Source organism: Microlunatus kandeliicorticis (assembly GCF_014137855.1).
In the GTDB taxonomy this organism is placed as follows: domain Bacteria; phylum Actinomycetota; class Actinomycetes; order Propionibacteriales; family Propionibacteriaceae; genus Microlunatus; species Microlunatus kandeliicorticis.
Genome location: NZ_JACGWT010000003.1, coordinates 573,962 through 631,632 on the forward strand (window position 1 = coordinate 573,962; position 57,671 = coordinate 631,632).

Here is a 57,671-nt window from a genome sequence, read left to right on the forward strand (position 1 = left end):
CGCGCACGCCTCCCGCACCCGGTTCGCGGCGCTGCTCCGCGGGCTCGACGGCGTCGGCGCCGACCCCGACCTGCGGGTCGAGCGCGAACGGCGCACCGACGTCGACAGCATCACCGAGACCTTCGAGGTGCGGACCCGCGCGAAAGGATCACGCCGGACGACGGCCGAGGTCGTCGTGGTCCCCGACGCGATCGAGCTGCAGGCGGTCAAGAGCGGGGCCCCGGGCGTCCGCGTCGACGCGACCGGCACCGCCGAGGGCGCGACCTGGACGGCCGGCTCCACCACCGTCGCACTGGACGCCCCCAAAGCGACGGTCGCGATCGCCGAGGGCCGGATCACTCTGACCTGGGAGCTCGAACTGTCGCCCTCGTCCCCGGCGGTCTTCGACCTCACGCTGCGGACGGAGACCGCCGACGGCGCCGTGGCCGGGGTCCGAACGCCGTGCCCGTGGTCGCTGCCCGAGGTCGCCGACTTCCGGTTGGCCGCCTGGCTGTCCCAGGCCTCGACCGACCTGGACGCGCTGCGGATGCGGCTCCCCGACCGCGAGGACGAGTTCTTCGCCGCGGGCGCCCCCTGGTTCTTCACCCTGTTCGGCCGCGACTCGATCTGGGCCGCGCGCTTCCTGCTGCGGGTGGACGCCGGCATGGCCGCCTCGACGCTGCGCACCCTGGCGTCGCTGCAGGGCACCCGCACCGACCCCGAGACCGCCGAACAGCCGGGCAAGATCATGCACGAGCTGCGGAGCGCCTCACTGACCATCGACAGCGGGGAGCTCTCGCTGCCGCCGCTCTACTACGGCACGATCGACGCCACCCCGTTGTGGATCTGCCTGCTCCACGACGCGTGGCGCGCGGGCATGCCGGAGGCGGAGGTGCGTGCGCTGCTGCCCGCGCTCGAGGCGGCACTGGCCTGGATGCGTGACCACGGGGACTCCGACGGTGACGGCTTCCTCGAGTACCTCGACGAGTCGGGTCACGGGCTGGCCAACCAGGGCTGGAAGGACTCGAACGACAGCGTCCAGTGGTCCGACGGCACGCTCGCCGACGGGCCGATCGCGCTGTCGGAGGTGCAGGCCTACGCCTACGAGGCGGCGGTGCACGGCGCCGACCTGCTCGACGCGTTCGGCCGGCCCGGTGGTGAGGACTGGCGCCGGTGGGCCCGTCGGCTGGCCGACGACTTCCGCGCCCGGTTCTGGGTGACTGACGACCACGGTCGCTACCCCGCGATCGCGCTCGACGCCGCGAAGCGCCCGGTCGACACGCTGACCAGCAACATCGGGCACCTCGTCGGCACCGGGCTGCTCTCCGCCGAGGAGGAACGCCTGGTCGCCGACCGCCTGGTCTCCCCCGAGCTGTCGAGCGGCTTCGGGCTGCGGACCCTGTCGACCCGCGCCGGCGGCTACTGGCCGCTGAGCTACCACGGCGGGAGCGTCTGGGCGCACGACACCGCGGTGGCGATCAGCGGACTGCACCGCGCCGGTTTCGCCGACGAGGCGGCCGAACTGGCCGAGGGGCTGCTGCGCGCCGCGGCCGCCTTCGACTTCCGGATGCCCGAGCTGCACGCGGGCGACCCGGCCGACGGTGCCACCGCACCCGCGCCCTACCCCGCCGCCTGCCGTCCGCAGGCCTGGAGCGCGGCGGCTGCCTTCGTGGTCTGGGACGCGTTGCGCAGTGGAGAGACCTCGCCCGTGGAAGCTACGGCCTGACCGCACGCCCACCCAGCATGAGCGCCCGCCAGCAGGAGCTCGCCGCGGTCGTCGCCGAGGCGCGCCAAGCACTGACCGCAGACGCCGGTCGGCTCTGGCGACTCGATGTCCAGGAGCCCCGGTGGATCCTGGCTGACGGAGATGTCTGGTGGTTGTCCGAGAGCCTCACCGGCGCAACGACCGACGGGCTGGTTCCGATCAGGGCCGATCCCGCGATGTTCGCCGCCGACACCGCCATCAGCTGGCAGGAACGAATCTGGGCGATGGTCGACTGTGGCGAGGGATTCCCGACTCCACGTCGCCTGCTGCACGAAGCGTTCCACGCCTTCTGGCAATTCGAGGGTTGGAAGGACGACGAGCCGATCGAGGCGGGCGAGCCCATCCTCGACACCGCTGACGGACGAACGCTCCTGATCATCGAGCTGCGCGCGTGGGCGTCGGCTCTCGAGAGCGGCGACCCGAGGGAGGCCGCCGCCGCTGCCACCATCCGTGCGCATCGGCGTCGGAACACGTCAGCCGCAGAACTGCGGCGGCAGGACCACCTCGACGTGTGGGAGGGGCTCGCCGAGTACAGCAGCTGGCGATGGACGCGGGCACGTCGGGCCGAGGTGGTGGCTCTGGCCCGCCGCGGTGCTGAGGGTGAGTCGTGGTCCCGGAGCTTCTGCTACACCACGGGACCGGTGCTCGGCTATGCGCTCGACCGATTCGTGAGCCGAGGACTCGACTGGCGATCACGCCTTCTCCGAAAGCACCCGCTGCAGTCGCTACTCGACGACGTGCTCGGCGGCGAGGTCACAGCAGCGCAACCAATGCTCGACCAGTTCGGTTTCACGGAGGTCCTGCGCACAGAGCGTGCCAGTGAGCAACGCCGAGCCGCGCACGATCAGGCTGTCCGCAACCGCTTCGCCATGGCTCTGTGGGTGCGGCTGCGCGGCGCGATCCGGTTCCGGCCGACGGAATCGCAGCAGTGGGAGCTCGGGACCTTCTACCGGACCTTGCACACGCGGAGCCCCGAGTTGGTGGTGGACGCCCACGAGGGCGCTCTGGTGACCGGGGACTGGGCGTGGGTGGGACTGCCCTGCCCCGTTCGACCACTGCAGGACAGCCGGACCCTCGACGGGCCGGGCTGGACCCTCGCTTGGACGGAGCTGCCGCAGTCGACTTTCTGGGGCCCGGCACCGCCGACACCCGACTCCGCAGATGATGCTGACCGGCCGCTCAGCTGACGTCGTTGTGAGCACGAAAGGCCCAGGCCACCATCCGCGGGAACTCCTCGGCCCAGAACGGATCACCATGATCGCCAGCGCGGACGGTCATGGTCACCTCGGCATCGGCGTCACGGAGCGCGTCGGCCCAGCGCTGGGCGTTGTCGGCGAAGAACGGCTCGCGATCGCCCGCGGTCAGGTAGGTCCGCGGCAGCGTCTCCGGCCACGTCGAGGGTGGTCGGTATCCGCCACCAGGCGATGCTGCCAGGACAGCACCGAACACGGTCGGGTGTCGGACGCCGAGCGCCAGCGCGAGCTCGGCGCTCGCCGACACTCCGGCGACGGCCGTCCGCTCGGCCGGCAGCTCGATCCCCAGTGCGGTCCGTGCCCATCCGCGCACCTGGTTCAGGAAGAAGTGCTCGTGTCGGAGGAAGCGCTCCGGCTCGATCGTCGGTGAGTACTCGCCGATCCTGATCATCTCGTCGCCGGTCGTCCGGTGCGCGCCGATGATCATGGTCGATCGGAGACCGGCGGCGACCAGACGGTCACCACAGGGGACGATCACCTGGCCGTCCCCGCAGAAGACCACGGCCTCCACCGGGTCCGGCGGCACGTGCACACTCACCTGACGCCCGCCGTCGTAGTCGAACGTCTCGGTGATCACCGGTACACCATCGACGTGGTCTCCATCGACTCACTCCCTTTTCGCACCCTCGATCACCCTGTCACGGGTCTGCACGAACTCGCTTGCCAGGTCGCACGACGACTGGTGAGACTTCGCCCGTGACGACCGTCGAGACACCGCGCCTGGTGCTGCGGCATCCCTGTCTGAATGACGAGGAAGCCATGGTCGACGTCTGGACGGACGCCGCGGTCGCTCGCTTCATGGACGATTTCGGCCCGCGGACCCCGACCCAAGTCGCCACCTGGTTACGCGAGGTGTGCAGGACGCCCGAACCACACGCCGGCGATCGCCCGGGAGCTGTGCAGTTCAGCGTCGTCGAGCGGACGAACGACGTCTGCGCAGGCTGGCTCGGACTGGGCGAGAGCACCCGCTGTGTAGCGGAGTGGGACTTCGGCTATGCGCTCCGGCCCGGACGACGCGGTCTCGGCTTCATGGGCGAGGCGCTCGACGCCGCTATCGCTGCCTGCCGCTCGAGCTTCGGCATCGAGACGTTCTGGGGAGAGTGCCACGCCAGCAACGTCGCGTCTGCGGCCACCATGCTGGCCGCCGGTCTGACCGAAGTCGAGTGCGGTGACGTCGGCAGTCGGCGCTTCGTCACCCACCCCGACCTGACCACGGGCCAGGAACTCCAGGAGAAGCGACATCGCCACCCCGCGATCCTCAAGACCTCGGTCGGCGATGCGGGCCCGCTGAGCCACGCCTGAGCGACTCGGAGCGGCATGCGGGACCCCGTGAGAGAACAGGACGGTGACTGGTCCTCGGCAGCGTGTCCCGGCGCCGGTGATCAAGAAGCGGCTGCCGTCCGGCCTCGGCGCCATGCTGCAGCCCAACGCCACCGGCGACGGCGAGGCCCGGCTCACGCCGAAGTTCTGGCTGATGGTCGCGCTCACCGGCGTGGCCACCGGCCTCTTCGGCGACCTGATGATGTGGATCCTGTTCACGGTCCAGCACCTGGCCTTCGGCGTGACCGGGCGCGGCGGTGGCTTCGAGGAAGCGGTGACGCGAGCCGAGGGGTGGCGCCGCGTGCTGCCCCTGCTCGTGGCCGGGGTGGTCGGGGGGATCGGCTGGTACCTGCTGCGCCGGTTCACCCCGGGCCGCAAGTCCGAGGTCGATGACGTCCTCTGGACCGGCGAGGGACGACTCTCGTTCCGACGCAGCCTGGGCACGTCCACCCTCTCCGAGATCGTCATCGGACTCGGCGCCTCCCTCGGCCGCGAGTCCGCGCCCAAGCTGATGGGTGCGGTCTCGGGCAGCCTGATCGCCGAGTGGACGGGACTGTCCGCGGCGCAACGACGGCTGCTGGTCGCCTGCGGGGGCGGGGCCGGTCTGGCCTGCGTCTACAACGTCCCGCTCGGAGGCGCGCTGTTCACCGCCGAGGTGCTGCTCGGTGCGGTCAACCTGCCGGTCATCCTGCCCGCGCTCGCCTGCTCGGGGATCGCGACCGTCGTCGCCTGGCTCTACCTTCCCTCCGGGGTCACCTATCCCGACGTGCCCGCCTATCGGTTCTCGCTCCGGCTGCTCGTCTGGGCGGTGCTGCTCGGCCCGGTCGTCGGGTTCGCCGCGGCGGGTTACATCCGGTTGATCGGTTGGGTCTCGCACCACCGTGCCCGCGGGGCCTGGTCGCTGGTCGCGCCGTTGGTCGCGTTCGCCGTCCTCGGTGCACTGTCGCTCGCCCTCCCACAGCTGCTCGGCAACGGCAAGCCGATCGCTCATGACGCCTTCCTCGGCCAGGGCACCCTCCTGCTGCTGGCCTGTCTCGCCGTGCTCAAGCCGCTGGTCACCGCCCTCTGCCTCGGCAGCGGCGCCTCCGGCGGTCTCTTCACACCGGTGCTCAGCACCGGTGCCGCGCTCGGCGGTTGCCTCGGCCTGCTCTGGAGCCTGCTGTGGCCGGGGAGCCCGCTCGGGGCCTACGCGATGATCGGCGCGGCGGCGATGATCGGCGCCGGCATGCAGGCGCCGTTGGCCGCCCTCGCTCTGGTCCTCGAGCTCACCCACAGCGGCTTCGGCCTGATGGTCCCCATGATCATCGCGACGGTGATCGCCACCGCGGTCACCCGCTGGCTCGACGGCTACTCGATCTACACCGCCCGGCTGACCGCCCCCGTCAACGTGCAGGTCTGACGGGAACGCCCTTCGACAGGCTCAGGGCACCGTTTCGTGCCTTCGGGCACCGCTCGAGCCCTTCGACAGGCTCAGGGCACCGCTCAGGTCCAAGCGACAGACGCCCGGGCGATCAGCGCGCGGCCGTCGGCGCCGACGGCGCCGGGCGTCCCGGCCAGCCGCCCGCGTCGAGCACCTCCACGGTCCGGCCACGCCGGGCCACCGGGGGGTTCGTCGGTGCGGTGGCCAGGGGTGAGAAGCCGGCCGCCCGGATCACCGCGTCGGCCTCGCGGAGCTGGACGACGAGCCAGCGGTGCGCCAGCCGGTTGCCGAGCTGGCGGGTGGCCGACATCGTCTCGTCGACGTCGAGCAGCCGGAGGATGCGGTCGAGGTCGCGGCGCAGCCGGTCGCGTCGCGCCAGCGCAGCCAGCAGCAGCTCCGCCGGGGTCGGCGCGTCGGCCGCCTCGGCCCGGGCGCGCAGCCAGACGGCGAGCCGGGTGCTGTCGCGGTCGAACCGACGCCGGACGACCGGGATCGAGGCGAGCACGCGGGCGACGACCAGCACGGCGAAGAGGACCGCTCCGGTCACCTCGGTCACCATCGCATCACCACCCGGAATCGGCGCGTCATCGCGTCCGCCAGCAGAGGCTCCACCGTAGCGCCGGCACCCCTCCAAACGGGATGCCTCAGGCCGTGCCGTGTGCGCAGAGCGCGCGGATCGCGGCCCGGTGCTGCGGCGCCCACAGCAGGTCGCGGACCCGGTCGACGCCGCTCAGCGGCGGCCACTGCGCCATCAGGCTGCGCACGGCCGGGTCGGTGATCTCCGCGGTGAGCAGCGACGGGTAGTCGGCCCACGGCACCGTGAACGGGCGGTCCCACATCCGCACGGTCTCCAGCGGGAGCGGGTCGACGAGCTGCAGCCGGTCGAACGCCGCCGCGACGACCGTGTATGCCTCGCCGAGCGCCTCCTGGCGTTCGGTCCAGGCGGTCGCAGCGACCGCCCGGTCGAGGTGCGGCCCGAGCGAGCCGGCGATCTCGAGCCGCGAGAACGCGGTGCCGAACCACTTCCGGTACGGCGCGTGCCGGCGCTCGATGAGGAACGCGAGGTGCATCAGGTCGGCGACGATCCCGCCGGCCATCACCGCCGAGCCGAGCTCGTCGCCGGCCCAGCCGCTGCGGCCGACCAGGTTGAGCTCGGGGTGCACCCGCCACCACCCGGCAGCCAGCAGATAGAGCCAGACGTCCCGGGGATACCAGGCCAGACGGTCGCGGACCTCGCGCAGCCCGATCTCGTCGTGGTGCACCACCCCGCCGGTGAGGGCGGCCAGCCGCAGCGTGGGCAGGCTGAGCCAGTCGAACGCGTCCCAGTCCTCGTCGATCTCGAGAGCGAGCTGGGCGCGGACGTAGCCGTCGAGCGTGGCGACCTCGACCGCGGTCGGCACCTCGCCGAGCGCCGACGGCACCGCCTCGGTGATCATCGACCGGACCCCGTCGACCTGGTCGGCGGCGTCGGGATCGAGCAGCACCGTCACCCGGGCCGTCCAGTCGTGGTCGGTCGACATCGCGTCGTCGAAGCCGAGCACCTCCGACCCGCGACCGAGCAGTGCGGCGGCGTAGGGCAGGTCGGGCCGTCCCCGGTCGAGCAGCGGTTGCACGCCCGTCCGGAAGAACTCCTCGCTCAGCGCGATCCCGCTGGTCCGTTCCGCCACGAGCCGCTCCTCCGCGTCGCTGATCGAGTCCCCGACCATGGTGCCCGATCGGATGCGCGATCATGTCGAGACCGTCCTCCCGGCTCCGTCCCCACGGTGAGGGCGCCATCCGGGCACCCGAGGAGAGGACGACCCATGCCGCAGTACGCCGTGCTGATCTACGCCGAGGACTCCGCCCACGCACCCGACGCCACCGCCGAGGACACCGCCTCCTGCGACGACCACGCCGACGAGCTGGTCGCCGCGGACGCGATGGTGCTGGCCTATGCGCTCACGCCGCGGGCGATGGCCACCGCCCTGCGCGACGGGTCGACCCGATCCGAACCGTTCGTCCCCGATGCACCGGTCGTCGCCGGGTTCTACGTCATCGAGGCCGACGACCTCGACGCCGCGCTGGCCGTCGCCCGCACCAATCCGGTGCTCCGCGAGGGCGGCGGGGTCGAGGTTCGACCGGTTCACAGCGGAGGGATGGTCGAGCGCCGCGGCTGAGGGCTCCGAGGCGAGCGGCGCGGAGCCTCAGCGCGCGGGACCGGTGGCGATCGAGGCGGCCAACCGGTCCAGCGTGTCCCGGCGGAGCGCGTAGTAGGCCCAGCGGCCGCGCTGCTCGCGGGTGAGGATCCCGGCGTCGACGAGGATCTTGAGGTGGTGGGAGACCGTCGGCTGGCTCAGCCCGACCGGCTCGACGAGGTCGCAGACGCAGGCCTCGCCATCATCGTGCGCCGCGACCAGCGAGACCAGCCGCACCCGGGTCGGGTCGGCCAACGCCTTGAACCGCGCCGCGAGCAGTTCGGCCTCACCGGCGTCGATCACCTGGTGGGCGTCCACCGGCGAGCAGCAGTCGAGGACGTCGAGCGACGTCCGCGAACCGGCTGCGGGACGCTCGGCGACGCGAGGAACGGCAGGCACGGCAGGCACGGCCCCAGCCTCTCACACGCATTGACAGACGTCGATGCGTTCGAGTAGACATCCATCGACAGACGTCGATAGGAGCAGCTGATGGGCGAACGCACCGCGGACGACGCCGACCTGGTCGAGCGGATCCGGACCCGCTACGCGACGGCCGCGACGACGGTCGCCGCACCGGTGCCCGGTCCGGCGAACGCGTCCTGCTGCGCGCCGCAGCCGGTGGAGGGCGACGAATGGTTCGGCAGCGGCCTCTACGACCAGCGCGACCGGTCCGCCCTGCCGGTGCGCGCTGTCGCAGCGAGTCTGGGCTGCGGCAACCCGACCGCGGTGGCCACGCTGACCCCGGGCGAACGGGTGCTCGATCTGGGTTCGGGCGGCGGGATCGACGTGCTGCTCTCGGCCCGTCGGGTCGGCCCGACCGGTTTCGTCCACGGAGTCGACATGACGACCGAGATGATCGAGCTGGCCCGCGCCAACGCCGTCGAGGCCGGCGTCGACAACGTCGCCTTCCACCTGGGGACCATCGAGCAGGTGCCGCTCGCCGACGCCTGTGTCGACGTGGTGATCAGCAACTGCGTGATCAACCTGTCGGTCGACAAGCCCCGGGTGCTCGCCGAGATGTACCGGGTGCTGGTGCCGGGCGGCCGGATCGGGATGAGCGACGTCGTCGCCGAGGACCACCTCAGCGTCGAGGACCGGGCGGCCCGCGGAGACCACGTCGGCTGCATCGCCGGGGCCCTCTCCCGTCGCGAGTACCTCGACGGCCTCGCCGCCGCCGGCTTCGTGGACGCGTCGGTCACCTTCACCCACGCGGCCGCCGACGGGATGCACGCGGCGATCGTCCGCGCCGTGAAGCCGGCGTGACCGCCCGGTCGCGCACGGGCACGGACACCGGGGACACCGCCCCGACGGCCGCAGGCCCGCACCCGTCGGGCGCTGTCCCGGACCCCGCCGGTCGACGGCTGTCGCTGCTCGACCGCGGACTGCCGGTCTGGATCCTGGCGGCGATGGCGCTCGGCCTCGCCCTGGGCCACGGAGTGCCCCTGCTGCCGGCCCTGCTCGACCGGGCGCGGATCGGATCGGTCTCGGTCCCGATCGCCGCCGGCCTGCTGATCATGATGTACCCGGTGCTGGCCAAGGTCCGCTACCGCCACCTCGACCGGGTGCTGACCGACCGGCGGTTGATGATCACCTCGCTCGTTCTCAACTGGCTGGTCTCCCCCGCGATCATGTTCGCCCTGGCCTGGTGGCTGCTGCCCGACCTGCCCGAGTACCGCACCGGACTGGTGATCGTCGGGCTGGCGCGCTGCATCGCGATGGTGCTGATCTGGAACGACCTCGCCTGCGGCGACGGGGATGCCGCCGCCGTGCTGGTGGCCGTCAACTCGGTCTTCCAGGTGGTCGCCTTCGGCGCGCTGGGCTGGTTCTATCTGCAGGTCCTCCCCCGCTGGCTCGGGTTGCCGACCACCTCGGCCGACTTCTCGGTGGTGACCATCACCGTCAGCGTGCTGGTCTTCCTCGGCATCCCGCTGCTGGCCGGCTTCCTGACCCGCACCGTGGGTGAGCGGCGCCGCGGGACGGAGTGGTACGAACGGCGGCTGCTGCCGCGCCTGGGACCCTGGGCGCTCTACGGGCTGCTGTTCACCATCGTCGTGCTCTTCGCCTTCCAGGGCGAGCGGATCCTGGCCCGGCCGCTCGACGTGGCGCGCATCGCGCTGCCGCTGCTGGCCTACTTCACCGTGACGTTCGCCCTGGGGCTGGTGCTCGGACGGCTGCTGCGGCTCGGCTATCCCCGCACGACCACGCTGGCCTTCACCGCGGCGGGCAACAACTTCGAGCTGGCCATCGCCGTGGCCATCGGCACCTTCGGGGTCGCGTCGGGGCAGGCGCTCGCCGGCGTCGTCGGGCCGCTGATCGAGGTGCCGGTGCTGCTCGCGCTGGTGCACGTGGCCCTCGCCCTCCGCTCACGGCTCGAACCGCGGAGCGCGACATGACCGCGGGCCGCCCGCCCGGGGTGCTCTTCGTCTGCGTCCGGAACAGCGGCAAGTCCCAGCTGGCGGCGGCCCTGATGCGGGCGCGGGCCGGCTCGCGGATCGCCGTGGCCTCGGCCGGCACCGCTCCGGGCACCGCCCTCAACGCCCTGAGCGTGGCCAGCCTGGCCGAGCTCGGGCTCGACGTCGGCGACGAGCACCCCAAGCCGGTCACGAACGAGCTCCTCGCCCGCGCCGACCTGGTGGTGGTGCTGGGCTCCGAGGCACGGCTCGACTCCGGCGAGGTGCCGCAGCGGGTCTGGGTGACCGACGAGCCGTCGGACCGCGGGATCGACGGCATCGAGCGGATGCGGCTGGTCCGCGACGACATCGCCCGCCGCGTCGAGGCGCTGGCGGACGAGCTACTGTCCGCCAACCTGTAGCTTGCGACCTCGACGGCGCTCAATCACCGTAGTGGATCCGCCGACGCGACAACCGGAACGTGATCACGGTCAGCGCCATGATCAGCAGCAGGAGGACCCAGGCCTGTGCCGAGGCGTAGCCCATGTTGAAGTTCTGGAAGGCCGTTTGCCACAGGTAGACCGCCACCATCAGCGTCGAGTCGGCGGGCGCGCCCGTTCCTCCGGTCATCACCTGCACCTCGGTGAACAACTGTAACGCGTTGATCAGGCTGGTGATGCCGACGAAGAGCATCACCGGGCTGACCATCGGCAGCACCACGTGCCACATCCGGCGGAGCGCTCCAGCGCCGTCGATCTCGGCAGCCTCGAGCAGGTCACGGGGTACGTCCTGCAAGGCGGCCAGATAGATCAGCATCGCCGTACCAATCCGCCACAGGCTCATGATGACCAGCGCCGGCTTGGACCAGCTCGGGTCGGCCAGCCAACCAGGACCGTCGATGCCGACAGCCTCGAGCACCGAGTTCACGACCCCGCTGCGCGGATTGAACATCCACAGCCAGATGATCGCCGTGGCAACCACCGGTGTGACGCTCGGCAGGAAGAACGCCGTCCGGAAGAACGCGCGGAGGCGGATGCGCTGGTTGAGCAGCATGGCCAGGCTGAGCGCCGCCACGGTCTCCAGGGTCACCGCAAGCACGGCGTAGAAGATACTGTTCGACACCGCGGTCGCGAACCGCTCGTCACCGGCCAGCTGCGCGTAGTTGGCCAGCCCCACCCACCGGGGCGGTTCGAGGGTCGAGTACGCGGTGAAGCTGTAGAAGAGCGACGTGACGAACGGATAGACGCCGAAGGCCAGCAGTCCGATCAGCCACGGAGAGACGAAGGCCAGCCCGAGGAACGTGGCCCGACGTCGCCGACGGCGATAGCCGGAGCTGTGGTGAACGGCGGTGGCGCGGCGCATCGACCGCTGCACCGGGGCGAGGGCCGTCATCCCTTGAGCCCCGACAGCGTGACACCCTCGATCAGTGACTTCTGGGCGAGGAAGAACAGGACCACGATCGGCACCACGCTCATCGTCGTCCCGGCCATGATCCAGGAGAAGTTGGAGAACCCGTAGGTCGACTGCATCGAGGCGATGCCGAGCGAGATCGTGTACTTCGACGAGTCGCTGAGATAGATCAGTGGGCCGAAGAAGTCGTTCCAGCTGGCGATGAACTGCAGCAGCGCGACCACGACCACCGCGGGGCGGACCAGCGGGAGGGCCACCTCGAGGAAGATTCGCACCTCCGAAGCGCCGTCGATCCGAGCCGCGTCGGCCAGCTCCGGTGGGATCCGCCGGAAGAATTGACGGAGCAGGAAGACGAAGAAGGCGTTTCCCAGGAAGGTCGGGACGATCAACGGTAGGTAGGTGTTGATCCAGCCGAGCTGGGCGAAGATCGTGTAGAGCGGGATGAAGGTGACGAAGGCGGGAAGCATCAGCGTGGCGATCAACACCCCGAAGAGGATGTCCCGACCCGGCCAGCGCAGGCACGCGAAGCCGTAGGCGACCACGGTGTTGGAGAGCACGCAACCAATCACGGATGACACGGTGATGATCACCGTGTTGCCGATGTAGCGCAGGAATGGCACCTGGCGGAACACCTCGGCGAAGTTGTCCCAGCGCAGCCGTTCGGGGATCCAGACCGGCGGCCAGGCAGCCAGTTCGTCCGGGCTCTTGAGCGAGGTCGACAGCATCCAGGCCCACGGCGTCAGGAACCCGATCGCGCAGACCCCGAGCACGGCGTAGACCACGACCTGGCGTGCCGGGTGCCGGCGAACGCCGCGGATGCGGCGCTCCGCGGGGTCTCGCCTGCCCAGCGGCACTGCCGGTGGCGAGTCCCGCGCGTCGAGGGTTCGGACGGTCACGCGTGCTGCTCCTTCCACCGCGCGAGATCGGTCTGGGCGTCGCTCTGCACCTTGGCCAGCGCCTCCTCGAGCGGGACCTGCCCGAGCCTGACCTTCTCGAACTCGGCGTCCAGCGCCGACGTGTACGTGCTGCTGGTCGGGATCTTCGGCGGGTAGAGGTAGTAGTCGGCATGCGCCAACTCGTCGAGGAAGATCGTGTCGTAACCTGGGCAGCGGGCGATCACCTTCTGGCGGAAATAGGCAGACCGGTCCACCTGGGTCGAGGTCGGGCCGTTGACGCACTGCCAGGTCGTGAACAGCTTGGAGTAGAGATCGACATCACCGGAGATGCCGGTGAGCTTCTGCGCCAGCTGCCAACCGGCGCCCGGGTCCTTGCCCCGGCTCGGGAACACGAAGCCGTCACCGTAGGTGTAGATGCCGCGCTTGGTGACTCCGGCGGGCTTCGGGAAGGGCCAGACCGTCCAGCTGAAGCCCTTCGGCGCGTAGCGCAGGATCGAGTCGTACTGCCAGGGTCCGGTGAGCGTGGTGGCCTGGATGCCCGCCAGGAAGGGGTCCTGGTTTCCCGAGCGCTCGCCACGTCCCTGCAGCGACGCGACGTAGTTCTGCATCTTCTTGCGACCCATCGACGACCAGAAGTCGTCGATCCAGCGCCCGGCGGACACCACTCCGGGATCGGTGGTCGTGATCGTGTTCCCGTCCTCGGACACCAAGCGTCCCAGGAACCGGCCGGTGACGACGCTGAGGTCGGTGGTGCTGCCACCGAGGACCTCGATCTCACCTCGCGAGTCGAAGGTCGTCATCTTGCGCCACGCCTCGGCCAGCGCGTCGAGGTCCTCGGGCGGCGAGTCGGGGTCGACACCGGCTTTCTGCGCGAGCGTCCGGTTCACGAAGACGCCCCAGCACTGGGACCACATCGGGACGAAGTACGTCTTGCCCTCGAAGCGACCGAGCTCTCGCAGCCCCGGGGTCATCCAGGAGTTCATCCGGTCCAGCTCGGCCGGGGTCGCGATGTCCTCCACGGCGACCAGCGCCTGCCGCGCGGCCAGCTGGTAGGACAGACCGGCACCGAAGACGATCGCCGCGGACGGCGCTCGATTGGCGTTGACCGCGGCCAGAAGCTTCTGGGTCATGTCGCCGGGCACGACGACGTGCTTGGCCACCACCGCGGTCTGGCTCCGGTTGTAATCGGCCAGGATCGACTCGATCTGCTTCGCTGCGCTCTCGGTCCAGCCGCTCCACAGCTCGATCGGCACCCGGGCACCCGGGGTCGGGCCGCTGACGTCCTCCTTGGTGGGCGCGTTCGGGGCGAAGCACCCAGCGGCCGCAGCCACGGTCGAGGCCAGGGCGCCTGTGAGCAGGGCTCGGCGGCTGAGCGGGGAGCGCAGCGGCGACCACCCAGGCGGAGGGACGGCGGACAGCGGGTCGGACATCGTTGTTCCTTCCTGACGGGAGCCGCCCACTTAGACTTCCGCGACGTCGGACGATCTCTCGGACGACCCGACCCACGGGCTGGTCCGAGAGTCCGGAACCTCCACCTGGCTGCGACTCTGGCCTTACTATCGAGCGTGCGTGCAGACCCAGGAATGGACAATCCGGGAGGACTTGTTGGACTTTCGCACTGCCGTTGAGGACGCTGCGCGGCGGTCGGGTGAACAGCGGCAGCCGCTCGGGCTGGACACCGACAGCGCCTACTTCACACCGACGGTGAGCCACCGGCACCTAGGTCTCTACGCCCTCGGTGTGGGCTGGCAGCGCGGCGCTGCGGTCCCGATGCGTGGTCGGGTGCTCGACTCCTATGCGGCCGTCCTGATCACCCGCGGCCGCGGTGCCCTGGACACTCCGCGATCGGGTCCGATCACGCTGGAGTCGCCGGTGCTCTTCTGGCTGTTTCCCGGGCTGGCGCACACCTACGCGCCGGACAGCGCGGGCTGGTCGGAGCAGTGGCTGTTGTTCGACGGCTTCAGCGCTCGGTCCTACGAGGACCTCGGCTATCTCCGTCGCGAACGGCCCGCGGTGACGCTCGGCGCGGAGAGCAGCCAGGAATCGATCTTGACCGCGATGATCGGCCTCGCGACTCGCTCCGGACCACGCACCGAGGTGGAGATCGCCGCCCTGACCCATCAGCTCATCGTGGCCGGCGGCCAGCCGGACGACACCGGCGACCACGCCGACCGACTGGTGGCCGAACTACGTCGCAACGCCTGCCAGGACGTCAGCATGGCGACGCACGCCCGGCGCCTCGGCGTCACGCTCCCGGCCCTGCGCACCGCCGTCCGCGACCGCACCGGCTCCTCGCCCAAGGAGGTGGTGCTGCAGGCACGAGTGAGCCAGGCGAAGTCGCTGCTCGCTCAGACCGACATGCTCGTGTCGCAGGTCGCTCACGAGGTCGGCTACGACGACCCCGCCTACTTCTCCAGGATCTTCACCCGGATGGTCGGCACCCCACCGGCCAGCTTCCGACACCGCCAGCGGCGCCACGCGCAGTAGCCCGCCCTCCCCGGTCGGCACGACGTTTGTCCAACAGATCGGACGGTTCCGTCCAAGGTGGTCCGCAGATCCGGCCGAGATAATCGAGCCGTGCTGACCTCCAACGGCTACCGCCTCGACGAGAGCACGGACCGCCTCGGTCCGCTCGAGCCGGTCCCCGACGACGAGCGCGGGTCGCGCGAGCGATTGCGAGCCCGCCTCGACGAGCACGGCTACCTCTACCTGCGCGGACAGATCGACCCGTCGGTGGTCACGGACTTCCGCGCGCACTACTTCGGGCGGCTGGCCGCGACCGGACTGGTCCGGACCGACCGGCCGGCCGTCGACGGCATCGCCGCTCCGGCGGACCGGCTCGACCGAGCCGCCCTCCGGCACACGCTGTTCTCCGAGATCGTCCCCGGCCCCGCGTACGCGGCGCTGTGCGGGACGCCGCAGGTCCGCGACTGGTTCGCCTGGTTCCTCGGCGGTGACGTCCACCTGCACCGGCGCAAGATCATCCGGCACACCCGGCCGGACGAGCACCGGGACGCCCGGACCCAGGGCGTCGGTGCTGCGACCCAGGCGCACTACGACCTGGTCTATCTGCGCCAGGGCAGCGATCACGTGCTGTCGATGTGGATCCCGCTCGGCGACTGCCCGCGGACGCTCGGCGGCCTGGTCTATCTCGAGGGCAGTCACCACCGGGTCCGCGCCGAGGAGGCGGCCGGCACCCGTCGGCCCGCCGCCTCGATGACCGCCGACCTGCCCGCGCTGGCGGACCGCTTCGACAGCCGTTGGCTCTGGGCCGACTACGCGGTCGGCGACGTGGTGGTGCACACCGCGCACACCGTGCACGCCGCACTCGACAACGTCGACCGGGACGGGCGGCTGCGGCTCTCCACCGACATCCGGTACCAGCGGGCCGACGAGCCGATCGACCAGCGCTGGCAGCACGACTGGCACGACCGCGACGGCCTCTGACTGCTCAGCCCGGACGCCGGGCCTCGAGGTGGTCGAGGAAGTCGGCCAGGTCGGTCCACAGCGCCATCCGCAGCGCCAGCGGCATCCCGTTGTTGGCTCCCGACGGGCCCGGGAGCACGAACCCGGGGACGCCGGCGACCGTCCAGTCGAGCTCGCCGTAGTCCTTCGGCAGCCGCTCGCGGGCGCCACGGGCGTACCAGATCGCCGCGGTCTTGCTGACGAAGGCGACCGCCCGCGGGGCTGCCGCGCGGATCGCCCGGTCGAACGGCTGGAGGTGGATCACCGCCTCGGGCTCCTGACCCGCGCGCTGGACCCGCTCGAGCACCAGGTCGGTGAGACTCACCCCCAGCTCGGGCAGGCGCTCGACCCGGTCGGGGTCGAGCAGCTCAGGCACCAGCCCGCTGCCGTGGAGCAGCTCGTAGAACCGGTTGCCGACACCGGCGTAGTAGCGGTCGGGACGCCGGCCCCGGCCCACCGTCCCGGCGATGACCAGCCGCAGCCCGGGCCGGAGCAGGCTGCGGTCGGGCTCGGTGCTCCGGCTGCCGCTGGCGGATGGACTCATGATCGGGTCCATCTCAGCAGACCGCACCAACGGCCCGGCGCCGAGGCGCTTCGACAGGCTCAGCGCACGTGCTCGCGCTTCGACAGGCTTCGCGCTTCGACAGGCTCAGCGCACGTGGCTGCGCTTCGACAGGCTCAAGGAACGTGGATCAACCCGCTCACCCGACGCAGAGACAGAACGGGTGTCCGGCGGGGTCGAGGAACACCCGGAAGGTGGTGCCCGGCTGGTGCGGGTGCTTGGTGGCACCGAGCCTCAGCACTGCGGCCTCGGCCTCGTCGAGGTCGTCGACCGTGACGTCGAGGTGCAGCTGCTGCGGGCGTTCCTGGCCGGGCCAGTCGGGCGGGACAAAGCCGTCGACCTGCTGGAAGCCGATCGAGTCGCCGTACTCGGCCCGGATGGTCGCCCAGTCGCCGTCGGACTGCACCGGCCAGTCGAGCAGCGCCCCGTAGAAGGTGGCGAGTGCGGCGGGGTCGGGACAGTCGAGGACGACCTGCGGGAAGCGTGCGATGGCCATGCGCCGAGCCTCCCACCGACGGCAGACAGTGCGGGTTCTGAGGCACGCAGCACACGCTTCGACAGGCTCAGCGCACGGGTCGGCGCTCTGACAGGCTCAGCGCACGTCCGATCCGGTGCCCTGAGCCTGTCGAAGAGCGGTCAGTGGTCGCCGTCGACCCCCGGGATGTTCGCGCCGGGGACGTCGTCCGGGGCGTAGATCTTCGAGTCACCCGGGTAGGGCTTCTTCCACTGGTGTGTCTGGTACCAGGTGTAGCGGTTGAACTGCTCGGGGTGGGCGTAGTCGGGGATAGCGCCGTTGCCGGTGAAGTGCTGCTGGTTGCTCCAGTCCTCCCACGCCTTGGCGACCTTCTGCTGCGCGGTCGGGACCGCCACCGCCTGCTTCTGCGCGGTGCGGACCTTGGCGGCCGCCGCCCCGGTCCGGCCGAGCGTGTCGAGCCCGCAGGACGGCGGGGTGACCACACCCTCGGTGAGCGGGATCTGGTTCGGCACCGCGGTGAACGGCTTGGTGTCCGGCTTGCTCGTGAACGCGCCGTACATCGGGGTCGCGGCGGCCACCCGCTGGTTGAGCGGCTGGGCCCCGAGGATCTGCTCGATGGTCCGCACCATGGTGATCTGGCTGTAGTAGGTGTCGACCACCCTGCCGTGCTGGGCCCACGGGCTGATCACCTGCACCGGTGCGCGATGCCCGTCGACGTGGTCGGCGCCGGCCTGGCTGTCGTCCTCGACGACGAAGATCGCCGAGCTCTTCCAGTAGGCGCTGTGCGAGATCTCGTCGACGATCTTGCCGACCGCGAGGTCGTTGTCGGCCACCTGCGCCTCCGGATCGGCGGTGCCGCCGGTGTGGTCGCTCGACAGCCAGAACATGTTCAGGTCGGCCGGACCCTGCTGCTCGAACTCCTGCTTCCAGATCTGGTAGCGGTAGAGGTCCGGGATCGCGGTGTCGAACTGCGGCGCGTCGTGGTTGGAGATCGCGTTCAGCGACGGGATCGGTGACTGGTCGTCGACCCGGATCGACGGATCGGTCAGCTGGGCCGGGTCACCGCCGTTCTCGACGTCCTTGGCCGCGCAGTAGTACTGCTGCCAGGTCGCGCTCTCGGGCTTGTTCTCGAAGGCCATGAACTCGCCGAAGTTGCGGACGCTCTTGCCGGCCGCCTGCGCCGCGGTCCAGAGGAAACCCGAACGCTGGTGACCGAGCACGTCGTTCTCGGTGTCGTAGCTGCGGAGGTACTCGCCGGCGCTCGACTCGGTGTACTCGGGGTTGTCGCCCTGCATCACCCAGTTGTGACCCTCGGCGGAGTTGGTGCCGACGTCGTAGAAGTTGTCGTAGAGACCGAACTGCCGCTCGAGGGCGTGCTGGTTCGGTGCCGCCTTCTCGCCGAACTGGGCCAGCGTCGGGTCGCCGTTGCCACGCGGGTCGTCGCCGTAGACCTGGTCGTAGGTGCGGTTCTCCTTGACGATCAGGAAGACGTGCTTGATCGTCGACGGGTCACCGATCCGGGTGGGCACCGGCACGGGTTTGGCCTTCTTGCCCGTCGCCTGGGTGACGTCCTTGCCGGTCCAGCCGTTCTGCGCGAACACGGTGGCGGTGGCCTGGGCGATCTGCCGGTCGCTCGGCAGCGGGAAGCGGGTCAGCGAGGCCGTGGTGCTGTGGGTGCCGTGACCGCTGGCGAGCACCGTCCCCGGGCCGGTGTTGAAGTTCAGCTCCGGGCCGCGGGCGTCGATCCCACGGGTGTTGGTGACCACGACCTGGCCACCCGCCAGCGCGACGTCGGAGGGGTAGTAGTCGGTCGGCAGCAACCCGACGTAGTCGACCGGCTGCTGCGGATCACCCGAGTAGCGATAGACCGCGAGGGCGTTGGCCCGGGCCAGGGTGACCAGCAGGTGGCCGTCGGAGGTCAGGGCGATCGACGTCGGCGCGTACCCGACGTCGGAGGACGGCCACGGCTTGGTGTCGATGGTCTGGACGACGCGGTTCCGGCGGGTGTCGATCACCGAGACGCTGTCGTCGAAGGTGTTGGCGACGAACAGCGCGTTCCCCGCGACGGTCAGCGCCGTCGGGTGCAGCCCGACGGCGATCGTCCCGACGGTGGCCGACGGGTCGGCCGGGTTGATCACGCTGACGGTGCCGGTGGTCGAGGTGCCCAGCGTCGGGTCGGCCGGCACCTGGGTGCCGTAGGACTCGATGGTGGTGTCCCCGGTGGCCGCCGGGCGCCCGCCCTCGTTGCTGACGTAGAGCAGCCCGTTGACGAAGGCGAGCTCACGCGGGGCGGTGCCCACGCTCCAGGTGTGCTCGACGGTCCCGGTCGACGGGTCGAGCGCGGCGACCGCGTTCTGCCCGTTGAGCGGGACGTAGAGGGTGGTCCCGTCGGGTGAGTAGACCGACTTGCCCGGCAGCGCCGACTGCCCGGCGACCTGCTGGAGCGGGACCGAGACCCCGGTGCCGAGGGTGCCGTCGGCGTTGACCGGGAACCGCGTCAGGCCGTCGGTCTGCGGCAGCCAGAGGTACCGGCCGTCCGGCGAGAACGTCGGCCCCTCCTGCCCGACGCTGCCGTCGCTGAGCTTCTGGTTGACGCCGGTGGCGCTGCCGACCAGGTAGATCAACTTGAAGCTGGTCAGGTCGAACATCTGCAGCACCACGTTCTTGTCGGTGCTGCTGGCGGCCAGGAAGCGGCCGTTCGGGCTGACCGTGGATCCCATGATCTTGCCGAACTTGGTGACCAGCCGCTGGCCCTGTGGGGCCAGCGTCTGGTCGGAGGAGATCTGCAGGCCGCCGGCGTAGCTGCTGCCGACCTGCTGGCTGCCGAAGACCTTGGTGCTGCCGTAGGCGGCACCGCTGCCGACGACGGCGAGCGCGGCCAGGCCGACGGCGGTCAACCGGACCGGCCGTCCGGCCCGGACCCGGTGGGTCCGGGGCCGACGGAGACGGGTGACGTTCACGCGGGTTCCTTTCGAGGAGGGATGGAGCGTGGCGAGCGGAGGATCAGGAGCCGCCGAGCAGGTCGACGGAGCCGTCGAACTGCCAGAGGGGGTTGGGGGCGTCGCCGTAGGGCGCGCGGACCAGGAAGAAGCCGTTGACCTCGGTCGGGCCGTCACCGTCGGCCTTGTAGCGGCCGTCGGCGGTGACGTCGAGCTGGTAGATGGCCGAGCCGACCGCGGTGGCGCCGGGCAGGCGCCAGCTGACCACGCAGCGCCAGTCGTTGCCGGCGCCCTCGTCGGCCACCAGCGAGCCGCCCTTGTCGCAGGTCGCCGTGGTCTGCAGCTGCGCCTCGGTGACAGCCGGTCGGTGCAGCTCGTCGGTCTGCAGCCGGTAGAGGTGTCCGTACGCGGTGGCGAGCGAGCGCTCGAGCTTCGCCTGGCTGATCCCCGAGCCGGACGGGGCGATCCAGCTGATCACCAGCGCCGCGACCGCGCTGACCGCGGCGAGCGGGAGCAGCCCGGCGATCACGAACCGCCGGCCCGACCCGTCGTGGGCCAGGTCGGCGAAGTTGCGGCGGACGAAGATCAGGTACGCGGCGACGGTGGCCGCGAGGGCCCACGCCAGCGCGACGAGCACGCCGGTCACCAGCGGGCCGGTCTGGACCGGTGCGGTGAAGAGCCCGCGCCATGCGACGAAGGCCCCACTGGGCAGCGCCAGCCGGACGGCCAGCGGGATCGGCAACAGCTGGAGCACGGCGACCAGCACCGCGAGCAGCGCGGGGACGGCGAGCCCCATCGGCGAGCGCCCGAGCGCCACCGAGCCGAGCAGACCGACGGCGGCGAACGCGGCGGTCGGCGCGAGCACGCACAGCCAGGCCAGCAGGTAGCGCCCGGCGACCTCGTCGGGCGGCAGGGTCTGGCCCGACAGCCCGACCAGCGGCCGGTTCCCGACCGCAAGCAGCCCGCCGACCACGCCGGAGACGGCCAGCCCGGTGACCATGATCACGATCACGACGGTGCTGGCCAGCGCTTTGGCCGCGAAGATCCGGCGGGGTGAGCGCACCGCGATCATCAGGTGGCGCCAGGTGCCCAGCCGGTCCTCGACCGCGAACACGTCCCCGGCGAACAGCGAGGTGAGCAGTGGCAGCGCCCACTCGCAGCCGAACGCCAGCACCACCAGTCCGCCGGACCAGCCGGTGGCGTTCATCCACCGGCCGAACACGGTGTCGGAGGGCAGCAGGCTCTGCCGGCCGACCACTCCGGTGATCACGGCAGGGGCCAGCCAGCACACGATCAGCAGCACCCGTGCCCGCCAGCTGGCCAGCAGCTTGACCAGCTCGAACCGGACGCCGGCGGCGACCGGAGCCGGGCGGGCGGCGACGGTCTGCGGGCGGGCGGGCGTGACGAGAGCGTTCATGCCGGCTGGCCGGTCAGCAGCTCGGAGCGGTCACGGTGACCGTGGTGATCATCGCCCGGACGGCCCTGGTGATCATGGACGTGGTCGGCGCCCCGGTGATCATCCGACGACCCGGTGAGGGCGAGGTAGGCCGCCTCGAGCGGCGCCACCACCGGGGCCAGCTCGCGGACGGCGATCCCCGCCTCGACCAGCCGACGGACGAGGGCGTCGAGGGCCGGGTCGGCTGCCCGCACCACCAGGGTGTCGGGCGCGGGAGCCCGGTGCGGGTCGTCCACCAGGACGAGCCCGCGGACTGCGCCGGCCAGCGTCCGAGCCGCGTCGGGGTCCGTGGTGCGCAGCCGGTAGTCGAGGGCGCCGTGCGCGGCCGCGAGGTCGGCCACCGGTCCGGTGAACACCACCCGGCCGGTGGCGAGCAGGGTGACCGACGAGCAGAGCGCGGCGAGGTCGTCCATCCGGTGGCTCGACAGCACCACCGCGGTCCCCTGCCCGGCCAGCCGGGTGAGGGTGCGGTGGACCTGCCGGGTGCCGGTCGGGTCCAGCCCGTTGGCCGGTTCGTCGAGCACCAGCAGCCGCGGCCGGGTGAGCAGGGCGGAGGCCAGCCCGAGCCGCTGACGCATCCCGAGCGAGAAGCCGCGCACCGGGTCGTCGGCCACCTCGGCCAGCCCCACTTCGTCGAGCACCTCGTCGATCGTCGCCTCGACCGCCGACCGCCGGCCGGGACGCAGCCCGCGGAGCGCGGCCAGCGCACGGAGGTTGCGCCGCGGACTGAGCGACGGGTAGAGCCCGGGCCCGTCGACGAACCCGGCCACGCCGTCCGGGACACCGAGCGCCCGACCGACGGTGACGCCCAGGACGGTCAGCTCGCCGCGGTCGGGGACGGCCAGTCCGAGCAGCAGCCCGAGCAGCGTGGTCTTGCCGGCGCCGTTCGGACCGATCAGGCCGTGCACCGCACCCGCGCCGACGTCGAGATCGACGCCGTCGAGGGCGACGACCTCGCCGAACCACTTGCCGACCCCGCGTGCCCGGACCGCCTGGTCCCGCTCCATCGACTCCCGACCTTCCCTCGCGCTGGCTACCGCTGAGGAAAGCTAAGGAAGCTAAGTGACCTGTTCGGGCGGCATCGGGAAACTTCTCCCCAACAGCGGGCGAGCGGAGGACTCCGCGTCGGGACTCAGCCCGCGTCGGGACTCAGCCCACGGCGGCGGTCCGGGCGGAGAGGTCGGCCAGGGCGTCGACGATCGCTGCCTCGGCGTGGCCGGGCTGCAGCCGGCTGGAGAGCACCTCGAAGGTCAGGTAGCCGCCGGCGGTGTTGCTGGCCACGTAACCCGACGGGGCGCGCCCCCCGGTGAGGGTGAGGATCCAGGCGTGCTTGGCCGGGGCCTCGCGACGCCAGCGCTGGCCGATCTCGGTGAACAGCTCGGCGTCGACGTGGCCGAGGAGGATGTCCCCCAGCCGGAGCAGCCCGACCCGGAGCGGCACCGGCTCGGCGTCGACGTAGGTGCCCGGTCGTCCGGCCCGGCCGGTGTCGGTGCGCCGGCGTCCGGGCAGGGTGACGGTCTGCTCGGCGGCGCCGATCCGGACGTCGGCGAGCGGCCGGTCGCAGCGCTCGCGGCAGACCGCGATCACCTCCTCACCGAGCACCGTGCCCATCGCCTCGACCAGCCGGTCCTGTTCGCCGAACAGCCGGGCCACCACCGGGTCGTCGCGGTCGAGCCCCTCGCCGCCGGGCGGCATGGCGTTCGCGATGTCCTCACCCCGGGCGTTGTACGCGGCGATCCGGTGCGCCCGCAGGTCGAGGGTCTGCTGGTAGAAGACCGGGTTCTGGTCGCCGGCGCAGCCGCTGAACCACAGCGACACCGCGCCGTCGCCGAGTGCCTGCTCGACGTGCCGGGTCGCCACCCCGGGCAGGTCGGCGCTGATCAGGTCCTGCATCCCGGTGACCACGGCGTGCACCGCGTAGTGCTGGACGACCGCGATCACCCCGCCCCCGGGTTCGGTGAGGCGGAGCACGCCGACGGTCTGGTCCGACGGCCCGGCGTCGTTGCGGCCCTCGCGCCACTGAGCGGTGGCGGCGTCGAAGAGGTTGCGGTTGACGTTGACCGCAGAACGGCCGGTGCCGACGGCCAGCTCGGCCGGCCGGAGGGCGGCGACCGCCTCCCCGACCGCGCTGACCATCGCGTCCGCCCATCGGGCGCCGAGGACGTCGGGAACGCTGTGGGTGTGGGTGGCGCTGACCAGCAGGTGGTCCGCCGCGATCCCGTACCGCTCCGCCACCTGCGCGGCCACCTCGGTGCACACCTCGGTGCCCAGACCGATGATGTCGACGCTGACCAGCGCGGCCCGGGTGCGGCCGTCGTCGAGCACCAGCGCGCGGACGAAGACCGGGTCCCGGACCCCGCGGAACCGCTCGGGCAGCGGCTCCGGCGTGACGTCGATCTTCGCGGCCCCGGCCCGCAGGCCCGGGCTCGGGGCGCTGACGGTCATGTCCTCACCCTGCCGGAGATCCGCCGGCGACCGATGACCACCCCGACGAAGACGAGCGCGGCGAGCCCGGTCGCCGCCGCGGGCAGCACGAACAGGTGCGGGATGCCCAGGCTGTCGCCGGCGACCCCGGCGTAGAGCCCGCCGAGCGCGCCGGAGACCATCAGCGAGCTGCTGAAGGTGTTGGTCGCGGTGGCCAGCCGCTCGGGGCAGAGCTCCTGGGCGATGGCGACACCCAGCACGCCGGTGGCCGCCACGGTGACCGACATGAAGACCTGCCCGATCGCGATGGTGGTCAGGCTGTCGGCCCCGGCGTAGGAGAGGTAGGCGCCGGCCGCGGTGACGATCCCGAGCGCAAAGATCCGCATCGCCCCGAACCGCGAGGCCAGCTGGGCGAGCAGCGCCATGAAGACGATCTCCAGCAGCGGCTGCAGTGAGATCACCGCGCCGCGGGCGAACGCGCTCACCTTCAGCGTCTCGGCCATGTAGATCGACAGGAACGAGAGCTTGATCGACTCGCCGGACATCATCAGCACGCCGACCACGGTGAACATGATCAACAGCGCGAACCGGCCCTTCGGCACCGGCACCGGAGCCGGCCGTGCGGGCGCCTGCTCCCGGTCGCGGCGACGCAACCGCGCCGGGGTCTCGGGCAGGTGCCGGCCGGCGAACAGGATCGGCACCAGCGCCACCGCGGACAGCGCGCCGGTGACCAGCAGGGTCGCGCGCAGACTGGTGACCGCGGCCAGCCAGGCGCCCAGCGCGGGCCCGGTGATCCAGCCGACCGCCTGGCTGATCCTCAACAGGGCCAGCACGCCGTACCGCGACGGCGTCGGGTGCTGCTCGAGATAGCCACGAGCCACCGTGAAGAGCTGCCCACCCGCGGTCCCGGCCAGGCTGAGCACCAAGACGTTGATCACGAACGGCACCCACGGCTGCTGCGCGAGGGCGATCACCGCCCAGCCGATCGCGGCGAGCAGCGAACCGATCACCGCCAGCGGGATCCGCGAGTCGAGCCGGTCCGACAACGCGCCGACGGCGAAGCCGGCGACCGGGGCCGCGAGATTGGTCACGTAGTAGAGCCCGGCGACCCGGACCGACAGACCGAGGTCCTGGGTGAGGAACAGGCCCATCTGCGGCCAGCTCAGCGACAACGCGAACCCCGACAACAGCATGGCCACGAACAGCCAGCGCAACGGAGCGTGCCGGACCAGATAGCGCCAGGCCGCCTCGGGTCGCTCGGTCAGGGTGGAGGCGCCGGTCTCCTCCACCTCGACCCCGGCGGTGGCACCCGGGTCGGTTCCCTGGTCGGGAACGGCGTCGGCCTCGGGCGCGCGCCCGGTCTGTCGCATCGTCTGCTGGTCTCCTGATCGTCGGGCACCCCGGGCCACGGCTCGACCCGCCCGGCGACGACGAGACCCCACTGTCCGGTCGACACCGCTCTCCCTCGGCCTGCAGTCTTTCCCGTGCCCTGATTCCCCGGGGCGCCGGGGCGGGATGCGCGGGTCCTAGGGTGGCGGACGTGTTCGGCGGAGACCCGGTCTGGCCGGTCGATCTCGGCGACCTGCGGCTGTGGCCGATGGAGAGCGAGGACGGCCCGCTGCTGCAGGAGCTGTTGGACGACCTCGCCGACTTCCGGACCCCGTTCGGCGAGCCCGGCCGGGCCGACGCGGTCAGCACCTTCGTCGCGCTGCCGCAGGGCGTCGACTACGACGCCAAGCTGCTGGTCGGCGTCTGGCGCAACGGCCTGCTGATCGGTGCCCTCGACTGCATCGTCGGCTATCCCGACCCCGCCACCTGGAGCGTCGGGCTGCTGGTGGTGGCCGACCGGCACCGGGGCAACGGCGTCGGGTCGGCGGTGCTCGGCTGGCTCGAGCGGACCGCCCGCGACCGCGGCGTCCGGACGCTGCGCGCGGCCATCCGCCGGCAGAACGTCGACGGGCAGCTGTTCGTCGAACACCACGGCTGGGCCCGCGACCTGACCGCCGTCGACGCCGAGCTCGGCACCTGGACGAAGAGCCTGAGCGCGGGCTGACCCGACGCTCCGACCCCGACCGGGTCCGTCGCCGGCTCGTGCCAGGCTGGCCCGGTGAGGATGCTGTTCGCGGCGGCTCCCGGCTACGGCCTGATGATGCCGCTGGTCCCCCTGATGTGGGCGGCGGCGAGCGCCGGGCACGAGGTGCGGCTGGCCACCACGTCACGGATGTGCACGGTGGCCGCCGACGCCGGGCTCCAGGTGGTCGACGTCTGCCCCGACCGCGACACCTGGGCCGAGCTGATGACCACGGCGCGGAGCAACCCGGGCGGTCCGCCGCGGTCGCCGTTCCGGCTGTTCACCGAGACCATGACCGCGGGCACCGTCGAGGCCGGGCGCGAGCTGGACGCCGAGGTGGTCGTCACCACCTCCGACCACCACGCCGGGATCCTGGCGGCCGCCGCCCTGCACCGACCGGCGCTCGAGGTCGGCAACCGGATCTCGTGGTCGACCCGGGACAGTGCGACGCAGGACCGGATGGCGGGCTTCGGCGGTGGCCCGGAGGCCCGCGCCCAGCTCGGCATCCCGGCCGAGGGCCCCGAGCTGATCGCCCGGATCGACCCGCGCGCTCCGAGCATGGGCGGCCTGACCGCCGACGAGCCCGACCCGCGCGACGGTGTCCCGTGGTGGGCGATGCGCTACGTGCCGTTCAACGGCGGCGCGGTGATCGAGCCCTGGGTCCGCGAGCGTCCGAGCCGGCCGCGGGTGGTGGTCACGCTCGGCACCGTGGTCCCCACGGTGGCCGGCACCGACGTGGTCGCGGTGCTGCTCGCGGCGCTGGCCGACCTCGACGTCGAGGTGGTGCTCGCCCTCGGCGACAGCGACCTCGACAGCCTCGGCGAGCTGCCGTCCAACGTCCGCGCGGTCGGCTTCCTGCCGCTCTCGGCGGTGCTGCCGACCACCACCCTGATCGTCCACCACGGCGGCTCGGGCACCACCGCGGCGCCGCTGCACTTCGGCGTCCCGCAGGTCGTGCTGCCCTCGTTCGCCGACAACCCGATGTCCGCGGAGCGGGTGGTGGCCCGCGGAGTCGGGGTGTCGCACGACCCCACCACGCTCGACGCCGACACCGCCCGCGGGCTGGTCACCCAGGTGCTCGACGACCCGTCGTACGCGACCGCGGCCGCCGAGGTGGCCGCCGAGCTGGCCACCCAGCCGAGCCCGGGCCGGATCGTCACCCGGGTCGAGGAGTGGATGGCGCGCTGAAAGCCGGCGCTCTGGACGGTGCGGTCCGCCGGTGTGACGATGAGCCGGAGCGAGAACGACGAGCCGGAGGACGCGGGATGGACGCGGCGAGCAGCACCGACGCCGGACCGGGCCCCGACCCAGGTCGTCCGGACCTGTCTGATCACCGGGCTGGTCGCCGGGCTGGCCGTCTGGTGGGGCTACTTCCCGGCTGTCGCTCCGCTGGTCGAGAACGCACCGCCGCCCGACGAGCGGGCGATGGCGCTGCTCCTCGACGCCGGGGCCGTGGGCCTGGTGGCGCTGGCGATGCTGTGGGCCCTGCACGTCCGGTACGGCCGGCGGATCGCACCCCGGCTGTTCGGACGGCTCGGTCTGGCCGTCGCCGCGGCGGCCCTGGCCGGCGTCCCGATGATCATGGGGCTGGCCCGTGCGCTGGGGTACCACACCGACCCGCTGTCGATGGTCCTCGAGGTCCTGCTCGGCGCGCTCGTGCTGACGGCCGCCCTGGGCCGGGCGGTCAGGGCGCGCTGAGCCGCCAGCCGTCGTCGCGCACCGGCCGGAGCGCGCTCGCCGCGCGCCACTGCAACAGCATCCGGTCGCCGTAGCCGGTGGCGACCAGCGCCTCCCACTCCCCCTCGCGCCGCCGCCAGGTGACCACCAGCCCGGCGACCAGGGTGTCGTCGGGACCGTCGACCCAGACGTGCCGGCGCCGGGCCCGCTCGGCCGGGCTCATGCGGTCCGGCGGACGGCCGGCGCGTTCGACCGCTCCGTGGGCAGCTCGGCCGGCGCCGGGTCGCGGACCGGGACCAGGCGTTCGGCGCCGACCCACTCGAGCAGCAGCGAATCGCCGAACGGCACCAGGGCCACCAGCGCGACCCAGTCGGAGGCCAGCACCGTCCGCCGCAGCGACCGCTGCCAGCTGATCACCAGCCCGGGCAGCGTCTCGCCGTGCTGCCCCTGCGGACGCACCCAGACGTGCCGGACCGACGGGTCGATCGGTGCCAGCTCCACCCGGGCATCGTAACCCGTAATCGAACGGACGTTCCCTTCCCGTTCGCGGACCCGGTCCGGAATAGCCGGCGCGGCCAGGGCCTTCTCCTGGACATGACAACGATCGGACTCATCGGAGCGGGGAACATCGGCAGCACCGTCGCCCGGCTGGCCGTCGCCGCCGGCTACGACGTGGTGCTCAGCAACAGCCGGGGCCCCGAGACGCTCAGCGACCTGGTCGCCGAGCTCGGCCCGCACGCGCGCGCCGCCACCGCCACCGAGGCCGCCGAGGCGGGCGACCTGGTGGTCGTCACCGTGCCGCTCAAGGCCTACACGCAGGTCCCGGTCGAGCCGCTGGCCGGCAAGACCGTGATCGACACCAACAACTACTACCCCGAGCGCGACGGCCACATCGCCGAGCTCGACGACGAGTCGACCACCACCAGCGAGCTGCTCCAGGCGCACCTGCCGACGTCGCACGTGGTCAAGGCGTTCAACAACATCTACTTCGAGCACCTGCGCACGCTGGCCCGTCCCGCCGGCGACCCGGAGCGGTCGGCGCTGGCCATCGCCGGGGACGACGCCGGGGCGAAGCAGCAGGTCACCGCGTTCCTCGACGCCATCGGCTACAACGCCTACGACGTCGGTCCGCTGGCCGAGGGCTGGCGCTACCAGCGCGACACCGCCGCCTACGCCGGGCTCTACGCGATCGACGCGAACTGGAGCGGGCCCAAGCCGGCCCAGGCCGACGACCTGGAGAAGGCCCTCGCGGCCGCGCAGCGCTACCGGGACATGCCGCAGGCCTGAGCCTGCCCGTTCCTGAGACCGTCGCACCCCGGCCGGACGTCCGCCGTCCGGCCGAGGTGCGCCCGGGGCAGGATTCGTGAAAACGTTCTCGGGTGTCTGCACACCGCCCCGACCCGGACCTGCTGCTGCCGCCCGAGGTGCTCGACCGCTGGCAGCAGCGGGTCACCGACGTCGCGGGTGAGCCGGTCGGACAGCTCTTCCGCGCCGGGCTGCACCGCACCCTGGCCCGCACGCTGCACGTGCTCGACGACGACACCGTCTTCGTGATCACCGGCGACATCCCGGCGATGTGGCTGCGCGACTCGGCCACCCAGATGCTCCCCTACCTCCGGCTGGCCGCCGAGGACCCGCAGGGTCCGCTGGCCGACCTGCTGGTGGGCATCGTCCGCCGGCAGACCGCGTTCATCGCGCACGACCCGTACGCCAACGCGTTCAACGCCGAGGCCAACGGACGCTGCCACGAGCCGCGCGACCTCAGCGACGACCCGTGGCTCTGGGAGCGCAAGTACGAGGTCGACTCGCTCTGCTTCCCGCTGTTGCTGGCCCACCAGGTGTGGTCGGCCACTGGGCGCACCGACCACCTCGGCGACGGGTTCGTCCGCGCCGCCACCGCCGCGGTCGAGACCCTGGACCGGGAGACCGACCACGAGGCCCGCTCGGACTACCGGTTCGTCCGGCCCGACTCGGGCCCGCTGGAGACGCTCGACCGCGACGGGCTCGGCACCCCGGTCGGCGTGACCGGGATGACCTGGAGCGGCTTCCGCCCCAGCGACGACGCCTGCACCTACGGCTACAACGTGCCGGCCAACCTGATGGCCGTGCACGTGCTCCGGCGGCTCGCCGACCTGCTGCCCACCGAGCCCGCGCTGGTGGCCCGGGCCGCCGACCTGGCCGACCGGCTGGCGGCCGGGATCGAGCAGCACGGGCTGATCCAGCACCCCGTGCACGGCGAGATCTGGGCCTATGAGGTCGACGGTCTCGGCCGGCACGTGCTGATGGACGACGCCAACATGCCCGGCCTGCTGTCGCTGCCGCTGGTCTCCGCGGTCGGCGCGGACGACGAGCGGTACCAGCGGACCCGGTCGTTCGTGCTCTCCAAGGACAACCCCTTCTACTTCGTGGGCAGCGTCGCCGCCGGCGTCGGCAGCCCGCACACCCGCGACCGCTACGTCTGGCCGATCGCGCTCGCCGTCGAGGGGCTGACCACCGACGACACCGCCCGGCGGCACGAGCTGCTGGCCCTGATCGAGCGGACCACCGCGGGCACCGGGCACGTCCACGAGAGCTTCGACGTCGACGACGACAGCCAGTTCAGCCGCCCGTGGTTCAGCTGGGCCGACTCGATGTTCTGCGCGCTCGCGCTCAGCCTGCTCGACTGAGGTGAGCGACGGGACCCGCGTCGGGGAGCTGCTGGCCCGGCTGACCCTGCGCGAGAAGGTCGGCCAGCTCAACCAGCGCCTCTACGGCTGGAACGCGACCCGCCGCGGACCGGCCGGCTGGGAGCTCTCCGAGGAGTTCCACGCCGAGGTCGAGCGCTGGGGTGGGCTCGGCGCGCTCTACGGGCTGTTCCGCTCCGACGCCTGGTCCGGGCGTGGCTGGGCGGACGGCATCCGGCCGGAGGAACGGCCGGCCGTGGCCGCGATGGTCGTCGAGGCCGTCCGGGCCGCCGACCGGCACGGCATCGCCCCGCTGCTCGTCGAGGAGGCTCCGCACGGCCACCAGGCGCTCGGCGCCGGGTTGCTGCCGACCAACCTCGCGGTCGGCTCCGGCTGGTCGCCCGCGCTGGTGGCCGAGGCCTCGGCGGCGGTGGCGGCCGGGCTCGCCGCGGACGGCGTCCACCTCGCCCTGGTCTCGACGCTCGACCTGGCCCGCGACCCGCGCTGGGGCCGCAGCGAGGAGTGCTTCGGCGAGACCCCGCTGCCCGCGGTGCGGTTCACCCGCGCCGTGGTCGAGGGCATGCAGGGCCCGGACCGCTCACGGTTGCGGAGCCCGGACGGCGTCGGTGTGGTGCTCAAGCACTTCGCCGCGCAGGGTGAGGGCCTCGGCGGCCGGAACGCCCACGCCGCCCAGCTCGGTCCGCGCGACCTCGCCGAGCTGCACCTGCCGGCCGCCCGGGCCGGCGTCGAGGCGGGCGCGCTCGGGCTGATGGCCGCCTACAACGACATCGACGGCCTGCCGTGCTGCGCCAACCGCCGACTGCTCACCGACCTGCTCCGGACCGAATGGCGGTTCGACGGTCTGGTGATGGCCGACGGCCACGCCGTCGACCGGCTGACCGAACCGCTCGGCTCGCCGGTCGCCGCCGCGGTGACCGCGCTGACCGCCGGGGTCGACCTGAGCCTGTGGGACGCCGCCTTCACCCGGCTCGAGGAGGCCGTCGAGGCGCGGCCCGAGCTGCTCGCCGACGTCGATCGCGCCTGCGCCCGGGTGCTCACGGTCAAGGACCGGCTCGGGTTGCTCGGCGAGCCGGCGCCACTCGCCGCGGCCGGGGACCGCCCGCAGCGGCTCGAGCGGATCACGCTGGCCTCGCGCCGAGCCGCCGAGCACGGACTGACCCTGCTCACCGACCGCGACGGCGTCCTGCCGCTCAGCCCGCGGAGCGGCGGCCGGTGGCTGGTGGTCGGGCCGCGCGCCGACGACGTCACCGGGCTGCTCGGCGACTACGTCCCGCCGCTGCAGCCCGACGAGGCCCGGTCGGTGGCCGGCGCGCTCGCCGACCGGCTGCACGGCACCGGCGTCGTGGTCGACGTCCGCACCGGCGACGAGCCCGACGTCGAGCAGCTCGCCGCGGCCGCTGGCGTCGTGGTGGCGGTCCTCGGTGGCACCAGCCACCGCCGCTACACCGAGCAGTTCGCCGACAACGGTGCCGCGGCCGGACCCACCGAGGCCGACGGCGGCGAGGGCGTCGACCGCGCGTCGCTCCGGCTCCCCGGTGACCAGGACGCGTTGGTCGCCCGGCTCCGCGCGGCCACCGGTGCACCGCTGGTCGCCGTGCTGGTGATGGGCCGGGCCTACGTGCTCACCGCGGTCGAACGCGCGGCCGACGCGGTGCTGGTCGCCTGGTACCCGGGACCGCAGGGCGGCCGCGCGGTGGCGGCGGCGCTGCTCGGCGACACCCAGCCGCTCGGCCGGCTGCCGGTCACGCTGCCCGCGGCCGACGGCGTGGCCCCGCTCCACGACGACGACCGGATCGGTGCCGACGGCGTCTACCGCGACGCGCCACAGGCGGTGCTGCACCCGCTGGGCGCCGGGCACGGCTACCGACGGGTGGGGGTGACCGCCGTCGAGACCGAGATGAGCCCCGAGCGGGTGACCGTGCGGGTCGCGCTCGAGGCCGCCGAGGAGGGCCGGTGGACCGGTCCGGCCGAGACCGTGGTGCTGGTGCGGGCCCGGCGCCGGGGTGGGCGGACCTGGCCGAGACGCCGCGAGCTGGTCGACTTCCGCCGCGTCCAGGTCGAACCGGCCGGCACCGAGGTCGCGTTCCGGCTCGACCCGTCGGCGGTGTTCGTCGACCCGGCCGAGGTGCCGCCGTTCGCCGAACCCGCGACCACCCTGGTGATCACCGTCGACGACCACGACCACGAGCTCACGCTCCGACCGCCGGTGGCAGACTGACGCGCAGGACGAGGGAGGTCGGTCATGTACGGGATCCAGGGTCGGTGAGCCTCACCGTCGCGGTCTGCCAGTTCGCCGCCGGAGCTGACGTGGCCGCCAACACCGAGGCCTGCCGCGACCTGATCGCCACCGCCACCGCGCGCGGCGCCGAGCTGGCGGTGCTGCCCGAGGCGGCGATGTACTACGAGCCGAGCCGGCGCCGGGTCGACCGCCCCCGGGGCGAACACCTCGACGGAGCGTTCGGCACCGCGATCAGCGAGGCGGCCAAGGCCGACGGGATCGCCGTGGTGGCCGGGATGTCCGAGCTGGTCACCGACGCCGACGACGACCGCGACCTCAACACCCTGCTCGCGGTCTCGGCGACCGGGGAGCGGCTGGGCGCCTACCGCAAGCTGCACCTCTACGACGCCTTCGGGGTGCGCGAGTCCGACACCCTGCGTCCCGGCCGGATCGAGCAGCCGACGGTGATCGACGTCGGCGGCGTCGCGGTCGGGCTGCTGACCTGCTACGACCTGCGGTTCCCCGAGGCGTTCCGGTGGGTCGTCGACGCGGGCGCCGAGCTCGTCGTGGTGCCCTCGGCCTGGGCCGTCGGCCCGGCCAAGGAGGACCACTGGCGGACGTTGATCAAGGCCCGGGCGATCGAGAACACCGTCTACGTCGCGGCCGCCGGGCAGACCGGACCGGTGTCCTGCGGGCTGAGCATGATCGTCGACCCGACCGGCGCCGAGCTCGCCGGGGCCGGGCTCACCCCGGGCGTGGCTACCGCGATCGTCGACCCGCAACGGATCGCGGCGGTCCGGGAGACCAACCCCAGCCTGCGGAACCGGCGCTTCGCGATCACCCCGCGCTGACGGTCGCCGCCCGGCCCGGGCGCCGGTCGGGCGGGCTCTTGCCAGGCCTCGGTCCGCGGCCCTACGTTGGGCCCGATCATCGCGGACGCAGCGTTCCGCCTCGCCGCACGGCCCGCGGGGGCGGCCGACCGACCGGACCCTGGAGAGCCGATGTCCGCCACGCCTCTGTCCCTGCCCGCTGTCGTGATCATGGTGCGGCGAACGTCGCGCCGGCTCCGGCTGACGGTGCTGCTGATGATCAGCGCACTGGTCGCGTCGTCGTCGCTGGTCGCCGGACCGGTGTCGTCCGCCTCGGCCGACACCGGAAGCTCCGCGACCGGCACCGTGGTCGGGGTCACCTCCGGACGGTGCCTCGACGTCTACGGCAACCGGACCACCTTCGGCACCCGGGTCGACCTCTACTCCTGCAGCGGCCACGCGAACCAGCTCTGGACCTTCACCGCCGCAGGCGAGCTGCGGGTCTACGCCCCGGCGCGCTGTCTCGACGTGGTCGACCACGACGTCACCTCACCGGCGGCGGTGCAGATCTACGGCTGCACCGGGAACGCCAACCAGCGCTGGCGGCTCAACGCCGACGGGACGATCACCGGGGTCGAGTCGGGACTCTGCCTGGAGCCGACGACCGCGACCACGAACGGCACCGCGGTCCGGATGGCCACCTGCAACCACCAGCCGAGCCAGCAGTGGCGCTTCCCCAAGCTGGCCGACCGGCAGCCGCCGACCGCCCCCGGGGCCCCGACCACCAGCAAGCTCACCTGCACCTCGGTGGTGCTCGGCTGGACGGCCGCCACCGACGACCGCGGCGTGACGGGCTACGACGTCTACCACGACGGCCAGCTGCTCACCAGCGTCGGCGGCAGCACGCTGTCCACCACGCTGACCGTGCTGCCCGGCGTCTCGTGGGACCTCTACGTCACCGCCCGGGACGCGGCCGGGAACGTCTCGCAGTCGAGCCCGACGGTGTCGCTGAGCCCACCGGCCTGCGGTGTCGACACCACCCCGCCGAGCACCCCGACCGGTCTCCGGGCCAGCGTCTCGGGCACCGACGTCACGCTGACCTGGACGGCCGCGACCGACGACGTCGGGGTCACCGGTTACGACGTCTACCGCAACGGGACCAAGGTCGGCGCGGTGAACGGGGCCATCCTCGACGACGGCTCGACGGTGCGACCGCTGACCACCTTCCTCGACGCCACCGGTGCACGGTCGACGGCGTTCTCCTGGACCGTCGCGGCGCGGGACGCCCGCGGCAACATCTCGCCGCGCAGCGGGTCGGTGACCGCCACCACCGGCAGCAGCTGTTCGACCCTGTGCACGGTCACCACGGTGGCCACCGACGACGACCTGCCCTGGGGTCTGGTGCAGCTGCCCGACGGCACCGTGCTCTACAGCCGACGTGATCACCACGACGTGATCCGGGTCGACCCGACCACCGGCGCGAAGACCACGCTGGGCACGGTGCCGAACGTGCTCGCCGCCGACGGGTCCGGCGGGCTGTACGGGATCGCGATCGCGCCGACGTTCGCCAGCGACCACTGGCTCTACCTGATGCAGACCTCGCCCACCGACGTCCGGGTGGTGCGGATCAGGATCACCTCCGGGACGCTGGACCTGAGCAGCGAGCAGGTGGTGGTCAAGGGCATCCTGCGCAACCGGTCGCACAACGGCGGCCGGCTGCGGTTCGGGCCGGACGGCAAGCTCTACGTCGCCACCGGGGACGCCGAGAACGGCGCAACCGCCCAGGACCTCAGCGGGCTCAACGGCAAGATCCTGCGGGTGAACCCGGACGGCAGCATCCCGGCCGACAATCCGTTCGGCACCGCGGTCTGGAGCTACGGCCACCGCAACCCGCAGGGGCTGGCCTTCGACAGCCAGGGACGGCTGTGGGAGCAGGAGTTCGGGAACTCGATCATGGACGAGACCAACCTGATCGTCCGCGGCGGCAACTACGGCTGGCCGCAGTGCGAGGGCACCAGCGGCGCGTGCAGCGGGGCAGGGCTGATCGCCCCGAAGCAGACCTACCCGACCCCGGACGCGTCGTGCTCAGGGCTGGCGATCGTGGCCGACGTGGTCTACATCGGTTGCGAGCGCGGCATCCGGCTGTACCGCGAGGTGATCAGCGGCGACCGCCTCACCGACGTCCGGTCCTACTACGTCGGCACCTTCGGCCGGCTGCGCACCGTGGAACCGGCCCGCGACGGCGGTCTGTGGCTGACCACCACCAACGACGGCGACGCCGACAGCACCACCGGCACCGCTGCCGAGAAGATCATCCACGTCACCCTCGGCTCGCCCTCCGGCCAGCTCTGAGGACGGTGTCGGGGATCCGGCCGGGCAGACCCGGCCGGATCCCCGACGCGATCGGGTCAGTCCGGCGCGGCGACGTAGACCTGGTGACCGACCGGGCCGTGCCCGTGACCGATGCCGAGCCCGGCGCCACGCCGCAGTGCCTCCTGCAGGTAGCTCCGCGCCTCCTCCACCAGCGGGGCCCACGGAACCGGGCCGGGCGGTCGACGGGACGCGAGGGCGGCGAGCGCGGACGACAGCGTGCAGCCGGTGCCGTGGGTGGCGGGGGTGTCGATCCGGTCGCGCGCGACGATCCGGACCCCGGCGGTGTCCACGAGGACGTCGGCGCTCTCCCCCGGCCCGCCGCCGTGGTGGTCGGCGTCGAGGTGCCCGCCCTTGAGCAGGACGGGCACGCCGCAGCGGCCGTACAGCGTCTGCGCCTGCCGGATCACCGCAGCCAGGTCCTCGGCCGGACGCTCGCCGAGCAGCACCCCTGCTTCGGGAACGTTCGGCGTGACGAGATCAACCAAGGGCAGCAGCTCGTCGCGGAGCGCGGTCACCACGTCGGGCCCGGCCAGCCGGTCACCGCTGGTCGCCACCATCACCGGGTCGAGGACCACCGGCCCGGCCGGCCGCGACCGCAGCACCGAAACCACCGCCCGGACCACGTCCGCGTCCGGCAGCATCCCGATCTTGGTGGCGTGCACGGTGACGTCGGTGAGCAGGGTTTCGAGCTGACCGGCGACCACCGCGGCCGGAACCGGGTGCACCGCGGTGACGCCGCGGGTGTTCTGCGCGGTCAGCGCGGTGATCGCCGCACACCCGTAGACCCGGTGGGCGGCGAAGGTCTTGAGGTCGGCCTGGACACCGGCCCCGCCGCTCGGGTCGCTCCCGGCGATGGTCAGCGCGACGGCGGCGCTCACCGACGTCCCCCGTCCCAGCCCGCGCGCAGCCGCGCCGCGACCACGGCCGGATCCGGGGCCGCGCACACCTCGGAGACCGTACAGACGCCGTCGAGGCCGCGGCCCCGCAGCGCGGGGAGCCGTGCCGCGGTGATCCCTCCGATCGCCACGGCCGGCCGGCCGGCGCTCGCGGCAACCCGGGCCAGGCCCTCGGGTCCGAGCGGCACGGCCGCGTCCGGTTTCGTCGCCGTCGCCCACACCGGACCGATCCCGAGGTAGTCGGCCGCCGCGCACTCGGATGCCGAGGCCTGCTCGACGCTGGAGACCGACAGCCCGATGATCAGGTCCGGACCGAGCCAGCGGCGGACCTCCTCGACCGGGAGGTCGCTCTGCCCGAGGTGGACGCCGTCGGCACCCGCCAGGACCGCCACGTCCACGGCGTCATCCACCAGGAGCGGGACCCCGGTGCCGTGCAGCGCGTGCTGGACGGCTCGAACCTGGGCCAGCCGGTCGCGGTCACTGCCGTCCTTGACCCGCACCTGCACGGAGGTGACCCCGCCGGCGACCGCCGCGCGGACGACCGCGGGAACCCCGCGGTCCCCACACAGCGCAGCGTCGGTGACCAGGCAGAGCCGGAGCACGGCGCGCAGCCGGGACCGGGGGACCCTTCGGCCCTTCACGCGAGCCGGTCGAGCAGACCGGCGGCCAGCTCGTCGGGACCGGTGGCGCTGATCGCGTCGACCCAGGCGACGACGAAGCTGCCGGGCCCGGCCGTGCGGATCTCGGCTTCCTCCGCGGCGAGGGCGACGTGCAGGTGCGCGGCCAGGGTGCCCGCCAGCGGGTCTGCCGTGGCGCCCAGGTAGGCCGCGCACAGGGCACCGAGCGCGCAGCCGGCGCCGGTGGTCCGGGTCAGCATCTCGGAGCCGCCACCGAGCCGGAGGGTCCGGTCACCGGCGACGATCACGTCCGTCGGCCCAGAGACGGCGACGACGCCGCCGGTCCGGGAAGACAGGGCTCGGGCGGCGGGTTCGGCCGCTTCGGGGTCGACCGTCGTGTCGACGCCCCGACCGCCCTCTCCCATCCCGGCGAGCGCGATGACCTCGGACGCGTTGCCCCGGATCAGCGTCGGCCGTTGGTCGAGCAGGTCACGCGCCAGGGCGGTCCGGAAGGACAGTCCACCGACCGCGACCGGATCGAGGACCCACCGGGTCCCGGCGGTGGTGGCGCTCGCGGCAGCCGCGCGCATCGCCTCGGCGCGCTGGTCGTCCGGGGTCCCGAGGTTGATGAGGACGGCCGCCGCGACCCGGGCGAACTCGGCGGCCTCGTGCGCGTTGTCGACCATCGCCGGTGCGGCGCCGGCGGCCAGCAGCACGTTCGCGGTGATGGTGGTGACGACCGTGTTGGTCAGGCACTGCACCAGCGGCGCTGTCCCGAAGACCGACGCCCGGGCATCGGCCACCGCCTCGCTCAGGTCGGAGTCTGCGGCCCTCGCGGGCAGGTCGAATGCGCTCATCGGCGGACATCCCTTCGTCAGCATTGCCTGCGTCAGGTTCGGCGGGTCTGATCTCAGCCCCGCGTCCGCGGAGCACCCCGTGTCGTGCCGCCGACGCTAGCAAGCGGCGCTTCGCGCGCCCGCTCCGGGTCCGAGCCCGCGAGGCTCGGACCGGGCGGCTCAGTCGGTGATGTCGATGATCACCTTGCCCACCGCGCCGTCCTCGACGGCCTGATGGGCCTGGGCGGTCTCCTCGAGGCTGAAGTGCAGCAGCGGCAGGCCGACCGGCTCACCGACCCGGATCGCCCCGGCGGTGACCCCGGCGACCACGTCCTCGGCCGCGCGCAGCTTGGCCTCGTGCGGGGCGGTGTAGACCAGCACGAACTGGAGCCGGGCGTTGGTGGTCATCAGCGGCCGGATCGAGAGCGTGACCTCGTCGCCGCCGTTGTTGGCGTAGATCGCCACCGTGCCTCCGACCGCGAGGCCGCCGGCGATGATCGCCGCGTTCGGTCCGGGTGACACCTCGATGATCAGATCGGCACCGTGCGGCGCGATCTTGCGCAGCTCGGCGACCACGTCCTGGTTGCGGTAGTTGATCACGTGGTCGGCCCCGGCCGCGGCGGCTGACTGCGCCTTCTGCGGGCTGCTGACCGTGCTGATCACCGTCGCGTCGGACCAGCGGGCCAGCTGGATGGCGGCGTTGCCGACCGCGCCGGCTCCGCCCGCGACCAGCACCGTGCGTCCGGCCAGCGTGCCCGGCCCGAGTCGCTGCGGCCCGTTCTCGGCGACCGTCAGGCAGCGGTGGGCGGTGAGGAACGGGATCCCGAGCGCGGCGCCGAGATCGAACGGATCGGACCCGTCGGGCGGATCCGGCAGGCTCACCGCCTGATGCACCGGGACCAGGGTCTGCTCGGCGGCGGTCCCCCACGGCCGCTGGAAGGCTGCCTCCCAGACCCACACCGGCAGTCCGACCAGTGCCGGGTCGACGCCCTCGCCGACCGCGTCGATCAGCCCGGCGCCGTCCTGCCCGGGCGTCTGCGGCGGGTCGACCGGTTGCCCCGGTCCGCTGCCGGTGCGCGACTTCCAGTCGGTCGGGTTGACCCCGGCCCGCCGGAGCCGCACCCGCACCTCACCCGGTCCGGGTTCGGGGCTCTCGGCCTCGGTCAGCTGCAGGACTCCCGGGTCCCCGGTCTCGGTGTAGACGACGCGCTTCATCCGTCCGTTCTAGTGCACGCCGCTCGGCGCCGGACGGTCGGCCCTGCCCTTCGACAGGCTCAGGGCACGGGTCAGCGGCCGGCGCGGTCGCGGAGCACGAAGTCGCGGATCTCGTAGCTCTCGATGAAGTCGTTCCAGTGCAGCTGCGGCGGCTGGACGACCTCGAGGTCGCGGGCGAGCAGCCGGCTGAGCAGGATGTCGCTCTCGAGCAGGGCGATCGCGTTGCCGGGGCAGCGGTGGTGACCGTCGCCGAAGCTCAGCACGCTCGGTCCGACACCCCGGGGCAGCTCGCGGCCCGGCGCGACGACCAGCGGGTCGGCACCGACCAGCGCGGCCTCGGCGTTGACCGCGCGCAGGTCGAGGTCGACCAGGGTCCCCGCGGGCAGCTCGACGGTCTCGTCGCCGTCGGTGAGGGTGAGCGGCTCGGTGGTCCGGCGGTAGAGGTGGCCGACCACCGGCTCGACCCGGAGGATCTCCGCCAGCACCGCCTGCCGCTCGGTGGCGTCGGCGGCCAGGTAGTGCGCACGCAGGCCGTCGTCGTCGAGCAGGTGCCAGGCGGCCACGCTGATGAACTCGCGGGTGGTGGCCATCCCCGCGGCGCCGAAGGTCAGCGCCTCGGTGAGGATCTCCAGGTCGCTGAACCCGCGCTTGATCAGCTCGCTGATCACGTCCTCGCGCGGGTACTTCCGCCGGGCCCGGATCGCCGGCTTCACGTCGAGCGCGAAGAAGACCATCGGGTTGAGCCGCCGCAACCGCCCGAGGACCGCGCCGACCGGCCCGGGCCCGGCGTCGCCGGTGCGGAACAGCCCTTCGAGCCGCCGGGTGAGTCCGGGCGGGGAGTCGGTCAGCCCGATCACCTGACCGGCCACCCGGACGGCCATCTGCAGCGACAGCCGGGTCAGGTCGACCGGACGCCCGGCGTCGAACCCGGTCAACAGCCTGTCGGCGAAGGTCTCCATCATCGACCGGTAGCCCTCGGTGACCTTGGGCGCGAAGTAGCGGGCGGTCGCGCTGCGCTGCGCCCGGTGGTCGGGACCGTCGAGGTAGAGGATCGGCCGGCGCAGGTCGCCCAGCTGCTGGTCCTCCGCCCCGAACCCGGCCTGCAGGGCGGCGTCCTCGGCCCGCAGCACGGTGCGGGCGGCCGCGAACGACCGGACCACCCAACGCTCGCCGGCCGCGGTCACCCGGTGCTCGAACGCCGGCCGGGCGGCGTCGTCGGCCCGCACCGCCTTGCGGTGGCAGCCGCGGACGGCCGTCCCGGTCCGGACCGGGCACCCGGCGCCCTCCGGCGCGGCTACGGCGGGGCTGGCCGGGACGTCGGGGGCCATCCGGTCGGTGCTCATCTGCAGAGCGTAGGCGCTCAGGACCGGTCGGCGACCTCGGCCGCGTGGGTGCAGAACGCGCCGATCACCTGGTTCTCCCCCGGCCCGCCGAGCTCGACCTGGGTGAGCAGCACCGCGACCACCCCCGGACCAGGGAAGACGTACCCCGCGGTCCCGGTGCCGCCGACCCAGCCGTAGCGGCCGGGCCGGTTCCACGGGTTCCGGCGGTCGCGATCGATCGAGCCGCCGTACCCCCAGCCCTGGCCGGCGAGGAACAGGTCGGCGTCGGCCCGCTGCCGGCTGGTGGTGTGGTCGGTCGCGATCATCTCGGCCACCGCCGCCGCGCTGAGCAGTCGGTTCCCGTCCGGCGCCGTCCCGCCGGCCAGCAGGAACCGGCCGAACGCCGCCCAGTCGTCGACGGTCGAGACCAGCCCACCGGCCCCGGACGGATTGACCGGCTCGGCGTCCCACTGCCCGTCCGGACCGTCGGCCAGCGCGAGCCCGCCCTCGGCGGTCGGCCGGTAGTACGACGTCCGCCGGTCGGCGTGGTCGGGTCGGAAGGCGAAGCCGGTGTCGGCCATCCCCAGTGGCTCGAACAGCAGCTCGGCCATCAGCGCGCCGAGCGGCCGGCCGGAGACCCGGCTGAGCAACACCCCGAGCAGGTCGGCGCTGAGGTTGTAGAGCCAGCGCTCGCCGGGCTGGGCCAGCAGCGGGATCGTGGCCAGCCGGCGCAGCCACTCGTCCGGCGCGGGCACCTGCTGCGGCTGCGGCGGACCCTGCAGCAGCCGCTCGAACAGCGGAGCGACGCCCGGCCAGTCGAAGTGGTCGGGGAAGCCCCAGCCGCTGGTGAAGGTCTGCAGGTGCCGGACGGTGATCGGCCTGGCCAGCGCGACGGTCTCGTCGAGCGGCCCGTCCGGCCGGGCCAGCACCCGGACGTCCTGCAGCTCGGGCAACCAGCGGGTGATGTCGTCGTCGAGCCCCAGCTGTCCGCGCTCGACCATGATCATCGCGCTGGCGGCGAGCAGCGGCTTGCCGATCGAGGCGATCCGGAAGACGCTGTCGCGGCGCAGCCGGGCACTGCGCTCGAGATCGGTCCAGCCGGCGGTGGTGACCTCGACGTCGTCACCGCGCCCGATCAGCGCCACCGCGCCGGGGATCCGGCCGGCCGCCACCTCGCGGTCCAGCAGCTCCTGCACAACGGTCACGGTGTCTCCTCCCGCCGGCTCAGCGATTCACCACTCGGCGACCGAGCCGTCCTCGAGCCGCCACAGGGGGTTGCGCCAGCGGTGCCCGACCGCCGCCCGCTCGGTGATCATCGCCTCGTCGAGCTCGATGCCGAGCCCGGGTCCGCGCGGGATGTCCACCCAGCCGTCGGTGTAGCCGAACACCGAGGGGTCGACGAGATAGTCGAGCAGGTCGTTCTCGGTGTTGTACTGGATCCCCAGGCTCTGCTCCTGGATGACCGCGTTGTGGCAGATCCCGTCGAGCTGGAGGCAGACGGCGAGCGCGATCGGTCCGAGCGGACAGTGCAGCGCGAGCGCGACGTCGTAGGCCTCGGCCATCGCGGCGATCTTGCGGGTCTCGGTGATGCCGCCGCTGTGGCTGGGGTCGGGCTGGATGATGTCCACCGTCCCGGAAGCCAGCACCGACTTGAAGTCCCACCGCGAGAACAACCGCTCGCCGAGGGCGATCGGGATCGCGCTGCCGGCCAGCTGGTCGCGGACCGCGTCGAGGTTCTCACTCAGCACCGGTTCCTCGACGAACATCAGCCGGCACGGTTCGAGCTCGCGGAGCAGCACCCGGGCCATCGGCTTGTGCACCCGGCCGTGGAAGTCGACGGCGATGTCGACCGACGGTCCGACGGCCTCACGCACCGCGGCGATCCGGGCCACCGCCGCGTCGATGGTCGCCCGGCTGTCGACGTAACCGACCGCCTCGGTGCCGGTCAGCTTGATCGCCCGGAACCCACCGGCCACCGCGGCCCGGGCCGAGGCGGTGAGCTCGTCGGTGCTGCCGCCACCGACGTGGGAGTAGACCCGGATCCGGTCGCGGACCGGTCCGCCGGCCAGCTCGGCCACCGAGACGCCGTGGTACCGCGCGGTCAGGTCCCACAACGCCTGGTCGACCCCGGCGATCGCGCTCATCAGCACCTCGCCGCCACGGTAGAAGCCGCCGCGGTACATCAGCTGCCAGAGGTCCTCGATCCGTCGGGGGTCGCGGCCGATCAGCGCATCGGACAGCTCGTCGACCGCGGCGGCGACGGTGGCCGCCCGCCCCTCGACGATCGGCTCACCCCAGCCGACCGAGCCGTCGTCGGTCTCGATCTTGAGGAACAGCCAGCGCGGCGGCACCGCGTAGGTGGTCAGTCTGGTGATCTTCATCCCGGTCCTCCGCTCAGCCCCGGGAGCCGGCGTGGGTGTCGAGCGCGGTGGCCAGGGCGGTGGCCGCGTCGTAGTCGGAGGGCAGCGGCAGCTGCGGCGGCCGGACGGTGCCGAGCGAACGGCCCTGGCGCTCGCCGGCCAGCCGCTTGAGCACGGCCACCGAGGTGTGCTGCTTGGTCATCGCGCGGACCTGCCGGAGGTGACCGGCCAGCGCGGCCGCCTCGTCGTCGCGGCCGGCCCGGACGTGGTCGTAGAGCTGCACCATCAGGTCCGGTACGACGTTGGCCAGCGCCGAGATCGTCCCGGCGGCGATCCGCAGCCCACCGGGCACGTCGTCCTCGGTCCCGAGCAGCACCCCGCGACCGGCCTCGTGCACCGCCTCGGCGTAGCCGGGCGAGCCGTCGGAGTCCTTGACCCCCCACACCGGCAGCCGGCCGACGACCTCGGCCGGGACCCCGACCGCGTACTTGGGGATGTGGTAGACGATCACCGGGTGGTCGGTGGCGTCCAGCACCCGCCGGTAGAAGAGCTCGAGCCCCTCGGCGCTGACCGGTTTGACGTAGTAGGGCGGCAGCACCAGCACCGCGGTCGCCGGCGCCCCGGCCAGGAAGGCCAGTTGGTCGAGGGTGTCGGGCAGGTTGCCCTCGGCCACCGTGGGCACCAGCTGGAAGCCGTCGGGCAGGTCGAGGGCGAACAGCCGCTCGAGCACCGTCCGCTTCTCGCCGGTGGCGATCACCGGGCCCTCGCCGTTGGTCCCGAACGGCACGATGCCGCGGACGCCGTGCCCGGCCAGCCACGTGACGTGGCCGAGGTAGGCCTCGACGTCGAGACTGCACCGGTCGTCGTCGCGCATCGGGCTGACGTTGGCGACGTAGACCCCGCCGAGCAGGTCGGACGGCTCCCCCATGATCATCTCCCCAGGTCCTCGCGTTGGTCGGTGAACGCCTCGAGCTCGGCCCGGCTGGGCAGGCCCTCGTAGTCACCGTGGCTCTGGACGCAGAACGCGCCCATCGCGTTGGCGGTCCGCAGCCGGTCGGCCGGCTCCGCACCGGCCAGCCGTGCGGCCAGGTATCCGGCGGCGAACGCGTCGCCGGCCCCGATCGGGTCGACCTCGGTGACGGCGAAGCCGTCCACCTCGTGCCGGACGCCGTCGATCAGGGCGACGCAGCCGCGTGCACCGCGCTTGAGCACGGTCTCCGCCGGGCCGCGCTCGGCCAGCCGGTCGAGCGCGGTGTCGTCGTCCCAGCCCCACAGGGCTCGCGCCTCCTCGTGCCCGACCAGCAGCAGGTCGACCCGGTCGAGCACCGCCTCGGTGGCCGCCCGGGCCGCCTCCGGGGCCCACAACCGGCTGCGGTAGTTGACGTCGTAGCTGACCAGCAGCCCGCGCTGGTGGGCCTGGTCGAGCAGCCAGTCGACGAAGCCGGCGCAGCTCTCGGACAGGGCGGCGGTGATCCCGCTCAGGTGCAGCACCTCGGCGCCGTCGAGCACCGCCGGGTCGAGACATCCCGGCGCGAGCGCGGAGCCGGCCGAGCCCCGTCGGTAGTAGTAGACCCGGGTGGCGCCGGCCACCTGCTCGCGCAGGTAGAGCGCGGTCGGGCGGGTCGGGTCGACGATCACCGCGCCGGTGTCGACGCCCTCGGCGCGGATCCGGTGCAGCACCAGCTGGCCGGGCTCGTCGTCGCCGACCGCGCCGAGCCACCGGCTGCAGACGCCGAGCCGGCTCAGCCCGATGGCCACGTTGCTCTCCGCCCCGCCGGCGGACGCGCTCAGCGCCCCGGCGTGCCGGAGCCGCCCCGGCCCCGTGGGCGCGACGAGCATCATCGTCTCGCCGGCGGTCACCACGCGTACCTGGTCGCCGGTCACTGGCCCAGTATCCCGTGCCGCCCGGCGCGGGTGCGCGGGCGGTCGCCGCCGGTCACCGGGATCACGAGGACGCGGTGCCGACCCCGGCCTGCTGGGTGGCCTCGGCCTCCTCGCGCTCCACGTAGCCGTACATCTCGGGCAGGATGAACTTGGCCGACAGGAAGCCGATCGCCGACAGCACCGCGACGGCCAGCGTGGCCCCGAACTTGCCCCAGGCCTCGTTCATGATCGGGAAGATGAAGGCACCGAAGAACGAGGCCGCCTTGACGAACACGTACCCGAAGCCCGAGGCGGTCGCCTTGAACCGCGGCGGCGCGACCATCGAGGTGATGGTCATCCCGTTCGAGGCGTCCCAGTAGTGCCCCCACATCAGCACGCAGGCGGCGATCACGATGATCACCTTCCAGTCGTACTTGAGCGCGAAGGCGCCGACCACCAGACCGACGAAGGCCAGCCCGAAGCCCCACATCGCCACGCCGCGGTGGCCGATCCGGGACAGCATCAGCGGCGCGGTGAACCCGGCGATGGTGGCCAGCACGTAGATCATCGCGGTGATCAGGTTGGTGCCGGTGATGTTGCCGCTGCTGGAGACCCCGACCCCGGCGACCACCAGGATGACCGGGAGGTAGAAGCCGAACGCGGTGAACTCCGCACCCTGGCAGGCGTTGCTGATCCAGCCGAAGATCGTCGCGCGCTTCTTCACCGGGTCGGCCCAGATGACCTTGAGGAAGTCCCCGACCCTGGGCTTGGCCATCACGACGTCCTCGGCCGGGAGCATCTCCAGCGGGTCGTCGAACAGCCGCTGCGAGGTCTCCTTGGCCTGGGCGAACCGGCCGCGGTGGATCAGCGAGAGCGGGGTCTCGGGCAGGTCGAGCCGGGCGATCAGCAGGATGGCCGCCGGGATCGCGCCGAGCCCGAGGCCGATCCGCCAGAGCAGCTCGTGGTCCATGCCGCTGACGTACATCAGGGTGATCACCAGAATGGCGAACACCTCGCCGACCCCGAACATGAACTGCCAGCGCGAGCCCATCCGCTCGCGGGCACCCTTGCTCATCGACTCCATGATGTAGGCGTAGCCGTTGGCGATGTCGCTGCCCAGCGGGATGCCGATCAGGAACCGGATGATGATCAGGTCGACCACGTTCTGGCTGAAGCCCTGGGCGATGGCCAGCACGATGAACAGCACCATGGTCAGCACGAAGACGCGCTTGCGTCCGAGTCGGTCGGCGATGAACCCGCCGATCAGTGCGCCGATCAGCGCACCGCCCTGGACGCCCGCGGTGAGCAGGCCGAGCTGCACCGCCGACGGGTTGTACTCGGCCTTGATGAAGACGAGCAGGAACGAGATGGCGTAGAGGTCCCAGGCCTCGATCAGGATCGTGGCGATCATCATCCAGCCGCCGCGACTCGACGACACGGTTCCTGGTTTGTTCAGCAGCCGCACGGTGGCCTGATCGGCCAGCTCACGGAGTCTTCCCTGGTCCACGACGACCTCCAGAACCTCGATGGCTGCGCCACATCATGCCACTGCGGACGGCGCTGTCCAGAGGGGTGTCGACGGGCCCGGTCAAGATCGCCACGGCGGCCGTGCGCGGCTGCTCCGACAGCTGCCGGACCCGTGCCTGCGGCCCGACCCCGGACCGGTAGAAAGGGCCCGTGTCCCTGATCCGTGGTGTCCGGCTGGTCCGTCCCGGGCCCGGCCCGATCGGCACCGACCGCGCCGGTACGGTCGACCTCCGCTGGTCCGACGGCGAGCAGCCGGTGATCACCGCGATCGAGCCGGAGCTGGAGCGGCTGCCGGGCGAGCCGGTGACCGAGGCTGCTGGACGCTGGGCGATCCCGGGGCTCTGGGACGCGCACGTCCACCTCGGGCAGTGGGCGCTGGCCCGCACCCGGCTCGACCTGACCGGTTCGGCAGGGCCGGAGGAGGTCGTCGCCCGTGTCGTCCGGCACCTGGCCACCCGCCCCGACGACGGTTCGGACGCCGACCCCCCGACGCCGCTGCTCGGCCAGGGCTACCGGTCCGGGCCGTGGGCCCGGCAGCCGACGGTCGCCGAGCTGGACGCGGTGGTCGGGGACCGTCCGGTCGCGCTGACCAGCGGCGACGCCCACAACGGCTGGCTCAACACGGCCGCGCTCCGGCTGCTCGGGCTGCCGGGCCGCGACACCCCGCTCGAGGAGAACGAGTGGTTCGCGGTGATCCCGCAGCTGCAGGCGCTCACCGTCTCTCCGGCCACCGTGCTGCGGGCCTATCGCGAGGCGGTGGCCGACGCGGCCGCCCACGGGGTGGTCGGAGTGACCGACTTCGAGTTCGCCGCCAACGTCGCCGAGTGGCCTGCGCGGATGGCCGCCGGCGTCGACCGGTTACGGATCCGGGCGGCCAGCTATCCCGACGCGCTCGAGGACGTGATCAGCCGGGGGCTGCGGACCGGTGACCCGGTCGACCCGGCCCTCCCGCTGCTCCGCACCGGTCCGCTCAAGATCATCTCCGACGGGTCGCTCAACACCCGCACCGCCTACTGCTGCGAGCCCTACCCGGGGGTGCCGCTGCCCGCACCGCGCGGCACCCAGAACGTCGGGCCGGAGGAGCTGCAGCGGTTGCTGGCCCGGGCCGACGCGCACGGGATCGAGGCGGCGGTGCACGCCATCGGCGACGCAGCGGTGGCCGACGCGCTCGACGCCTTCGCGGCCACCGGTGCGCGCGGATCCGTGGAGCACGCCCAGCTGATGCGGCGCGCCGACCACGCCCGGATGGCCGCCCTGCCGGTCCGGGCCAGCGTGCAGCCCGCGCACCTGCTCGACGACCGCGACGTCACCGCCCAGCTCTGGCCCGACCGGGGCGACCGGTGCTTCCCGCTGCGCTCGCTGCTCGACGCCGGGGTGCCGCTGGCGCTGGGCTCCGACGCCCCGGTCTCGCCACTCGACCCGTGGCTGGCCATGGCCGCGGCGGTGCACCGGTCGGCCGACGAGCGTCCACCCTGGAACCCGGACGAGGCGATCACCGCCGCCGAGGCGCTGATCGCCAGCACCGACGGGCACCCGATGATCACCGTCGGGATGCCGGCCGACCTGGTGCTGCTCGACCACGACCCGCTGCCGCGGGTCGACGGCACCGCCGAGGCGGGCGCCGCCCTCCGTGCGGTGCGGGTGGCCGCGACTATGGTCGCCGGCCGGTTCACCCACCTCGCGCTCTAGGCCCGCCCTTCGACAGGCTCAGGGCGCCGGGGGTGGGGCTCAGGGCGCGTTCTCCACCACGGTGCCCTGAGCCTGTCGAAGGGCGTCTGCCCGAGCCGCGACGCCCCGAGCTCGAAGGGTCAGAGCGCGAGCGTGCGGTGCCAGGACTCGGTCCGGTAGGCCGTCTCCCAGCCGAGCGAGCGGTAGAGCCCGTCGGCGCCGGTCGGCGAGTCGGCGTCGACCTCGAGGGCGACCCGGTTGCGGCCGCGGGCCGCGGTGTCGGTGATCACGGTGTGCAGCAGGGCCTTGGCCACGCCGCGACCGCGCGCCGACCGGTGCACCCCGATGTAGTCGATGTAGGAACCCTCGACGCCGGCGGCGTCGGGCGCGAGGACGGTGCTGACCACCGCCCCACCGATCCGCTCGGTCCGGTCGTCGCCCTGATCCTCGGCGTCGGCGTCGGTGATCATGGCCAGCCACCAGTGGTCCCACCGGTGCCCGGGGTCCTCGCGGAGCCGCTGGACGAACTCGCTGAAGCTCTCCCGGTAGGAGTTGAAGTGGTCGACGAACGACTCCTCGAGCACCTGGTGCACCAGCTGCAGGTCGTCGGCCAGCGGCAGGCCGTCGGGGTGGGTGCGGACCGCCCGCACATGCACCCCCGGTCGCGGCGGCGGAAACGCGTCCGGTGCCGCCTCCGCCGCGGTCACCGGCCGGACCATCTCGAGCCAGGTGCGGACGCAGGCGTACCCGGCGGCGGCCAGCCAGCGCCGCTGACGGTCGTCGTCGGCGTAGGCGATCGCCGACAGCTGGGTGGACTCCAGCCCGCGCAGCCTGATCACCGGTTCGGCGGCGGCCGCAGCCCAGGCCAGCAGCGCCGCGGCCAGCCGGTCGGTGTCCCCCGCCGACAGCAGCGCACCGAGCGCGGGGTCGGCGGTCAGGTCGACACCGACCCGCCCGGCGGCCCGGTCGTGCACCTGGATCCAGGCCCGGACGACGTCGTCGGGGTCAGCGACCACGCGCTGGCGCCGGGTCCACGACCCGGTGCCGACCGCCTCGGAGCGGACCAGCTCGGGGTCGAGGCGGCCCGAACCCGTCATCCGCTCCTGCTGTCCGGCCCGGAGCCGGATCAGCGCGTCGACGTCGTCGGGTCGCGGGGTCCGCCAGGTCCAGCCCGGCGGGCACCAGGCGACGGCGTCGGCGGCGCTCACGTCGTCCTCGGTCAGCGCCGGGCGTCGACCAGCGCGTACGACGCCCCGGCCGAGGCGGCGGTGACGGCCAGCACCGCGGGCCAGGGACCGATCTTCTTGGCCAGCGGGTGCGAGGCGCCGAACCCGCCGACGTAGAGCGCCGACAGCACAGCGGTCGTCCCCGGCCCGGCCTTGCGCAGCCAGGTCCGCCCGGCGTACCCGCCGGCCGCGCCGAGCAGCACGCCACCGAGCCAGCGGATGCCGGTCTCGCGGGCGGCCAGGTAGCCGCCGACCAGACCGAGGGCGACCAGCGGGGCGGTGTGGACGTCGCGGGCGGGCGTGATCTTCACGACCACGACCGTAGCGCCCGCCGCATCCGCGGTCCTGAGCGGCACGTAATGTCCCGCCATGGCGGCGAAGAAGACCGACGGCGGCACGGGTGGCGAGGACGTCTACCCGGGGATCCAGGCCGAGCGCGTCCAGCACCTCAACGACCACGACGAGCCCACCGGGCCGGACGACGCCGACGGCCGCTACGTCCTCTACTGGATGCAGCAGTCGGCGCGCGCCAGCTTCAACCACGCGCTCGAGTTCGCGATCCACCGCGCCAACGACCTCGAGCTGCCGTTGCTGGTCGCCTTCGGGCTGATGGACGACTACCCCGACGCGAACGCCCGGCACTACCGGTTCCTGCTCGAGGGCCTCGCCGACGTCGAGGCGGAGCTGGGCAAGCGCGACATCGCCTTCGTGCTGCAGAAGGGCGAACCGGCCGCGGTGGCCGAGCGGCTGGCGAAGGACGCGGCGCTGGTGGTGGTCGACCGCGGCTACCTGCGGCACCAGCGGCAGTGGCGCGAGGACGTCGCCTCCTCGGTCGGGTGCGCCGTGGTGCAGGTGGAGAGCGACGTGGTGGTGCCGGTCGAGCTCGTCTCCGACCACGCTGAGCACGCCGCCCGGACCATCCGGCCCAAGATCACCCAGCACCTCGACCGGTTCCTGGTGCCGCTGCGCGCCACCCGGCTGCAGAACACCACGAAGCCCCGGGTCAGCGGGGAGGACCTGTCCGACCTCGACGCGCTGCTCGGCTCGTTGACGATCGACCACAGCGTGCCGCCGGTGCCGCTGTTCACCGGCGGCACCACCGAGGGGCTGAAGGTGCTGCGGGCGTTCCTCAAGAACCGCTTCTCGACCTACGAGAAGAACCGGAACCAGCCACAGACCGACGACGTGTCGCACATGAGCAAGTACCTGCACTACGGCCAGCTGTCCCCCGTGCAGATCGCGCTGGAGATCAAGAAGCACAGCGGGAGCAACGCCGACGCCTATCTCGAGGAGCTGATCGTCCGGCGCGAGCTGCCGATGAACTTCGTCTTCTACGAGAAGCGCTACGACAGCTACGCAGCGATCCCCGACTGGGCGAAGAAGACGCTGAACGAGCACAAGGCGGACGAGCGCAAGAACGCCTACACCCGCAGCCAGCTCGAGAAGGCGCAGACCCACGACGAGTACTGGAACGCGGCGATGCGCGAGATGGTGCACACCGGCTACATGCACAACTACATGCGGATGTACTGGGGCAAGAAGATCATCGAGTGGTCCTCCAGCCCCGAGACGGCCTTCCGCACCACGCTCTACCTCAACAACAAGTACTTCCTCGACGGCCGTGACGCGAACAGCTTCGCCAACGTCTCCTGGCTGTTCGGCACCCACGACCGCGGCTGGACCGAACGCCCGGTGCTCGGCAAGGTCCGCTGGATGTCCGCGGGAGGGCTGGAGAGCAAGGCCAAGCCGAAGGAGTACGTCGAGAAGGTCGACCGGCTGGTCGAGCAGGTGGAGGCCGAGTCGGAGGACTGACCGTCCGCCAGCGCGACCGGCGCGGCGCCCGAGCCCGTCAGCGGATGGTGAACCCGCCGTCGACGGCCAGGTCGGCGCCGTTGATCATGTCGGCGGCCCCGGAGGCCAGGAACGCGATCACCGCGGCGATCTCCTCGGGCACCGCGAACCGTCCGGCCGGGATCTCGGCCCGGTGCCGCTCGCCCTTCTCGTTGTCCCAGGCCTGCCGGCCCAGCGGCGTCAGCACCACGGTCGGGGACACGGTGTTCACGGTGACCCCGCGCCCGCCCCACTCGAGGGCGAGCACCCGGGTCATCCCCTGCACGCCGGCCTTGGAGGCGCAGTAGGCCACGTGCTCGGGCAGCCCGACGTTCGCGGCCTGCGAGGCGAGGTTGACGATCGTCCCGCGGCCGCGGGTGATCATCCGCTCACCGAACGCCCGGCAGCACAGGTAGGTGCCGGTCAGGTTGACCTCGATGGTGGTCCGCCACTGCTCGTCGGTCAGCTGCTCAGCCGGCGCGAGCGCGACGATGCCGGCGGAGTTGACCAGCACGTCCACCGGGCCGAGCCCGGCCTCGACCCGCTCGACCACCTCGGCCACCGACGCCGAGGAGGTGACGTCGCAGCCGAGCGCCAGCGTCGAGCCGGGCAGCTCGTCGGCGACCGCGGCCGCAGGCTCGGCCGCGCGGTCGAGCACGGCGACCGCGGCCCCGGAGCGGGACAGCAGGGCGGCGGTCGCCGCCCCGATCCCCGACGCACCACCGGTGACCACCGCGACCCGACCGCTGAGGTCGACCGACAGCCGGGAGACATCGACCTGCGGGACGTCCATGGTGTGCTCCTCCGTCGTCGGTGACCGACGCCCAATCTAGGCAGCCGCCGCTGGGGTCAGGCGGCCAGGTGGTCGCGGACCAGCCCGGCGACCGTGTCCGGTGCCTCGCGGTGCGGGAAGTGCCCGACCCCGTCGAGCACCACCCGTCGGTAGTCCGCGAAGTGCGGCTCGAGGCCCTCGGACTCGACCGGCGGGTCGCACCGGTCGTCACCACCCTGGATCATCAGGGTCGGCGTCCGGAGAAACTCGACGCCGGCCAACCGCTCGCGGAGCGGGTCGTAGCGCGGGTCGCGCGGCTCGTCGGGCAGGTAGCGCGACCGGTAGTTCGACAGCGTCACCGCGAGCCAGTCCGGGCCGAAGGTCTCCGCGGTGACGGCGAAGTCCTGCTCGGTCCACCACCCGGACGGGCTCCAGGTCTCCCACTGCAGGCGGGCGAACCCGACCGGGTCGGCGGCGATCGAGTCCGCCCCGGCCGGGAAGCACATCAGCCACTGGTACCAGAAGTTCCGGCTCTGCCCGAAGCGCTCGGGCACCGCGAACCGGCCGCCCGGCTGGTAGCCCAGCGCGAGCGCGACCACCCGCTCGACCCGGTCCGGGGCGAGGGCCGCCAGACCGTAGGCGGTGCGCGCGCCCCAGTCGTGTCCGACCACCGCGAACCGGTCGAGACCGAGGGCGTCGGCCAGGTCGAGCACGTCGGCGGTCAGCGCGACCGCGGTGCCGTCGCGCGGGGTGTCGGCGGTGCGGAACCGGGTCCCGCCGCTGCCCCGGTTGTCCGGCACGATCAGCCGCAGCCCCGTGCCGTCGAGCCGGTCGACCAGCGGCTGCCAGCCGACGGCGGCGTCGGGCCAGCCGTGCACGAGCAGCACCGGCGACCCGTCCGGGTCACCGGCCTCGCGGTAGTGCAGCGACAGCGCCGGGGTCTCGACGGTGGGCACGCCGGCTCAGACCGGGTAGGCGACGTAGCCGAACCGGTCGCCGGTCGGCGCCCAGCTGTTCACGTTGATCGTGCCCTGGCCACCGAACAGCGACACCACGGTCTCCGCACCGGCCCAGTCGTGGTCGCGCACCAGCTTGAGCTCCACCGGCAGGTCGGCCGGATGGCCCTCGGTGCCGGTCGGGAAGCTGATGAAGGTGGCCAGCCGCCCGCTCGGCTCCCAGTGTGGGAACCAGTTGACCCGGTCGTCGTCGGTGAGCTGCTCGAGCCCGGACCCGTCGGGCCGCATCCGGGCGATCTGGGCGTGCCCGGGCCGGCGGGCGAAGGCCTCGGTGTTGAGGTAGATCCACTCGCCGTCCGGGCTGAACTCGCAACCGTCGGTCAACGCCTCGCCGTGGGTCAGCCGGGTCTCCGCGCCCGTGGCCACGTCGACCAGATAGACGTCGGCGGTGCGCGCGCCGGTCCAGCCGTCCGCGCCGAGCTCGAGCCCGATCGAGGCCAGCGTGCGGCCGTCGGGACTGATCCCGTGCAGGAAGTGGAAGAACCGGCGTCCGTGGTCGGTCCGGTGGTCGTCAGTGATCCGCCGGGCCGCACCACCGGACAGCGACCCGAGGTAGAGGTGCCCGTCGTTGGCCGAGACCACCACCTGCTCGCCGTCGGGGTGCAGCACGTGGTCGTTGTTGAGCTCGGGGACGTCGAGCGCGATCCGCACCGGCTCGCCGCCGGCCACCGGCAGCCGCCAGAGGACGCCGTCACCGTTGACGATCAGCGCCTCACCGTCGACCGTCCAGTTCGGCGCCTCGAGCAGCACCTCGCTGCTGCGGTGGACCAGCTCCGGCGGACGTCCGTCGGTGAAGCCGATCGTGATCTCGGTCTGCTGCCCGGGGGCCAGGGTGCGTGCCACCGGTCCACCCTCTCGCACGCCAGCGGCCCGGTGGTCAGCCGGTCGTCTTTCCGCAGATCGGAAAAAAGGTTCCGAAAAGTCTGGCGCCCCTCGGGAGCAGCCGCTAGTGTCCCGCGCATCGACGGTCGTTCCGCATGGACAACCGGCCGTCGCCTGCAAGAGCCCGTAACAACCATGCGCCAACTTCGTCACAGCCGTGGCGGGTGGGACGTCAGCGCACGGACAATGCGCGTGAGCACGGACGCGCAAGGACGGGGGTCGTCATGCAGGGTCGGGTGCCGCAGGAGTCCGCGGCCGCACAGCACGGCGGGACCGGCGTCGGGAGCGTCTCGGTCAACGGCCGGCCGCTCGGGCTGGGTCCCGTCGGAGGCCACGTCACGCTGCTCGACTGGCTGCGGAGCCGAGGGCTGACCGGGACCAAGGAGGGCTGCGCCGAGGGCGAGTGCGGCGCCTGCTCGGTGCTGGTGGCCCGACCCGACGGCGACGACCGCACCCGCTGGACCGCGATCAACTCCTGCCTGGTGCCGGCCGCCGGCTGTGCCGGGCAGGAGGTGATCACCGCCGAGGGCCTGGGCACCGTCGACGCCCTGCACCCGGTGCAGCGCGAGATGGCCGTCCGCGGCGGATCCCAGTGCGGCTACTGCACGCCCGGGTTCGTCTGCTCGATGGCCGCTGAGTACTACCGGCCCGAACGCGCCGCCGACCAGCACGCCACGGCTGGTCATGATCACGAGCACGGGCCGAACGGCTTCGACCTGCACGCGCTGAGCGGCAACCTCTGCCGCTGCACCGGCTACCGGCCGATCCGCGACGCCGCGTACGCACTCGACCGGCCCGCCGACGACGACCCGCTCCACCAGCGCACCCGGCGCCCGGCCCCACCCGCCGCACCGGTGACGGTGACCGGCGACCAGGGCGACTTCGTCCGGCCCGCCGACCTGGCCGCAGCGCTCCGGCTGATCGCCGAGCGTCCGGACGCCCGGGTGGTGGCCGGGTCCACCGACTGGGGCGTCGAGCTGAACCTCCGGCACCGCCGCGCGCCGCTGACCGTCGCCGTCGACCGGCTGCCCGAGCTGCGCGCCTGCACCGCCGACGACGAGACCATCGACCTCGGGGCCGCGCTGACCCTCAGCGAGATCGAGCGCCGGCTCGACGGCAGCGTCCCGTTGCTGGCCGAGCTGTTCCCGCAGTTCGCGTCGCGACTGATCCGCAACGGCGCCACCCTGGGCGGCAACCTGGGCACCGGATCGCCGATCGGCGACAGCCCGCCGGTGCTGCTCGCGCTCGAGGCGCGGCTGGTGCTGGCCTCGGCGACCGGCACCCGCGAGGTGGCGCTGGCCGACTACTTCACCGGCTACCGGCAGTCGGTGCGCCGGCCCGACGAGCTGATCACCACCGTCCGGATCCCCCGGCCGCTGGCCGCGCACACCGCGTTCCACAAGATCGCCAAGCGCCGGTTCGACGACATCTCCAGCGTCGCCGTGGCCTTCGCGCTCGACCTCGACGGCGACCGGGTCGCCCGGATCCGGATCGGACTGGGCGGGGTGGCGGCCACCCCGCTGCGCGCCCGGGCCACCGAGGAGCAGCTGACCGGGGCTCCGTGGACCCGCGAAGCGGTCCGCGCCGCGGCCGACCGGCTGGCCACCGAGGGCACCCCGCTCGACGACCACCGGGCCAGCGCCGCCTACCGCACCGCGATGCTCCGCACCGCCCTGCTCAAGTTCTTCGCCCGGACCCGAGGGGAGGTGTCGGCATGACCCGCACCAACTACGACGGCGCCAGCGCCAGCTCGCTGCACGGCCCGCTCGCCGACCGGCCGGCCAACCCGGCGGTGGGCCGGGAGGTCCCGCACGAGGCGGCCGCGCTGCACGTCACCGGCGCGGCGCTCTACACCGACGACCTGATCACCCGCACCCCCGGCGTGCTGCACGCCTGGCCGGTCAACGCCCCGCACGCGCACGCCCTGGTGACCGCGCTCGACGTCAGCCCGGCGCTCGACGTCCCCGGCGTGGTCCGGGTGCTCACCGCCGACGACGTCCCGGGGATCAACGACGCCGGGATCAAGCACGACGAACCGCTCTTCCCCACCGAGGTGATGTTCCATGGGCACGCGGTGGCCTGGGTGCTCGGCGAGACGCTCGAGGCGGCCCGGCAGGGCGCGGAGGCCGTGGCCGTCGACTACGAGCCGCTGCCCTCGGTGCTCACCCTGACCGAGGCCATCGGGGCCGGCAGCTTCCAGGGCGCCCGGCGGACGGTCAGCCGCGGCGACGCCGACGCCGGGCTGGCCCGCGCGCACCGTCGCTTCCGGGGCGTGTTCGAGTTCGGCGGCCAGGAGCACTTCTACCTCGAGACGATGTGCTCGCTGGCCCTGGTCGACGAGGGCGGCCAGGTGTTCGTCCAGTCCTCCACCCAGCACCCGAGCGAGACCCAGGAGATCGTCGCGCACGTGCTCGGCGTCCCCAGCCACGCGGTCACCGTCCAGTGCCTGCGGATGGGGGGCGGGTTCGGCGGCAAGGAGATGCAACCGCACGGGCTGGCCGCGGTCGCCGCGCTCGGGGCCACCCTGACCGGACGTCCGGTCCGGTTGCGGCTCAACCGCACCCAGGACATGACGATGACCGGCAAGCGGCACCCGTTCCACGCGGAGTGGGAGATCGGCTTCGACGAGCGGCACCGGATCACCGGCTTGCGGGCGACCCTGACCTCCGACGGCGGCTGGAGCCTCGACCTGTCCGAGCCGGTGCTGGCCCGGGCGCTCTGCCACATCGACAACGCCTACTGGATCCCCGACATCGAGGTGCACGGCCGGATCGCGAAGACCCACAAGACCAGCCAGACCGCGTTCCGCGGCTTCGGCGGCCCGCAGGGCATGATCGTGATCGAGGACATCCTGGGCCGGTGCGCGCCGCAGCTCGGGATCAGCGCCGAGGAGCTCCGCCGGAGCAACCTCTACGCGCCCGGCCAGGCCACGCCGTACGGCCAGCCGGTCCGGCACGCCGAGCGGCTGACCGCGATCTGGTCCGAGCTCCAGCAGCGCGCCGGCTACCTCGACCGGGTGGCCGCGGTGGAGGCGTTCAACGCGGCGCACGAGGACACCAAGCGCGGGCTGGCGATCACGCCGGTGAAGTTCGGGATCTCGTTCAACCTGACCGCCTTCAACCAGGCCGGCGCGCTGGTGCACGTCTACAAGGACGGCTCGGTGCTGATCAACCACGGCGGCACCGAGATGGGTCAGGGGCTGCACACCAAGATGCTGCAGGTCGCGGCCACCGCGCTCGGGGTGCCGATGAGCACCGTCCGGCTCGCCCCGACCCGGACCGACAAGGTGCCCAACACCTCGGCCACCGCGGCCAGCTCGGGCGCCGACCTCAACGGCGGCGCGATCAAGAACGCCTGCGAGCAGATCACCGAGCGGCTGGCCGACGTCGCGGCCCGGATGATCAACTGCCACCCCGCCGACGTCCGGTTCGTCGACGGCGTGGTCACCGGGATCGGCTTCGCTGACCGGCAGCTGACCTTCGCCGAGGTGGTCGGCGCCGCCTACCACCAACGGGTGCAGCTGTGGGCGGCCGGCTTCTACCGGACCGAGGGCCTGCACTGGGACGCCGAGCGGATGCAGGGCGAGCCGTTCAAGTACTTCGCCTACGGCGCGGCGCTGAGCGAGGTCGAGGTCGACGGCTGGACCGGTGCCTACCGGCTGCGCCGGACCGACATCGTCCACGACGTCGGGGACAGCCTGTCGCCGTTGATCGACGTCGGGCAGATCGAGGGCGGCTTCGTCCAGGGCACCGGCTGGCTCACCCTCGAGGAGCTGCGCTGGGACACCACCGACGGCCCGAACCGCGGTCGGCTGTCCACCCAGGCGGCCAGCACCTACAAGCTGCCGAGCTTCTCCGAGATGCCCGAGGAGTTCCACGTCC

The 57,671-nt window shown here is 72.7% G+C and carries 53 protein-coding genes and 1 riboswitch (2 of these 54 running past the window's edge); of the genes, 22 read left to right on the plus strand and 31 right to left on the minus strand.

What is annotated here, in order from left to right; translation table 11 throughout:
• A protein-coding gene (locus tag FHX74_RS11770; RefSeq protein WP_182560296.1) for a glycogen debranching N-terminal domain-containing protein crosses the window boundary here: on the plus strand, positions 1–1,705 show its 3' portion. Its footprint begins 227 nt before the window's first position; the window shows 1,705 of its 1,932 coding nt (coding positions 228–1,932); its start codon lies beyond the left edge, outside the window; it ends in the stop codon at positions 1,703–1,705.
• A gap of 17 nt (positions 1,706–1,722) precedes the next feature.
• Entirely contained in the window at positions 1,723–2,931 is a 1,209-nt protein-coding gene (locus tag FHX74_RS11775; protein WP_182560297.1) for a hypothetical protein, read from the plus strand.
• Here the strand turns inward: FHX74_RS11775 and FHX74_RS11780 are convergent.
• Positions 2,924–3,574 carry an alpha/beta hydrolase-fold protein gene (locus FHX74_RS11780; RefSeq protein WP_182560298.1) on the minus strand — a complete coding sequence of 217 codons (651 nt, stop codon included), beginning with the start codon at positions 3,572–3,574 and terminating at the stop codon, positions 2,924–2,926. The genes FHX74_RS11775 and FHX74_RS11780 overlap by 8 nt on opposite strands.
• A gap of 119 nt (positions 3,575–3,693) precedes the next feature.
• Between FHX74_RS11780 and FHX74_RS11785 the strand changes: the two genes are divergently transcribed.
• A complete protein-coding gene (locus tag FHX74_RS11785; protein ID WP_182560299.1) occupies positions 3,694–4,299 on the plus strand; it encodes a GNAT family N-acetyltransferase in 606 nt (201 codons plus the stop codon).
• Positions 4,300–4,342: 43 nt separating this feature from the next.
• On the plus strand, positions 4,343–5,716 hold the full coding sequence (locus FHX74_RS11790) for a chloride channel protein (RefSeq protein WP_220483771.1): 1,374 nt from the start codon (positions 4,343–4,345) through the stop codon (positions 5,714–5,716).
• Positions 5,717–5,828: 112 nt separating this feature from the next.
• On the opposite strand, the gene FHX74_RS11795 is transcribed toward FHX74_RS11790, so the two are convergent.
• Complete coding sequence (locus FHX74_RS11795; protein ID WP_182560300.1) at positions 5,829–6,296, minus strand: hypothetical protein; 468 nt, start codon at positions 6,294–6,296, stop codon at positions 5,829–5,831.
• Positions 6,297–6,381: 85 nt separating this feature from the next.
• Positions 6,382–7,404, minus strand: coding sequence for a DUF4037 domain-containing protein (locus FHX74_RS11800; RefSeq protein WP_220483772.1), 1,023 nt, complete (start codon positions 7,402–7,404; stop codon positions 6,382–6,384).
• Between the two features lie 135 nt (positions 7,405–7,539).
• On the opposite strand from FHX74_RS11800, the gene FHX74_RS11805 reads away from it, so the two are divergent.
• Positions 7,540–7,893, plus strand: a complete 354-nt coding sequence (locus FHX74_RS11805) for a YciI family protein (protein ID WP_182560302.1) — start codon at positions 7,540–7,542, stop codon at positions 7,891–7,893.
• A 27-nt stretch (positions 7,894–7,920) separates the two neighbouring features.
• On the opposite strand, the gene FHX74_RS11810 is transcribed toward FHX74_RS11805, so the two are convergent.
• The gene (locus FHX74_RS11810) at positions 7,921–8,319 is read right to left on the minus strand and encodes an ArsR/SmtB family transcription factor (protein ID WP_456238305.1); all 399 of its coding nucleotides are present in this window, start codon (positions 8,317–8,319) and stop codon (positions 7,921–7,923) included.
• Between the two features lie 81 nt (positions 8,320–8,400).
• Between FHX74_RS11810 and arsM the strand changes: the two genes are divergently transcribed.
• The 3 genes from arsM (at position 8,401) to FHX74_RS11825 (ending at position 10,723) form a co-directional block, all read left to right on the plus strand.
• Complete coding sequence (gene arsM / locus FHX74_RS11815) at positions 8,401–9,174, plus strand: arsenite methyltransferase (protein WP_182560303.1); 774 nt, start codon at positions 8,401–8,403, stop codon at positions 9,172–9,174.
• 98 nt (positions 9,175–9,272) lie between these two features.
• On the plus strand, positions 9,273–10,304 hold the full coding sequence (gene arsB, locus FHX74_RS11820; protein WP_235970665.1) for an ACR3 family arsenite efflux transporter: 1,032 nt from the start codon (positions 9,273–9,275) through the stop codon (positions 10,302–10,304).
• Positions 10,301–10,723, plus strand: coding sequence for an arsenate-mycothiol transferase ArsC (locus FHX74_RS11825; RefSeq protein ID WP_182560304.1), 423 nt, complete (start codon positions 10,301–10,303; stop codon positions 10,721–10,723). The genes arsB and FHX74_RS11825 overlap by 4 nt, the downstream gene beginning before the upstream one ends.
• A gap of 19 nt (positions 10,724–10,742) precedes the next feature.
• On the opposite strand, the gene FHX74_RS11830 is transcribed toward FHX74_RS11825, so the two are convergent.
• From FHX74_RS11830 to FHX74_RS11840, 3 genes are read right to left on the minus strand one after another with little or no spacing between them, the layout of a single operon-like run.
• Positions 10,743–11,693 carry a carbohydrate ABC transporter permease gene (locus FHX74_RS11830; protein ID WP_182560305.1) on the minus strand — a complete coding sequence of 317 codons (951 nt, stop codon included), beginning with the start codon at positions 11,691–11,693 and terminating at the stop codon, positions 10,743–10,745.
• Complete coding sequence (locus FHX74_RS11835; RefSeq protein WP_328823781.1) at positions 11,690–12,607, minus strand: carbohydrate ABC transporter permease; 918 nt, start codon at positions 12,605–12,607, stop codon at positions 11,690–11,692. Before FHX74_RS11835 ends, FHX74_RS11830 begins: the two co-directional genes overlap by 4 nt.
• Entirely contained in the window at positions 12,604–14,037 is a 1,434-nt protein-coding gene (locus FHX74_RS11840; RefSeq protein WP_182560306.1) for an extracellular solute-binding protein, read from the minus strand. The genes FHX74_RS11835 and FHX74_RS11840 overlap by 4 nt, the downstream gene beginning before the upstream one ends.
• A 274-nt stretch (positions 14,038–14,311) precedes the next feature.
• On the opposite strand from FHX74_RS11840, the gene FHX74_RS11845 reads away from it, so the two are divergent.
• The gene (locus FHX74_RS11845) at positions 14,312–15,094 is read left to right on the plus strand and encodes a helix-turn-helix domain-containing protein (protein WP_182560307.1); all 783 of its coding nucleotides are present in this window, start codon (positions 14,312–14,314) and stop codon (positions 15,092–15,094) included.
• A 90-nt stretch (positions 15,095–15,184) separates the two neighbouring features.
• Entirely contained in the window at positions 15,185–16,054 is an 870-nt protein-coding gene (locus tag FHX74_RS11850; protein WP_182560308.1) for a phytanoyl-CoA dioxygenase family protein, read from the plus strand.
• A gap of 4 nt (positions 16,055–16,058) precedes the next feature.
• Here FHX74_RS11850 and FHX74_RS11855 read toward each other — a convergent pair whose 3' ends face one another.
• From FHX74_RS11855 to FHX74_RS11885, 7 genes are all read right to left on the minus strand, one after another.
• Positions 16,059–16,616, minus strand: a complete 558-nt coding sequence (locus tag FHX74_RS11855) for a uracil-DNA glycosylase family protein (RefSeq protein WP_182560309.1) — start codon at positions 16,614–16,616, stop codon at positions 16,059–16,061.
• A gap of 157 nt (positions 16,617–16,773) precedes the next feature.
• Positions 16,774–17,130 carry a VOC family protein gene (locus FHX74_RS11860; protein ID WP_182560310.1) on the minus strand — a complete coding sequence of 119 codons (357 nt, stop codon included), beginning with the start codon at positions 17,128–17,130 and terminating at the stop codon, positions 16,774–16,776.
• Between the two features lie 140 nt (positions 17,131–17,270).
• On the minus strand, positions 17,271–20,069 hold the full coding sequence (locus tag FHX74_RS11865) for an alkaline phosphatase family protein (RefSeq protein WP_182560311.1): 2,799 nt from the start codon (positions 20,067–20,069) through the stop codon (positions 17,271–17,273).
• A 43-nt stretch (positions 20,070–20,112) separates the two neighbouring features.
• Entirely contained in the window at positions 20,113–21,465 is a 1,353-nt protein-coding gene (locus tag FHX74_RS11870; protein WP_182560312.1) for an ABC transporter permease, read from the minus strand.
• Positions 21,462–22,511, minus strand: a complete 1,050-nt coding sequence (locus FHX74_RS11875) for an ABC transporter ATP-binding protein (RefSeq protein WP_182560313.1) — start codon at positions 22,509–22,511, stop codon at positions 21,462–21,464. The genes FHX74_RS11870 and FHX74_RS11875 overlap by 4 nt, the downstream gene beginning before the upstream one ends.
• 142 nt (positions 22,512–22,653) lie before the next feature.
• Positions 22,654–23,949 carry a hypothetical protein gene (locus FHX74_RS11880; RefSeq protein WP_182560314.1) on the minus strand — a complete coding sequence of 432 codons (1,296 nt, stop codon included), beginning with the start codon at positions 23,947–23,949 and terminating at the stop codon, positions 22,654–22,656.
• Entirely contained in the window at positions 23,946–25,298 is a 1,353-nt protein-coding gene (locus FHX74_RS11885) for an MFS transporter (protein WP_182560315.1), read from the minus strand. Before FHX74_RS11885 ends, FHX74_RS11880 begins: the two co-directional genes overlap by 4 nt.
• Positions 25,299–25,468: 170 nt before the next feature.
• Between FHX74_RS11885 and FHX74_RS11890 the strand changes: the two genes are divergently transcribed.
• The 3 genes from FHX74_RS11890 to FHX74_RS11900 are packed head-to-tail and all read left to right on the plus strand — an operon-like array spanning position 25,469 to position 27,697.
• On the plus strand, positions 25,469–25,981 hold the full coding sequence (locus FHX74_RS11890) for a GNAT family N-acetyltransferase (protein ID WP_182560316.1): 513 nt from the start codon (positions 25,469–25,471) through the stop codon (positions 25,979–25,981).
• A 60-nt stretch (positions 25,982–26,041) separates the two neighbouring features.
• Positions 26,042–27,187 (plus strand): glycosyltransferase, encoded by a 1,146-nt coding sequence (locus FHX74_RS11895; RefSeq protein WP_220483884.1) that lies wholly within the window; start codon positions 26,042–26,044, stop codon positions 27,185–27,187.
• A 39-nt stretch (positions 27,188–27,226) separates the two neighbouring features.
• Entirely contained in the window at positions 27,227–27,697 is a 471-nt protein-coding gene (locus tag FHX74_RS11900; RefSeq protein WP_182560318.1) for a hypothetical protein, read from the plus strand.
• Here the strand turns inward: FHX74_RS11900 and FHX74_RS11905 are convergent.
• Positions 27,684–27,899: a hypothetical protein gene (locus tag FHX74_RS11905; RefSeq protein ID WP_182560319.1), complete on the minus strand. Its 216-nt coding sequence runs from the start codon at positions 27,897–27,899 to the stop codon at positions 27,684–27,686. The genes FHX74_RS11900 and FHX74_RS11905 overlap by 14 nt on opposite strands.
• Positions 27,896–28,177, minus strand: a complete 282-nt coding sequence (locus FHX74_RS11910) for a hypothetical protein (RefSeq protein WP_182560320.1) — start codon at positions 28,175–28,177, stop codon at positions 27,896–27,898. Before FHX74_RS11910 ends, FHX74_RS11905 begins: the two co-directional genes overlap by 4 nt.
• On the opposite strand from FHX74_RS11910, the gene FHX74_RS11915 reads away from it, so the two are divergent.
• From FHX74_RS11915 to FHX74_RS11935, 5 genes are all read left to right on the plus strand, one after another.
• Positions 28,142–28,963: an NADPH-dependent F420 reductase gene (locus FHX74_RS11915; RefSeq protein ID WP_328823782.1), complete on the plus strand. Its 822-nt coding sequence runs from the start codon at positions 28,142–28,144 to the stop codon at positions 28,961–28,963. The genes FHX74_RS11910 and FHX74_RS11915 overlap by 36 nt on opposite strands.
• 92 nt (positions 28,964–29,055) lie before the next feature.
• On the plus strand, positions 29,056–30,342 hold the full coding sequence (locus FHX74_RS11920) for a glycoside hydrolase family 125 protein (protein WP_182560322.1): 1,287 nt from the start codon (positions 29,056–29,058) through the stop codon (positions 30,340–30,342).
• Position 30,343: 1 nt separating this feature from the next.
• Complete coding sequence (locus tag FHX74_RS11925) at positions 30,344–32,578, plus strand: glycoside hydrolase family 3 N-terminal domain-containing protein (RefSeq protein WP_182560323.1); 2,235 nt, start codon at positions 30,344–30,346, stop codon at positions 32,576–32,578.
• A gap of 44 nt (positions 32,579–32,622) precedes the next feature.
• The gene (locus FHX74_RS11930; protein WP_182560324.1) at positions 32,623–33,429 is read left to right on the plus strand and encodes a carbon-nitrogen hydrolase family protein; all 807 of its coding nucleotides are present in this window, start codon (positions 32,623–32,625) and stop codon (positions 33,427–33,429) included.
• 150 nt (positions 33,430–33,579) lie between these two features.
• On the plus strand, positions 33,580–35,739 hold the full coding sequence (locus FHX74_RS11935) for a PQQ-dependent sugar dehydrogenase (RefSeq protein ID WP_220483773.1): 2,160 nt from the start codon (positions 33,580–33,582) through the stop codon (positions 35,737–35,739).
• Positions 35,740–35,795: 56 nt separating this feature from the next.
• Here the strand turns inward: FHX74_RS11935 and thiD are convergent, their stop codons facing one another.
• From thiD to FHX74_RS11985, 10 genes are all read right to left on the minus strand, one after another.
• Positions 35,796–36,638: a bifunctional hydroxymethylpyrimidine kinase/phosphomethylpyrimidine kinase gene (thiD, locus tag FHX74_RS11940; protein ID WP_182560325.1), complete on the minus strand. Its 843-nt coding sequence runs from the start codon at positions 36,636–36,638 to the stop codon at positions 35,796–35,798.
• The gene (thiE, locus tag FHX74_RS11945; RefSeq protein ID WP_328823783.1) at positions 36,635–37,297 is read right to left on the minus strand and encodes a thiamine phosphate synthase; all 663 of its coding nucleotides are present in this window, start codon (positions 37,295–37,297) and stop codon (positions 36,635–36,637) included. Before thiE ends, thiD begins: the two co-directional genes overlap by 4 nt.
• Positions 37,294–38,130: a hydroxyethylthiazole kinase gene (gene thiM / locus FHX74_RS11950; RefSeq protein WP_182560326.1), complete on the minus strand. Its 837-nt coding sequence runs from the start codon at positions 38,128–38,130 to the stop codon at positions 37,294–37,296. The genes thiE and thiM overlap by 4 nt, the downstream gene beginning before the upstream one ends.
• Positions 38,123–38,220: riboswitch (TPP riboswitch) on the minus strand. It overlaps the preceding gene by 8 nt.
• Before the next feature lie 69 nt (positions 38,221–38,289).
• Positions 38,290–39,324, minus strand: coding sequence for an NADPH:quinone reductase (locus FHX74_RS11955; protein WP_182560327.1), 1,035 nt, complete (start codon positions 39,322–39,324; stop codon positions 38,290–38,292).
• A gap of 71 nt (positions 39,325–39,395) precedes the next feature.
• The gene (locus FHX74_RS11960; RefSeq protein WP_220483774.1) at positions 39,396–40,667 is read right to left on the minus strand and encodes a cytochrome P450; all 1,272 of its coding nucleotides are present in this window, start codon (positions 40,665–40,667) and stop codon (positions 39,396–39,398) included.
• Between the two features lie 17 nt (positions 40,668–40,684).
• A complete protein-coding gene (locus tag FHX74_RS11965) occupies positions 40,685–41,851 on the minus strand; it encodes a serine hydrolase domain-containing protein (RefSeq protein WP_182560328.1) in 1,167 nt (388 codons plus the stop codon).
• Positions 41,852–41,878: 27 nt separating this feature from the next.
• Positions 41,879–43,027: a galactonate dehydratase gene (dgoD, locus tag FHX74_RS11970; protein WP_182560329.1), complete on the minus strand. Its 1,149-nt coding sequence runs from the start codon at positions 43,025–43,027 to the stop codon at positions 41,879–41,881.
• 13 nt (positions 43,028–43,040) lie between these two features.
• Positions 43,041–43,940, minus strand: coding sequence for a dihydrodipicolinate synthase family protein (locus FHX74_RS11975; RefSeq protein ID WP_182560330.1), 900 nt, complete (start codon positions 43,938–43,940; stop codon positions 43,041–43,043).
• Complete coding sequence (locus FHX74_RS11980; RefSeq protein WP_328823784.1) at positions 43,937–44,890, minus strand: sugar kinase; 954 nt, start codon at positions 44,888–44,890, stop codon at positions 43,937–43,939. Before FHX74_RS11980 ends, FHX74_RS11975 begins: the two co-directional genes overlap by 4 nt.
• A 61-nt stretch (positions 44,891–44,951) precedes the next feature.
• Entirely contained in the window at positions 44,952–46,376 is a 1,425-nt protein-coding gene (locus FHX74_RS11985) for an MFS transporter (RefSeq protein WP_182560331.1), read from the minus strand.
• Positions 46,377–46,546: 170 nt separating this feature from the next.
• On the opposite strand from FHX74_RS11985, the gene FHX74_RS11990 reads away from it, so the two are divergent.
• Positions 46,547–48,085 carry an amidohydrolase gene (locus FHX74_RS11990; protein WP_182560332.1) on the plus strand — a complete coding sequence of 513 codons (1,539 nt, stop codon included), beginning with the start codon at positions 46,547–46,549 and terminating at the stop codon, positions 48,083–48,085.
• Positions 48,086–48,204: 119 nt separating this feature from the next.
• Here the strand turns inward: FHX74_RS11990 and FHX74_RS21115 are convergent, their stop codons facing one another.
• Both FHX74_RS21115 and FHX74_RS12000 read right to left on the minus strand, forming a co-directional pair.
• Positions 48,205–49,272 carry a GNAT family N-acetyltransferase gene (locus FHX74_RS21115; protein WP_220483775.1) on the minus strand — a complete coding sequence of 356 codons (1,068 nt, stop codon included), beginning with the start codon at positions 49,270–49,272 and terminating at the stop codon, positions 48,205–48,207.
• A gap of 11 nt (positions 49,273–49,283) precedes the next feature.
• Positions 49,284–49,601, minus strand: coding sequence for a hypothetical protein (locus tag FHX74_RS12000; protein WP_182560333.1), 318 nt, complete (start codon positions 49,599–49,601; stop codon positions 49,284–49,286).
• A 58-nt stretch (positions 49,602–49,659) separates the two neighbouring features.
• On the opposite strand from FHX74_RS12000, the gene FHX74_RS12005 reads away from it, so the two are divergent.
• The gene (locus FHX74_RS12005) at positions 49,660–51,102 is read left to right on the plus strand and encodes a deoxyribodipyrimidine photo-lyase (RefSeq protein WP_182560334.1); all 1,443 of its coding nucleotides are present in this window, start codon (positions 49,660–49,662) and stop codon (positions 51,100–51,102) included.
• A 37-nt stretch (positions 51,103–51,139) separates the two neighbouring features.
• On the opposite strand, the gene FHX74_RS12010 is transcribed toward FHX74_RS12005, so the two are convergent.
• The 3 genes from FHX74_RS12010 to FHX74_RS12020 are packed head-to-tail and all read right to left on the minus strand — an operon-like array spanning position 51,140 to position 53,751.
• Positions 51,140–51,913, minus strand: coding sequence for a GolD/DthD family dehydrogenase (locus FHX74_RS12010; RefSeq protein ID WP_182560335.1), 774 nt, complete (start codon positions 51,911–51,913; stop codon positions 51,140–51,142).
• A gap of 56 nt (positions 51,914–51,969) precedes the next feature.
• A complete protein-coding gene (locus FHX74_RS12015; protein ID WP_182560336.1) occupies positions 51,970–52,848 on the minus strand; it encodes an alpha/beta fold hydrolase in 879 nt (292 codons plus the stop codon).
• A gap of 6 nt (positions 52,849–52,854) precedes the next feature.
• Positions 52,855–53,751 (minus strand): TolB family protein, encoded by an 897-nt coding sequence (locus tag FHX74_RS12020; protein WP_182560337.1) that lies wholly within the window; start codon positions 53,749–53,751, stop codon positions 52,855–52,857.
• 263 nt (positions 53,752–54,014) lie between these two features.
• On the opposite strand from FHX74_RS12020, the gene FHX74_RS12025 reads away from it, so the two are divergent.
• Together FHX74_RS12025 and xdhB are read left to right on the plus strand one after the other, a co-directional pair.
• Complete coding sequence (locus tag FHX74_RS12025) at positions 54,015–55,508, plus strand: xanthine dehydrogenase small subunit (RefSeq protein WP_182560338.1); 1,494 nt, start codon at positions 54,015–54,017, stop codon at positions 55,506–55,508.
• Positions 55,505–57,671, plus strand: partial view of a xanthine dehydrogenase molybdopterin binding subunit gene (gene xdhB / locus FHX74_RS12030; RefSeq protein ID WP_182560339.1) — the 5' portion only. 311 nt of this gene lie beyond the right edge of the window; only the first 2,167 of its 2,478 coding nucleotides appear in the window; its start codon is at positions 55,505–55,507; the stop codon falls past the right edge of the window. Before FHX74_RS12025 ends, xdhB begins: the two co-directional genes overlap by 4 nt.

Bases quoted from the DNA above. Each gene is read 5' to 3' on its own strand.
- FHX74_RS11960 (WP_220483774.1), bottom strand. From the start codon at position 40,667: ATGAGCACCGACCGGATGGCCCCCGACGTCCCGGCCAGCCCCGCCGTA.
- FHX74_RS12025 (WP_182560338.1), top strand. From the start codon at position 54,015: ATGCAGGGTCGGGTGCCGCAGGAGTCCGCGGCCGCACAGCACGGCGGG.
- FHX74_RS11885 (WP_182560315.1), bottom strand. From the start codon at position 25,298: ATGCGACAGACCGGGCGCGCGCCCGAGGCCGACGCCGTTCCCGACCAG.
- FHX74_RS11775 (WP_182560297.1), top strand. From the start codon at position 1,723: ATGAGCGCCCGCCAGCAGGAGCTCGCCGCGGTCGTCGCCGAGGCGCGC.
- thiM (WP_182560326.1), bottom strand. From the start codon at position 38,130: ATGAGCGCATTCGACCTGCCCGCGAGGGCCGCAGACTCCGACCTGAGC.
- FHX74_RS11935 (WP_220483773.1), top strand. From the start codon at position 33,580: ATGTCCGCCACGCCTCTGTCCCTGCCCGCTGTCGTGATCATGGTGCGG.
- FHX74_RS11900 (WP_182560318.1), top strand. From the start codon at position 27,227: ATGAGCCGGAGCGAGAACGACGAGCCGGAGGACGCGGGATGGACGCGG.
- FHX74_RS12005 (WP_182560334.1), top strand. From the start codon at position 49,660: ATGGCGGCGAAGAAGACCGACGGCGGCACGGGTGGCGAGGACGTCTAC.
- FHX74_RS11830 (WP_182560305.1), bottom strand. From the start codon at position 11,693: ATGACGGCCCTCGCCCCGGTGCAGCGGTCGATGCGCCGCGCCACCGCC.
- FHX74_RS12010 (WP_182560335.1), bottom strand. From the start codon at position 51,913: ATGGACGTCCCGCAGGTCGATGTCTCCCGGCTGTCGGTCGACCTCAGC.
- FHX74_RS11860 (WP_182560310.1), bottom strand. From the start codon at position 17,130: ATGGCCATCGCACGCTTCCCGCAGGTCGTCCTCGACTGTCCCGACCCC.
- dgoD (WP_182560329.1), bottom strand. From the start codon at position 43,027: ATGAAGATCACCAGACTGACCACCTACGCGGTGCCGCCGCGCTGGCTG.
- FHX74_RS11795 (WP_182560300.1), bottom strand. From the start codon at position 6,296: ATGGTGACCGAGGTGACCGGAGCGGTCCTCTTCGCCGTGCTGGTCGTC.
- FHX74_RS11840 (WP_182560306.1), bottom strand. From the start codon at position 14,037: ATGTCCGACCCGCTGTCCGCCGTCCCTCCGCCTGGGTGGTCGCCGCTG.
- FHX74_RS11905 (WP_182560319.1), bottom strand. From the start codon at position 27,899: ATGAGCCCGGCCGAGCGGGCCCGGCGCCGGCACGTCTGGGTCGACGGT.
- FHX74_RS11855 (WP_182560309.1), bottom strand. From the start codon at position 16,616: ATGAGTCCATCCGCCAGCGGCAGCCGGAGCACCGAGCCCGACCGCAGC.
- FHX74_RS11975 (WP_182560330.1), bottom strand. From the start codon at position 43,940: ATGATCATGGGGGAGCCGTCCGACCTGCTCGGCGGGGTCTACGTCGCC.
- FHX74_RS11895 (WP_220483884.1), top strand. From the start codon at position 26,042: ATGCTGTTCGCGGCGGCTCCCGGCTACGGCCTGATGATGCCGCTGGTC.
- FHX74_RS11880 (WP_182560314.1), bottom strand. From the start codon at position 23,949: ATGACCGTCAGCGCCCCGAGCCCGGGCCTGCGGGCCGGGGCCGCGAAG.
- FHX74_RS11870 (WP_182560312.1), bottom strand. From the start codon at position 21,465: ATGAACGCTCTCGTCACGCCCGCCCGCCCGCAGACCGTCGCCGCCCGC.
- FHX74_RS11955 (WP_182560327.1), bottom strand. From the start codon at position 39,324: ATGAAGCGCGTCGTCTACACCGAGACCGGGGACCCGGGAGTCCTGCAG.
- arsM (WP_182560303.1), top strand. From the start codon at position 8,401: ATGGGCGAACGCACCGCGGACGACGCCGACCTGGTCGAGCGGATCCGG.
- FHX74_RS11805 (WP_182560302.1), top strand. From the start codon at position 7,540: ATGCCGCAGTACGCCGTGCTGATCTACGCCGAGGACTCCGCCCACGCA.
- FHX74_RS11875 (WP_182560313.1), bottom strand. From the start codon at position 22,511: ATGGAGCGGGACCAGGCGGTCCGGGCACGCGGGGTCGGCAAGTGGTTC.
- FHX74_RS11825 (WP_182560304.1), top strand. From the start codon at position 10,301: ATGACCGCGGGCCGCCCGCCCGGGGTGCTCTTCGTCTGCGTCCGGAAC.